The sequence below is a fragment of the Atlantibacter hermannii genome (assembly GCF_009907385.1).
In the GTDB taxonomy this organism is placed as follows: domain Bacteria; phylum Pseudomonadota; class Gammaproteobacteria; order Enterobacterales; family Enterobacteriaceae; genus Atlantibacter; species Atlantibacter hermannii_A.
The window spans coordinates 1-56,741 of sequence record NZ_JAAATR010000031.1; the positions used below are offsets into that span (position 1 = coordinate 1).

General features: G+C 56.2%; 54 protein-coding genes, 1 tRNA gene, 1 pseudogene and 1 CRISPR repeat array (1 of these 57 running past the window's edge). Of the genes and pseudogenes, 29 read left to right on the forward strand and 27 right to left on the reverse strand.

All coding sequences use genetic code 11. The features are described 5' to 3' along the window. Positions 1-60: 60 nt before the first annotated feature. A CRISPR array of direct repeats spans positions 61-943; the repeat unit is 29 nt; unit sequence GTGTTCCCCGCGCCAGCGGGGATAAACCG. A 295-nt stretch (positions 944-1,238) separates the two neighbouring features. Next, complete coding sequence (gene cueR / locus GV764_RS08970) at positions 1,239-1,655, forward strand: Cu(I)-responsive transcriptional regulator (RefSeq protein WP_161659847.1); 417 nt, start codon at positions 1,239-1,241, stop codon at positions 1,653-1,655. A gap of 47 nt (positions 1,656-1,702) precedes the next feature. On the opposite strand, the gene GV764_RS08975 is transcribed toward cueR, so the two are convergent. The 6 genes from GV764_RS08975 to tesA form a co-directional block, all read right to left on the reverse strand. After that, positions 1,703-2,155 (reverse strand): NfeD family protein, encoded by a 453-nt coding sequence (locus tag GV764_RS08975; protein WP_161659848.1) that lies wholly within the window; start codon positions 2,153-2,155, stop codon positions 1,703-1,705. After that, positions 2,152-3,066, reverse strand: a complete 915-nt coding sequence (locus GV764_RS08980; protein WP_161659849.1) for an SPFH domain-containing protein — start codon at positions 3,064-3,066, stop codon at positions 2,152-2,154. Before GV764_RS08980 ends, GV764_RS08975 begins: the two co-directional genes overlap by 4 nt. A gap of 516 nt (positions 3,067-3,582) precedes the next feature. Continuing rightward, complete coding sequence (locus GV764_RS08985) at positions 3,583-4,389, reverse strand: hypothetical protein (protein WP_328515161.1); 807 nt, start codon at positions 4,387-4,389, stop codon at positions 3,583-3,585. A gap of 254 nt (positions 4,390-4,643) precedes the next feature. Beyond that, the gene (locus tag GV764_RS08990) at positions 4,644-5,498 is read right to left on the reverse strand and encodes a co-chaperone YbbN (protein WP_161659851.1); all 855 of its coding nucleotides are present in this window, start codon (positions 5,496-5,498) and stop codon (positions 4,644-4,646) included. Positions 5,499-5,557: 59 nt separating this feature from the next. Beyond that, a complete protein-coding gene (locus GV764_RS08995; protein WP_161659852.1) occupies positions 5,558-6,328 on the reverse strand; it encodes an SDR family oxidoreductase in 771 nt (256 codons plus the stop codon). 28 nt (positions 6,329-6,356) lie between these two features. After that, complete coding sequence (gene tesA / locus GV764_RS09000) at positions 6,357-6,986, reverse strand: multifunctional acyl-CoA thioesterase I/protease I/lysophospholipase L1 (RefSeq protein WP_161659853.1); 630 nt, start codon at positions 6,984-6,986, stop codon at positions 6,357-6,359. Between tesA and ybbA the strand changes: the two genes are divergently transcribed. Then, positions 6,954-7,640, forward strand: coding sequence for a putative ABC transporter ATP-binding protein YbbA (ybbA, locus tag GV764_RS09005; RefSeq protein WP_161659854.1), 687 nt, complete (start codon positions 6,954-6,956; stop codon positions 7,638-7,640). The two genes, tesA and ybbA, sit on opposite strands and share 33 nt — an antisense overlap. Next, on the forward strand, positions 7,637-10,054 hold the full coding sequence (gene ybbP / locus GV764_RS09010; protein WP_161659855.1) for a putative ABC transporter permease subunit YbbP: 2,418 nt from the start codon (positions 7,637-7,639) through the stop codon (positions 10,052-10,054). The genes ybbA and ybbP overlap by 4 nt, the downstream gene beginning before the upstream one ends. Here the strand turns inward: ybbP and mnmH are convergent. The 6 genes from mnmH to ppiB form a co-directional block, all read right to left on the reverse strand. Further along, on the reverse strand, positions 10,041-11,177 hold the full coding sequence (gene mnmH, locus GV764_RS09015) for a tRNA 2-selenouridine(34) synthase MnmH (RefSeq protein WP_161659856.1): 1,137 nt from the start codon (positions 11,175-11,177) through the stop codon (positions 10,041-10,043). The genes ybbP and mnmH overlap by 14 nt on opposite strands. Before the next feature lie 127 nt (positions 11,178-11,304). Next, positions 11,305-12,372: a 5-(carboxyamino)imidazole ribonucleotide synthase gene (gene purK / locus GV764_RS09020; RefSeq protein ID WP_161659857.1), complete on the reverse strand. Its 1,068-nt coding sequence runs from the start codon at positions 12,370-12,372 to the stop codon at positions 11,305-11,307. Further along, complete coding sequence (purE, locus tag GV764_RS09025; protein WP_161659858.1) at positions 12,369-12,878, reverse strand: 5-(carboxyamino)imidazole ribonucleotide mutase; 510 nt, start codon at positions 12,876-12,878, stop codon at positions 12,369-12,371. Before purE ends, purK begins: the two co-directional genes overlap by 4 nt. Positions 12,879-13,319: 441 nt before the next feature. After that, positions 13,320-13,595, reverse strand: a complete 276-nt coding sequence (gene yahO, locus GV764_RS09030) for a DUF1471 family periplasmic protein YahO (protein WP_161659859.1) — start codon at positions 13,593-13,595, stop codon at positions 13,320-13,322. 159 nt (positions 13,596-13,754) lie between these two features. Then, positions 13,755-14,477 (reverse strand): UDP-2,3-diacylglucosamine diphosphatase, encoded by a 723-nt coding sequence (lpxH, locus tag GV764_RS09035; protein WP_161659860.1) that lies wholly within the window; start codon positions 14,475-14,477, stop codon positions 13,755-13,757. Positions 14,478-14,480: 3 nt separating this feature from the next. Then, positions 14,481-14,975: a peptidylprolyl isomerase B gene (ppiB, locus tag GV764_RS09040; RefSeq protein WP_125293909.1), complete on the reverse strand. Its 495-nt coding sequence runs from the start codon at positions 14,973-14,975 to the stop codon at positions 14,481-14,483. Positions 14,976-15,152: 177 nt separating this feature from the next. Between ppiB and cysS the strand changes: the two genes are divergently transcribed. Continuing rightward, on the forward strand, positions 15,153-16,538 hold the full coding sequence (cysS, locus tag GV764_RS09045) for a cysteine--tRNA ligase (protein ID WP_161659861.1): 1,386 nt from the start codon (positions 15,153-15,155) through the stop codon (positions 16,536-16,538). A gap of 370 nt (positions 16,539-16,908) precedes the next feature. Then, on the forward strand, positions 16,909-17,673 hold the full coding sequence (budC, locus tag GV764_RS09050) for a meso-2,3-butanediol dehydrogenase (protein WP_161659862.1): 765 nt from the start codon (positions 16,909-16,911) through the stop codon (positions 17,671-17,673). 4 nt (positions 17,674-17,677) lie between these two features. On the opposite strand, the gene malI is transcribed toward budC, so the two are convergent. From malI to folD, 4 genes are all read right to left on the reverse strand, one after another. Continuing rightward, positions 17,678-18,691: a Mal regulon transcriptional regulator MalI gene (malI, locus tag GV764_RS09055; RefSeq protein WP_161659863.1), complete on the reverse strand. Its 1,014-nt coding sequence runs from the start codon at positions 18,689-18,691 to the stop codon at positions 17,678-17,680. Between the two features lie 79 nt (positions 18,692-18,770). Next, positions 18,771-20,270 carry a PTS transporter subunit EIIC gene (locus GV764_RS09060; protein WP_161659864.1) on the reverse strand — a complete coding sequence of 500 codons (1,500 nt, stop codon included), beginning with the start codon at positions 20,268-20,270 and terminating at the stop codon, positions 18,771-18,773. A gap of 225 nt (positions 20,271-20,495) precedes the next feature. Next, positions 20,496-20,708: a ribosome-associated protein YbcJ gene (gene ybcJ / locus GV764_RS09065; RefSeq protein ID WP_161659865.1), complete on the reverse strand. Its 213-nt coding sequence runs from the start codon at positions 20,706-20,708 to the stop codon at positions 20,496-20,498. 1 nt (position 20,709) lies between these two features. Then, positions 20,710-21,576 (reverse strand): bifunctional methylenetetrahydrofolate dehydrogenase/methenyltetrahydrofolate cyclohydrolase FolD, encoded by an 867-nt coding sequence (gene folD, locus GV764_RS09070; protein WP_161659866.1) that lies wholly within the window; start codon positions 21,574-21,576, stop codon positions 20,710-20,712. Between the two features lie 214 nt (positions 21,577-21,790). Here folD and GV764_RS09075 point away from each other — a divergent pair. Beyond that, positions 21,791-21,867, forward strand: a tRNA-Arg gene (locus tag GV764_RS09075). A gap of 324 nt (positions 21,868-22,191) precedes the next feature. Continuing rightward, entirely contained in the window at positions 22,192-23,520 is a 1,329-nt protein-coding gene (locus GV764_RS09080; protein ID WP_161659867.1) for a sensor domain-containing diguanylate cyclase, read from the forward strand. On the opposite strand, the gene dpiA is transcribed toward GV764_RS09080, so the two are convergent. After that, entirely contained in the window at positions 23,505-24,185 is a 681-nt protein-coding gene (gene dpiA, locus GV764_RS09085) for a two-component response regulator DpiA (protein ID WP_161659936.1), read from the reverse strand. The two genes, GV764_RS09080 and dpiA, sit on opposite strands and share 16 nt — an antisense overlap. Beyond that, positions 24,154-25,815, reverse strand: coding sequence for a sensor histidine kinase DpiB (gene dpiB / locus GV764_RS09090; protein WP_161659868.1), 1,662 nt, complete (start codon positions 25,813-25,815; stop codon positions 24,154-24,156). The genes dpiA and dpiB overlap by 32 nt, the downstream gene beginning before the upstream one ends. 355 nt (positions 25,816-26,170) lie before the next feature. On the opposite strand from dpiB, the gene citC reads away from it, so the two are divergent. From citC to GV764_RS09145, 11 genes are all read left to right on the forward strand, one after another. Beyond that, the gene (gene citC, locus GV764_RS09095; RefSeq protein WP_161659869.1) at positions 26,171-27,247 is read left to right on the forward strand and encodes a [citrate (pro-3S)-lyase] ligase; all 1,077 of its coding nucleotides are present in this window, start codon (positions 26,171-26,173) and stop codon (positions 27,245-27,247) included. Then, entirely contained in the window at positions 27,244-27,540 is a 297-nt protein-coding gene (gene citD, locus GV764_RS09100; protein WP_161659870.1) for a citrate lyase acyl carrier protein, read from the forward strand. Before citC ends, citD begins: the two co-directional genes overlap by 4 nt. Then, positions 27,537-28,442: an aldolase/citrate lyase family protein gene (locus GV764_RS09105; RefSeq protein WP_161659871.1), complete on the forward strand. Its 906-nt coding sequence runs from the start codon at positions 27,537-27,539 to the stop codon at positions 28,440-28,442. The genes citD and GV764_RS09105 overlap by 4 nt, the downstream gene beginning before the upstream one ends. 4 nt (positions 28,443-28,446) lie before the next feature. After that, complete coding sequence (citF, locus tag GV764_RS09110; protein ID WP_161659872.1) at positions 28,447-29,958, forward strand: citrate lyase subunit alpha; 1,512 nt, start codon at positions 28,447-28,449, stop codon at positions 29,956-29,958. A gap of 3 nt (positions 29,959-29,961) precedes the next feature. Then, positions 29,962-30,492, forward strand: a complete 531-nt coding sequence (gene citX / locus GV764_RS09115; protein ID WP_161659873.1) for a citrate lyase holo-[acyl-carrier protein] synthase — start codon at positions 29,962-29,964, stop codon at positions 30,490-30,492. Continuing rightward, positions 30,473-31,417: a triphosphoribosyl-dephospho-CoA synthase CitG gene (gene citG, locus GV764_RS09120; protein ID WP_161659874.1), complete on the forward strand. Its 945-nt coding sequence runs from the start codon at positions 30,473-30,475 to the stop codon at positions 31,415-31,417. Before citX ends, citG begins: the two co-directional genes overlap by 20 nt. Further along, a complete protein-coding gene (locus tag GV764_RS09125; RefSeq protein ID WP_161659875.1) occupies positions 31,398-32,861 on the forward strand; it encodes an anion permease in 1,464 nt (487 codons plus the stop codon). Before citG ends, GV764_RS09125 begins: the two co-directional genes overlap by 20 nt. A 153-nt stretch (positions 32,862-33,014) precedes the next feature. Continuing rightward, on the forward strand, positions 33,015-33,872 hold the full coding sequence (locus GV764_RS09130; protein WP_161659876.1) for a DMT family transporter: 858 nt from the start codon (positions 33,015-33,017) through the stop codon (positions 33,870-33,872). Between the two features lie 195 nt (positions 33,873-34,067). Next, on the forward strand, positions 34,068-35,516 hold the full coding sequence (gene norV / locus GV764_RS09135) for an anaerobic nitric oxide reductase flavorubredoxin (RefSeq protein WP_161659877.1): 1,449 nt from the start codon (positions 34,068-34,070) through the stop codon (positions 35,514-35,516). Continuing rightward, positions 35,513-36,646: an NADH:flavorubredoxin reductase NorW gene (gene norW / locus GV764_RS09140; protein ID WP_161659878.1), complete on the forward strand. Its 1,134-nt coding sequence runs from the start codon at positions 35,513-35,515 to the stop codon at positions 36,644-36,646. The genes norV and norW overlap by 4 nt, the downstream gene beginning before the upstream one ends. A 279-nt stretch (positions 36,647-36,925) precedes the next feature. Beyond that, a complete protein-coding gene (locus tag GV764_RS09145) occupies positions 36,926-37,708 on the forward strand; it encodes an IS3 family transposase (protein ID WP_161659879.1) in 783 nt (260 codons plus the stop codon). Positions 37,709-37,967: 259 nt separating this feature from the next. Here GV764_RS09145 and GV764_RS09150 read toward each other — a convergent pair whose 3' ends face one another. Beyond that, on the reverse strand, positions 37,968-38,861 hold the full coding sequence (locus tag GV764_RS09150; protein ID WP_161659880.1) for a dihydrodipicolinate synthase family protein: 894 nt from the start codon (positions 38,859-38,861) through the stop codon (positions 37,968-37,970). Positions 38,862-38,882: 21 nt separating this feature from the next. Then, positions 38,883-39,578 (reverse strand): B3/B4 domain-containing protein, encoded by a 696-nt coding sequence (locus GV764_RS09155; RefSeq protein WP_131080968.1) that lies wholly within the window; start codon positions 39,576-39,578, stop codon positions 38,883-38,885. A 43-nt stretch (positions 39,579-39,621) separates the two neighbouring features. On the opposite strand from GV764_RS09155, the gene GV764_RS09160 reads away from it, so the two are divergent. The 3 genes from GV764_RS09160 (at position 39,622) to GV764_RS09170 (ending at position 41,292) form a co-directional block, all read left to right on the forward strand. Then, on the forward strand, positions 39,622-40,224 hold the full coding sequence (locus tag GV764_RS09160) for a helix-turn-helix domain-containing protein (RefSeq protein ID WP_161659881.1): 603 nt from the start codon (positions 39,622-39,624) through the stop codon (positions 40,222-40,224). Between the two features lie 61 nt (positions 40,225-40,285). Then, positions 40,286-40,747: a GNAT family N-acetyltransferase gene (locus GV764_RS09165; protein WP_134894252.1), complete on the forward strand. Its 462-nt coding sequence runs from the start codon at positions 40,286-40,288 to the stop codon at positions 40,745-40,747. 26 nt (positions 40,748-40,773) lie between these two features. Continuing rightward, a complete protein-coding gene (locus GV764_RS09170; protein ID WP_156566117.1) occupies positions 40,774-41,292 on the forward strand; it encodes a GNAT family N-acetyltransferase in 519 nt (172 codons plus the stop codon). 66 nt (positions 41,293-41,358) lie between these two features. Here GV764_RS09170 and GV764_RS09175 read toward each other — a convergent pair whose 3' ends face one another. Together GV764_RS09175 and vapB are read right to left on the reverse strand one after the other, a co-directional pair. Next, the gene (locus GV764_RS09175; RefSeq protein WP_161659882.1) at positions 41,359-41,775 is read right to left on the reverse strand and encodes a type II toxin-antitoxin system VapC family toxin; all 417 of its coding nucleotides are present in this window, start codon (positions 41,773-41,775) and stop codon (positions 41,359-41,361) included. Beyond that, complete coding sequence (gene vapB / locus GV764_RS09180; protein ID WP_161659883.1) at positions 41,772-42,002, reverse strand: type II toxin-antitoxin system VapB family antitoxin; 231 nt, start codon at positions 42,000-42,002, stop codon at positions 41,772-41,774. Before vapB ends, GV764_RS09175 begins: the two co-directional genes overlap by 4 nt. A 476-nt stretch (positions 42,003-42,478) precedes the next feature. Here vapB and GV764_RS22275 point away from each other — a divergent pair. Together GV764_RS22275 and GV764_RS22280 are read left to right on the forward strand one after the other, a co-directional pair. Then, positions 42,479-42,535: pseudogene (locus tag GV764_RS22275) on the forward strand (hypothetical protein); the annotation flags it as partial. Next, on the forward strand, positions 42,510-42,608 hold the full coding sequence (locus tag GV764_RS22280; RefSeq protein ID WP_328515162.1) for a Hok/Gef family protein: 99 nt from the start codon (positions 42,510-42,512) through the stop codon (positions 42,606-42,608). The pseudogene GV764_RS22275 and the gene GV764_RS22280, both read left to right, overlap by 26 nt. A gap of 153 nt (positions 42,609-42,761) precedes the next feature. On the opposite strand, the gene GV764_RS09190 is transcribed toward GV764_RS22280, so the two are convergent. From GV764_RS09190 to GV764_RS09210, 5 genes are read right to left on the reverse strand one after another with little or no spacing between them, the layout of a single operon-like run. Beyond that, a complete protein-coding gene (locus GV764_RS09190; protein ID WP_161659885.1) occupies positions 42,762-45,344 on the reverse strand; it encodes a hypothetical protein in 2,583 nt (860 codons plus the stop codon). A 34-nt stretch (positions 45,345-45,378) separates the two neighbouring features. Beyond that, the gene (locus GV764_RS09195; protein ID WP_161659886.1) at positions 45,379-45,978 is read right to left on the reverse strand and encodes a hypothetical protein; all 600 of its coding nucleotides are present in this window, start codon (positions 45,976-45,978) and stop codon (positions 45,379-45,381) included. A 6-nt stretch (positions 45,979-45,984) separates the two neighbouring features. After that, positions 45,985-46,851, reverse strand: a complete 867-nt coding sequence (locus tag GV764_RS09200; RefSeq protein WP_161659887.1) for a hypothetical protein — start codon at positions 46,849-46,851, stop codon at positions 45,985-45,987. Positions 46,852-46,867: 16 nt separating this feature from the next. Next, complete coding sequence (locus GV764_RS09205; RefSeq protein WP_161659888.1) at positions 46,868-47,497, reverse strand: anti-sigma factor; 630 nt, start codon at positions 47,495-47,497, stop codon at positions 46,868-46,870. 25 nt (positions 47,498-47,522) lie between these two features. Continuing rightward, complete coding sequence (locus GV764_RS09210; RefSeq protein ID WP_161659889.1) at positions 47,523-50,558, reverse strand: ATP-binding protein; 3,036 nt, start codon at positions 50,556-50,558, stop codon at positions 47,523-47,525. Between the two features lie 273 nt (positions 50,559-50,831). On the opposite strand from GV764_RS09210, the gene nikR reads away from it, so the two are divergent. The 6 genes from nikR to hyfE all read left to right on the forward strand — a co-directional run. Next, the gene (gene nikR / locus GV764_RS09215) at positions 50,832-51,272 is read left to right on the forward strand and encodes a nickel-responsive transcriptional regulator NikR (RefSeq protein WP_161659890.1); all 441 of its coding nucleotides are present in this window, start codon (positions 50,832-50,834) and stop codon (positions 51,270-51,272) included. Positions 51,273-51,549: 277 nt separating this feature from the next. After that, positions 51,550-52,173 carry a 4Fe-4S dicluster domain-containing protein gene (locus tag GV764_RS09220; RefSeq protein ID WP_161659891.1) on the forward strand — a complete coding sequence of 208 codons (624 nt, stop codon included), beginning with the start codon at positions 51,550-51,552 and terminating at the stop codon, positions 52,171-52,173. Then, positions 52,173-54,185, forward strand: coding sequence for a hydrogenase 4 subunit B (hyfB, locus tag GV764_RS09225; RefSeq protein ID WP_161659937.1), 2,013 nt, complete (start codon positions 52,173-52,175; stop codon positions 54,183-54,185). Before GV764_RS09220 ends, hyfB begins: the two co-directional genes overlap by 1 nt. A gap of 11 nt (positions 54,186-54,196) precedes the next feature. Then, positions 54,197-55,147 carry a respiratory chain complex I subunit 1 family protein gene (locus GV764_RS09230; RefSeq protein WP_161659892.1) on the forward strand — a complete coding sequence of 317 codons (951 nt, stop codon included), beginning with the start codon at positions 54,197-54,199 and terminating at the stop codon, positions 55,145-55,147. An 18-nt stretch (positions 55,148-55,165) separates the two neighbouring features. Then, positions 55,166-56,605: a hydrogenase 4 subunit D gene (locus GV764_RS09235; RefSeq protein WP_161659893.1), complete on the forward strand. Its 1,440-nt coding sequence runs from the start codon at positions 55,166-55,168 to the stop codon at positions 56,603-56,605. A gap of 11 nt (positions 56,606-56,616) precedes the next feature. Beyond that, positions 56,617-56,741: the start of a hydrogenase 4 membrane subunit gene (hyfE, locus tag GV764_RS09240; RefSeq protein WP_161659894.1), read on the forward strand. Its footprint extends 526 nt past the window's final position; only the first 125 of its 651 coding nucleotides appear in the window; it begins with the start codon at positions 56,617-56,619; its stop codon lies beyond the right edge, outside the window.

Here is a 56,741-nt window from a genome sequence, read left to right on the forward strand (position 1 = left end):
TGTTCCCCGCGCCAGCGGGGATAAACCGCGGTCGGCGACCACGATGTCGTAGAATATCCAGTGTTCCCCGCGCCAGCGGGGATAAACCGCCCTGTACTCCAACCCGGCGTATCGCGGTGATGTGTTCCCCGCGCCAGCGGGGATAAACCGTTGTAGCTTGCCTTTAACAGGTCCGGCACCTGGTGTTCCCCGCGCCAGCGGGGATAAACCGCAATCCTTTTCCGGCGAGCTTCTTCCTCTCTCGTGTTCCCCGCGCCAGCGGGGATAAACCATCGTCGAGAATGCCTTCCGGCAGTTCGTCCTCTTGTTCCCCGCGCCAGCGGGGATAAACCGCAACGTCAATCTTGGCTTGTTGCAGTTCCGCCGTGTTCCCCGCGCCAGCGGGGATAAACCGCAATATCCATTTTTGTAGCGTCGTAACCCATCGTGTTCCCCGCGCCAGCGGGGATAAACCGGTCGGCGCCGGCCTCGGCCAGCGTTACCCCCGGTGTTCCCCGCGCCAGCGGGGATAAACCGCAGGACTGTACTCGCTGGTATCCCGTGTTGGTGTGTTCCCCGCGCCAGCGGGGATAAACCGTCGCCGGCCCGGTCGATCGCAAACGCTCCGCCGTGTTCCCCGCGCCAGCGGGGATAAACCGCAGAGCTTTTCGTAAATCGGGAAGTCTTTCTCGTGTTCCCCGCGCCAGCGGGGATAAACCGTCGTCAGGCATCACGTCGGGCAGTTCGTCGCCGTGTTCCCCGCGCCAGCGGGGATAAACCGCAGTCGGGCCTCGAGACGCGCATCACTTTGCCGTGTTCCCCGCGCCAGCGGGGATAAACCGCAGCTGAGCGAAAACTCGTTCCTTTCTCCGACGTGTTCCCCGCGCCAGCGGGGATAAACCGCGATCTCGCCGCATCGCTACCGGCCTGGTAATGTGTTCCCCGCGCCAGCGGGGATAAACCGTTTCGCACCTGGTAAGTGATTATCAGCGGCTCGTATTCCCCGCGTAAACAGAGATAAACCGAGTAAAAGTATTATATGCCATGCCCGGAGAAGCCCTCTCACGCAGGCAGAGCTAAACTCAGCAGACACTCTGCTCACTTCGATCTTTCCGCCATGAAAATGACGCGGAATTGCTGTGAATACTTAGCTCGCATCCCATTTCATTCATCACTCTGATAGCAATTCTTTATTTATTCCTGCGAAGAGGTATAAACTCTTCAAACCTTCCATCCAAAGGAAGGTTTCGGAGGACACAATGAACATAAGTGATGTCGCAAAAAAAACCGGTTTAACCAGTAAAGCGATTCGTTTTTACGAAGAGAAAGGGTTGGTGACGCCGCCGCTGCGCAGTGAAAACGGCTACCGCAGCTACACCCAAAGTCATCTTGATGAACTGACCTTATTGCGCCAGGCGCGTCAGGTGGGTTTTAACCTGGAAGAGTGTAAAGAGCTGGTGCACTTGTTCAACGACCCCGGGCGTCGTAGCGCAGATGTGAAAGCGCGTACCCTGCAAAAGGTGGCGGAGATTGAAAAGCATATCGTCGAGCTTAACGATATGCGCGCGCAGTTATTGGCATTGGCGGAATCCTGCCCAGGTGACGACAGTGCCGATTGCCCTATCATGGATAATCTTTCTGGCTGCTGCCATCGCCGCGCGAAATCCCAGCCATAAAAAAACCTGCCCGACGCAGCGCGTGGGCAGGTTTTATCGACAACAATTTACTGAGAAGAAGGGCGAACCCGCAGCATAATCCCTTCAACGGCAATCACCTCAACGCGCGTTCCGGCAGGGATGTCCTCATGGGCCACCACTGGCCATGTGCCGTCACCCACTCGCATATGTCCGCGCCCGTTAACTAACGCAGTATCCAGCATAAAACGTTGACCGATAAGCTGCTGGCCGCGTTGGTTTAATACTGCATCGGCACGTGGCTGAGGTTTACGCGCCAGCCAGCGCGACCACAGCAACGCGGCAATGACCGTTAACACCGCGAAACAGAGCCCTTGCCACTCCCAGCCAAGCGGAAACAACCACACCAATAGCCCGGTGATCACTGCCGCCACGCCACTCCACAGTAAATAACCGCTTCCACCGAGCATTTCTGCGGCCAACAGCAGGCCGCCAAGGCTCAGCCAGAAGGTGTGAGGATACACCAGGAAAAAGGCCATCATGGGCGTTTACGCTCGCTGCTTTCTTTCAACAGTTCGCTAATGCCGGCAATTGAGCCCATCAGACTGGTGGCATCCAGCGGCATCAGCACCACTTTACTGTTATTGGCTGCGCCGATTTGCTGGAGCGCATCGGTGTATTTTTGCGCGACAAAGTAGTTCACCGCCTGAATATCCCCGGCGGCGATAGCCTCTGAAACCATTTTCGTTGCGCGGGCTTCTGCTTCCGCTGAACGTTCGCGCGCTTCAGCCTGCAAAAAAGCCGATTCACGTTCACCTTCGGCTTTGAGGATCTGCGATTGTTTATCGCCTTCAGCCTTGAGGATCTCCGCCTGACGTACGCCTTCCGCTTCCAGAATGTAGGCGCGCTTGGTACGTTCCGCTTTCATCTGCGCATTCATTGATGAGATCAATTCAGCCGGTGGACGGACATCGCGGATTTCAATACGCGTAACCTTAATCCCCCACGGATTGGTGGCTTCATCGACAATATGCAGCAAGCGCGTATTAATGCTGTCACGCTGGGAAAGCATCTCGTCGAGTTCCATGGAACCCAGAACGGTACGAATATTGGTCATCGTGAGGTTGATGATAGCGTGTTCAAGGTTACTCACTTCATACGCCGCTTTCGGCGCATCGATAACCTGAATAAAGCAGACCGCATCGATGGTAACGTTGGCGTTATCCTTGGAAATAACTTCCTGAGAAGGAATATCCAGTACCTGTTCCATCATATTGATTTTACGGCCAATACGGTCCATGAACGGCACCACCAGGCTTAGCCCTGGCTGGAGCGTTTTGGTATAGCGCCCGAAGCGCTCAACAGTCCATTGATATCCCTGAGGAACAATTTTTACGCCAGCACCCACAATCACGAGTGCAACGAAGATTAATACCGGGATCACAATAAGCATCAAAAAACCTCCTGTGTTTTGGTGCGAGTCTTGACGTCTTGCCACATGTCTGTGACAGGCGGCTAATGGTCATCATCCCCGCTTAAGATGAATAAAGCAACGAACAGAGGTGTAGGCCAGTGGGCCTGGGGAAGAGCAGAGAAAAAAAAGCCCCACGGGTAGGGGCGGACAAAATGCAAAAAAGCAAAGAGTAAAACTATGGATTAAGTGACAGGGTAGACTCTCTTAAAAGACTACTCTGTAAAGAGTCTTTTAAGAGTGCCAGAAAGCGAACATGCCAAAGACCGACAGGTGGCACGCAATAAAGGGATGTTCAGCTGTTCCGGCTCCTTATGCTGCACACTGTGGAAGGTTACAGTCGCACCACTTCACCAGAGTCAGGAAAAAACACCCCTCTCAATCAGCATCGACAGCAATGAGCGCGTCGATGATGAAACTCTACACTATGACATAATAAAGTAAAAGTTTATTTTTTTATAAAGTCACTTTAAAAGTCTTAGTAAAGTCATTGGCGCGCTATGAGTGATGTTGCTGCGGGAAGGTAAAAGTAAAGTCAGCTATATACTGCTCGCCAGCCTGGTTAATCGCTTGCGAAAGCGCCAGGTAATAGCGCTCCGGGCCTAGCTCGTCGATTTGCTTCAATTGTTCCCGGATCGGCGCGCAAAACAGCGCGACGTTGCCGGCTTCCACGCGTTTATTATTAGGAGGCAGTTCACCCGTAATGGCTTTAAACCAGGTGCGCACGGAGCCCTTAAGAGGGGTTGGCACTTTGGCGAGAGTGTCGTGGCCGGTCAATATTTGCAACGTGGGGAAGCGGTTGTTTTTCACGGCCTCCCCAAGACGTGCATAAAATTGGCTAAATATTTCCGGTGAGCCCAGATCGGCAATTTTAGGCTTAGTCGTGATGCGATTTCTGTTCCCCGCTTTGCGTACCGGGGCAGGCCCGGCAGAACCCTGCGTGGCGCTGTCCAGTTGCAGATCGAACAGCAGATTGCAGTGCTCGCGGCGCTCTTTCACATTGGGGAATTTCGCGATAAACGCGCTGATAAACTCTTTGGTTCCAAAGTTAGCCAGTTGATGGTTATTCAGCCACTGCCCGCGCGCAAAATCGTTGGGAGAAATAAACCAGGCTGGCGTCTCGGTAAAGCGTCTGGATTTACCTTTAGCGTCAAACTCAACAAATTCTGAGCCTTCGTTAAACGCAAAACGGCAGTTTCTGAAGCTGGTGATAGTCGTGTTGACAATCAATGCGTCATTAACAAATTTGACCACTTCAGGGCTAATGACAAAAGCAGTTTGTTCTTCAGAACGGATAACATTCATTAAAGCCTGTACGTCTGGTACTCCAGGCTTTAATGAGTGAAATTCGAGAAATAAATGGTGCATTTTTATGTCTTCCCGGGCATTTTTTAGCACAGCGTAGCAGATCAAAACGGTAACAACCAGTGAGGCAAAAGTCAGTCCTCAGAATGTTTTGAGCACAGAGAATTTCCCGCCGGCAAGACTTCGATAAAACAAAACAAAATGCCAGCCTGATGGCTGGCATTAATCTGCGCAGAGAAGGGAATGCAACAGGATTAATACAGCAGAGAATAAAGCTGACGACGATATTTAGACGCCAGCTGATCGCCGGTACCCAGCGCGGCCAGGATTTCCTGCAGCATTTTACGTACCTGACCGTCGCCCGCCCCGAGGTCTGATTTCAGATGGGACCATAGCAATTCAAGGGCTTCCTCATTACGCCCGACCTGATGCAGTTGCAGCGCCAGCTGGGCGGCAAGCTGCGCGTCCTGCGGATTTTGCGCTACCTGCTGCTGGAGCTGTTGGATCTCCGGCGTATCGGCGGCCTGGCGCAGTAAATCGATTTGCGCCATCAGCCCCTGATAGCGGGTGTCCTGATCCTGTAGCGGAATGGTTTTCAGCACCGCTTCGGCATCCTCGCTGCGCTGCAGCGCGATTTGGGTTTGCGCCAGCAGCAGGCCGATTTCGCTGTTCTGGCCGGAGAGCTGCCAGGCGTCCTTCAGTAGCGGCAGCGCTTCGGCATGTTTGCCTTCTTCAATCAGCGCCATCGCTTCCTGGGCTTTCAACTCTTCTTCGCGTGGCAGGACTTTATCGAGCAGGGCGCGAACCGCTTCTTCCGGCTGCGGGCCCTGGAAACCGTCAACCGGCTGGCCCTGCTGGAACAGATACACCGTCGGGATGGCGCGCAGGCCAAACTGCGCGGCGACGCGCTGTTCGGCATCGCAATCCACTTTGGCGAGAATAAACTGGCCGTGGTACTGATTTGCCAGCTTCTCCAGCATCGGCGTCAACTGCTCGCAGTGCTGGCTGCGCGGCGACCAGAAATAGAACAGCACCGGCGTGGTCATTGACTGCTCAATCACCTGATGCAGGTTCGATTCGTTGATATCAAAAATTGATTCCAGGGACATGTGTCACCCTCTTTTGTCGATTTGTTTTTTTACATGGGGGCAGAAGGCGGGGCTTCAACTCAGCCCTGCAAAATTTTGTCCATCACTCGCCCCGGCAACAGACGTTTTAACAGCCCGACGGCGTATGTCACCAGCGTCACCGGGTAACGCAGTTTAGGGTTTTCGCTCTCAAAAGCATGGCGCACTTTCGCGACCACCGCCTCCGGTCCCAGGGTAAACCGCGCGGCGATGCCGGGGTTTTCCACCGGTTTGTCGGACTGGGTTTGGTTAACGTTATCGGTAAAGCGGGTGCGGATCGGGCCGGGTTCGATCAGGCTCACTTTGATCCCGCTGTAGCGCAGTTCCATGCGCAGCGCGTCGGACCAGGCTTCCAGCGCATATTTGCTGGCGGCATAGGCCCCGCGACCCGGCGTAGAGATCAGCCCCATCACCGAACTGGTGTTAACAATGCGCCCTTCATTGTGCGGCAGCATGGCGGGCAGCAACAGCATGGTGAGCTGGTGCGCGCCGAAAAAGTTGGTGGAAAACTGTTGCTCCATCTGGGTACGGCTGATGGTGGTGAGCGGCCCGTAAACTCCGTAGCCACCATTATTGAAAATGCCGTACAGCCGGTTGCCGGTCAGGGCGATCACCTGCGCGGCGGCGGCCTCGACGCTCTGCGGATCGTCGAGATCGAGCAATACCCCGCTAAAGCCGAGCGCATTCATCTGTTCGACGTCAGCGGGTTTGCGGCAGGCGGCGAGCACCCGGTAGCCAAGACGCTGTAATTCATGGGCGCTGGCCAGGCCAATCCCGCTGGAACATCCTGTTATTAAGACTGATTTTTGCATAACTTTACCCGCTCATGCCCCCGATGGGTTATGAGTCGTGTTTAACTAAAGGAGCCAGTCGCGTTTCCATCCAGTCCGCGATAAACGGCTGTGCGTCACGATTGGGGTGAATACCGTCGTCCTGCATCCATTGCGGTTTGAGATACACCTCCTCCATAAAAAACGGCAGGAGCGGAATATCAAACTCTCTGGCAAGGTCAGGGTAGATGGCGCTGAACGCGTCATTGTAGCGGCGTCCGTAGTTGGCGGGCAGGCGAATCTGCATCAGCAGCGGTTCGGCATCCGCCGACTTCACCTGAGTGATAATCTGGCGCAGGGTGGATGCGATGGCATCCGGCTGGAAGCCGCGCAAACCGTCGTTGCCGCCCAGCTCCACCAGTACCCAGCGCGGCTGATGCTGTTTTAGCAGCGTCGGCAGCCGTGACAGGCCCTGCGCGGCGGTGTCGCCGCTGATGCTGGCGTTAACGACGTTAACGTCGCGCGACTGCCACTTGTCATTCAGCAGCGCGGGCCAGGCGGCGTTGGCCGACATCCGGTAGCCGGCGCTCAGGCTATCGCCCAAAATTAATAACGTGTCCGCTGCGGCGGCGCGAAATGTCATTAAAGCCAGTAACAGGAAAGGCCAATGCCAGCGGAAAACATTATTGAAGTTCATCATCTTAAGAAGTCCGTCGGTCAGGGGGAACACCAGCTTTCCATCCTTACCGGAGTTGAGCTGGTTGTCAAACCGGCCCAGACCATCGCGCTGATTGGCGAGTCGGGCTCAGGTAAATCCACGCTGCTGGCAATCCTGGCGGGTCTTGACGATGGCAGCAGCGGCGAAGTGCACCTGCTGGGCCAGCCGCTGCACCGTATGGACGAAGAGGCGCGCGCCCGGCTGCGCGCCAGCCAGGTAGGGTTTGTATTCCAGTCGTTTATGTTAATCCCCACGCTTAACGCGCTGGAAAACGTCGAGCTTCCGGCGCTGTTGCGCGGCGAGAATGACAAAACCGGGCGCGAGCAGGCTAAAGCGCTGCTCGAACAGCTTGGCCTCGGCAAGCGCCTCGACCATCTTCCGGCGCAGCTCTCCGGTGGCGAGCAGCAGCGCGTGGCGCTGGCCCGCGCCTTTAACGGCCGCCCGACGGTGCTGTTTGCCGATGAACCTACAGGCAACCTCGACAGACACACCGGCGATCGCATTGCTGATTTGCTGTTTTCCCTGAACCGCGATTACGCCACTACCCTGATTCTGGTGACTCACGATGAACAGCTGGCGGCGCGCTGCGACCGGCGGCTGCGGCTGTGTGACGGCCAGCTCGTGGAGGAAGCATGATTGCGCGTTGGTTCTGGCGCGAATGGCGCTCGCCGTCGCTGCTGATCGTCTGGCTGGCGTTGAGCCTGGCGGTGGCCTGCGTACTGGCGCTTGGCAATATCAGCGACCGCATGGAAAAAGGCCTGAGCCAGCAAAGCCGGGAGTTTATGGCCGGGGACCGCGCGCTGCGCAGCGCCCGCGCGGTGGATCCCGCCTGGCTTGCCGAAGCTGAAAAGGACGGGCTGCGGGTCAGCCGCCAGCTCAGCTTCGCCACCATGACCTTTGCGGGCGATACGCCGCAGCTGGCGGACGTCAAAGCGGTGGACGGCCTGTACCCGATGTATGGCGATCTGCAAACCGAGCCGCCAGGCTTAAAGCCCGAGCCGGGCAGCGTGCTGCTGGCTCCGCGTCTGATGGCGCTTCTGAACGTAAAACCGGGCGACACGCTCGATGTCGGCGACGCCACGTTGACCATCGCCGGTACGGTGGTTCAGGAGCCGGACAGCGGATTTAATCCGTTCCAGATGGCGCCGCGCCTGATGATGAACCTGGCGGATGTGGAGAAAACCGGCGCGGTCCAGCCGGGCAGCCGCATCACCTGGCGCTATAAATTCGCCGGTCAGCCAGCCCGGATTGCGCAGTACGAGTCCTGGCTGTTGCCGAAGCTTAAGCCGGAACATCGCTGGACCGGTATGGAGCAGGACGAAGGCGCGCTGGGCAAATCGCTACAGCGTTCCCAGCAGTTTTTATTGCTCTCGGCTTTACTGACGCTGCTGCTGGCGGTGGGCGCGGTGGCGGTGGCGATGGGCCACTATTGCCGTAGCCGCTACGATCGGGTCGCGATCCTGAAAACCCTCGGGGCAGGGCGGGCGCAATTGCGTAAGCTGATTATCGGACAGTGGCTGATGGTGCTGGCGCTCAGCGCGATAACGGGCGGCGTGGTAGGGCTGGCGTTTGAGAAAGTGCTGATGCATCTGCTCAAACCGGTACTGCCAGCGGCACTTCCTGCCGCCAGCCTGTGGCCGTGGCTCTGGGCGGTGGGCGCGATGGTGGTGATCTCGCTGCTGGTCGGCCTGCGGCCTTACCGGCTGCTGCTGGCAACCCAGCCGCTGCGCGTGCTGCGCCGCGATGTGGTCGCCGATGTCTGGCCGCTGAAATACTATTTGCCCGCCATTGTGATCGTGGTTGTGGCGCTGCTGGCCTGGCTGATGGGCGGTAAAATGCTGCTCTGGGCGGTGCTGGCGGGTACGGTGGTGATGGCGGCGCTCTGCGCGCTGGTTGGCTGGGCATTGTTGCAGGTTTTAAAACGCCTGACGTTACGCCAGCTGCCGGTTCGTCTGGCGGTGAATCGCCTGCTGCGCCAGCCCTGGGCGACGCTCAGCCAACTGGCGGCGTTTTCCCTGTCGTTTATGCTGCTGGCCCTGCTGCTGGTGCTGCGCGGCGATCTGCTGGATCGCTGGCAGCAGCAACTGCCGCCGGAAAGCCCGAACTACTTCCTGCTCAACATCGCGCCGGAACAGGTCAGTGAAGTGAAGGGGTTCCTGGCGGAGCACCAGATTATCCCGGAATCGTTCTACCCCATCGTGCGGGCGCGGTTAACGCAGATTAAAGGCGAGCCGACGATCAGTAGCCAGGATGAATCCCTCAACCGCGAACTGAATCTCACCTGGCAGGACCATCGTCCGTCCCATAATCCAATTGTTGCCGGAAGCTGGCCGCCGAAAGCGGGTGAAGTGTCAATGGAAGAGGAGCTGGCGAAGCGGCTCAACGTTAAGCTCGGGGATACGCTGACCTTTACCGGCGATACCCAGGACTTCAGCGCTAACGTCACCAGCCTGCGCCATGTGGACTGGGAAAGCCTGCGCCCGAACTTTTTCTTTATCTTCCCGCCCGGCGCGCTGGACGGGCAGCCGCAAAGCTGGCTGACCAGCTTCCGCGCTAACGGGGACACCGGGATGATCGCGCAGCTTAACCGCGAATTCCCGACGGTCAGCCTGCTGGATATCGGCGCGATTTTGCGTCAGGTCGGCCAGGTGCTCCAGCAGGTTAGCCGGGCGCTGGAGGTGATGGTGGTACTGGTGACCGCCTGCGGCATCCTGCTGCTGCTGGCGCAGGTGCAGGTGGGGATGCGCCAGCGTCATCAGGAACTGGTGGTGTATCGAACCCTGGGGGCGGAAAAGCGCCTGCTGCGCACCACGCTGTGGTGCGAGTTCGCTATGCTGGGGCTGGTGTCCGGGTTAGTGGCGGCCATTGGCGCGGAAACCGCGCTGGGCTTCCTGCAAACCCGGGTATTTGACTTCCCCTGGGAACCCGACTGGCGGCTGTGGGTGGTGCTGCCGGTGTGCGGCGCGCTGCTGCTGTCCGCCTGCGGCGGCTGGCTGGGGGTGCGCCTGCTGAAGGGTAAAGCGCTGTTCCGCCAGTTTACCGCGCAATAACGCCGCCGCGCCTGTCGTCAAGCCAGGCCGCCACGCTGTGATAATCGCCGCGAAAGCAAACTTTCGCGGCTTTTTTTTCCAGCTGATAGCGATACATCGGATCGTAGTAGCTCTCCAGCAACGGCAGCAGCCACGCGAAATGGCCGTCAGTGGCGCCGCTGCGCTGTTGTTCTTCCAACGCAATACGCAGGCGCGCTGCGAACAGCGTGTAACGTTCCAGACCAAGCCGACGGCGGATGGCGTACAGGCCGTGATGGAGGTAGTCGCCATAGGCCCGCCAGCCCTGTTCTTCACCGTACGCGGCGCAATAGGCCTGTTGCATATCGATAAAGTATTCGCTGCGCAACCGCGCCAGACGGCGATCCATCGGCTCCTCCACCACGGCGACTGGCGCAAGGTTCATCTGCTCACGCAGCCGCAGCGGCAAATGATTAGCGCCAATCATCTGTCCTTCATCCTCCAGCAGCCAGAAGGCGTGGCGATGATGTTCCCAGGTTAAGTGGTTACGTAACAGCGTCGCGGCCAGTGCGTTCTCAAAACTGGCCTGGGAAAGCTGCGGCGAGAGGGTACGGCCAAATGACGATCCGCGATGATGCGCCAGGCCTTCCAGGTCGACGCCCAGCGGTTGCGCCTTTACCAGATCGGTTTTGCCGCTGCCGGTAAAGCCGCCGATCAGCATCATTGGCAGCGACGACAGGGTGTCTGTTGCCTCAATCGCCGCCTGGCGCAGCTGCTTATAGCCGCCTTCCACCCGTGGATATTCCACGCCAGCTTCGCGTAGCCATTGCTGGGTAATTTTACTGCGTAGCCCCCCGCGCGCGCAGCATAAATAGCCGTTCGGATAGCGCAAGCAGGCTTCCCGCCAGGCTTCAATACGCGCGTGACGCGTATCGCCAGCCACTAATTGATGACCTAACGCCAGCGCTGCCTGCTGGCCCTGCTGCTTATAGCAGGTGCCTACCGCCGCGCGCTCGGCGTCATTCATCAGCGGGAGGTTGATAGCGCCGGGCACGGCGCCCTGGCTAAACTCCACCGGCGCGCGGACGTCGATAATCGGAATATCGTGAGCAAGCAGCATCCGCCAGTCGCGGGTGTCGACGCGAGTAGTTACAACATACTTCATGCCAGAGCCTTTTCAGTGCGAAAACCCGGGCATTGTACCCCTGGGATAACAAGGTGAGTAAGCGCTATATGCGGCAGGAAAAGGCAGGGCGTCTGGCGACGCCCTGATTCGGATTATACAGCGGAGATTAACGCAATTTTACCTGCGCCCAGGCGATGCCGCTGGCGTATTCCGGCGGCAACAGCGGGACCAGCGCTTCCAGCGAGGCGTCCAGCCTGCCGGTGTCGGTATCTGACAAATTCAGATGCCCAACCTTGCGCCCTGGCCGTACTTCTTTGTCATACCAGTGCAGATGCACCAGCGGCAGTTGCAGCCAGGCGTCATTCAGATCGCTGCCGATCAGGTTCACCATCACGGAGGTGCTGGTAATGACCGGCTGCGGCATCGGCAGATTAAGGATCGCTCGCAGGTGCAGTTCGAACTGACTGATGGACGCGCCGTTCTGCGTCCAGTGGCCGCTGTTGTGTACGCGCGGGGCCAGTTCGTTAATCAGCAATCCGCCGGGGGTGATAAAACATTCCATTGCCATAACGCCGACGTAGCCCAGCTCGTGCATGATCGCGCCGAGCATGTTTTCAGCCTGCTGCTGTTGTTCGATATGGCTGTGCGGGAACGCCACGCTGGTACGCAGGATGCCGTCCTGATGCAGGTTGTGAGTCAGCGGATAAAATACCGTCTCGCCGTTGTGGCCGCGCGCGCCGACCAGTGAAACCTCACCGGAAAAGTTAATGCCCTGTTCGACGATGCATTCGCCGTAGCATTCCTGCGGCAGCTGCGCGGTGTCATCGGCGCGCAAACGCCACTGGCCGCGTCCGTCATAGCCGCCGGTGCGGCGTTTGACGATCGCCAGCTCGCCGAGCGTATCAAAAACCGCAGGCCATTCGCTTTCGCTGGACAACAGTTGCCACGGCGCGGTGGGTAAATCGAGTTTGTCGAACAGCTGCTTTTGGGTCAGTCGATCGGCAATAATGGGGAACACATCGCGGTTCACAAATGCCGGGTGACGCGCCAGTTCGCGGGTTAACGCGGTTTCCGGCCAGCGCTCGATTTCCGCGGTGATCACGCTTTGCTGAAACGGCACGGCCTCCGGCTCGGCATCCAGCCCCACCGGCCACACCGCAATGCCCAGCGGCTCGCCGGCCTGGCGCAGCATGCGGCCTAACTGACCGTTACCCAACACGCACACTTGTTTCATGCCGCACCCCGTGGGTCAGGGTTATCCAGCACCTCATCGGTTTGCGCTGTGCGCCATGCCGCCAGACGCGCCAACAGCGCATCGTCATGCTGGGCGAGGATCTGCGCCGCCAGCAGTGCGGCGTTTGCTGCACCCGCTTTGCCGATCGCCAGCGTCCCTACCGGAATGCCGCGCGGCATTTGCACGATAGAGTAGAGGCTGTCCACGCCGCTCAGGGCCGCGCTTTGCACCGGCACGCCTAATACCGGCACCAGGGTTTTCGCGGCGATCATGCCCGGCAGATGCGCGGCACCGCCTGCGCCAGCAATAATCACCTGATAACCGTTGTGCTGCGCGGATTCAGCAAAGCTGAACAGCTTATCGGGCGTGCGGTGAGCGGAAACCACTTCAACATGGTGAGGAACATCGAGGGCATCAAGAATTTCAGCGGCATGCTGCATGGTGGCCCAGTCGCTTTTAGACCCCATCACAATGGCGATACGCGCCGGATTTTGGCTTAAAGACATGCGTCTTAAAACTCCTGTGAGTGTGCGAAAACAAGGTGCTTGTCGTTCAGAAGGGCTCAAAGAATAACATGGATATCCGGCAAGGAAAACGGTTGCGTCGGCATGAACGCTGGGTTTTACGTTCAGTATTTTTGCCAATGCTCAGCAGGGTTGTGCATCAGTTGCCATTTATCGCGCAGGCCAAAGCAGGCCGACTTATCACTGTCCGGGCGCAGGAAAGGAAAGGGAATGGCTGCCCTCGCTTTCAGCCGGTTTATCGTTAACATGCACAATACTTCTATACAGCAACAGAACTAATGCCTATATAAAATTAATTACATCGTCTGCGAATTAATAGTTGATGAAGCGGATACTTTTTTATTTAGCATATAGAAATAATAACTTAATAAATTTCATTTTATAAAATACGCCGCTCCGGTGGGCCGGAGCGGCGGGAAGTGATTATTTTTTCTTATAAATATTCGCCGTGCCATGAATCTTATTATCGGTATTCGCAGAAGTGATTACCACCACGTCTGCGCCTTTTTCCTCTGCTTTATCAAGAAGTTCTTTCTTAGCGTCAGCAGCGGAGAGCTCCCCGGACGTGGAGATGCTACCTAATTTCTCGTACTGGGATTCAACTTTCTGGAAGTCATTTTTTTCCATTATCTCAGCAGCAAAAGCGTTGGAAGCAAACAGAACGGCGGAGCCCAGCAGAAAAGCAGTCATCTTTTTCATAAATGAATTCCTTGCAGAATTGAAATGCTATCAACGGTAAACCCGCCTGAGTATGCGGGTATTAATAGCATGGTAGACAACTTCTGAAAAAACCATCTCCTGAAGTATGACTTTTTATCTCCGTTTAATTCGTATTAAACCTACGCCGTTATATCCCCGTCAAAACGGAAAAAATAACAGTTCGATATTCGCCTCGCTGACCTTAATCATCGAACCTTCATCATGCCATGCGCCGAGCACATAGCGACGGGCAGGATGATGCTCAATGTCGAGTTCATGGATCGCCGGGCGATGAGTATGCCCGTGGATCAGATGATGAACGTGGTGGCGGGTCATCACATCGATAACGGCCTGCGGATTGACGTCCATGATCGCCTCGGATTTGGTTTGGTTGGACGCTTTGCTGCCGGCGCGCATTCTTGCGGCGATACGCTGGCGAATAGACAGCGGCAGAGCAAGAAACAGCTTTTGCAGCCAGGGTTGATGCACTTTGGCGCGAAACCGCAGATAGCCGATATCGTCAGTACACAATGTGTCGCCGTGCATAATCAGAATACGTTTGCCGTACAGGGTGAGCACGTGCTCTTCAGGCAGCAGGCGCATACCGCTGCGGCGTGCAAAACGCTTACCGACCAGAAAATCACGATTGCCATGAATGAAATAGCAGGGAACACCGCTATCTACCAGCGTTTTTATCGCGCTGGCGATTTTTGCGTGCAGCGGATTGGGATCGTCATCGCCGATCCAGGCTTCAAACAGGTCGCCAAGAATGTACAACGCGTCCGCTGAGCGCGCTTCACCCGCCAACAAACGCAGAAAACCGGCGGTAATCGCCGGTTCTTCAGTACTTAAATGGAGATCTGCGATAAACAGCGTCGCCACAGATTACTCGCTGACGGTCACGCGCTCGATGATGACGTCTTCTTTTGGAACGTCCTGATGCATGCCGCTGCGGCCAGTCGCTACCGCTTTGATTTTATCGACCACGTCCATGCCTTCAGAGACTTCAGCAAACACGCAATAACCCCAGCCCTGCAGGCTTTCACCGCTGAAGTTCAGGAAGTCGTTATCCACCACGTTGATAAAGAACTGTGCGGTAGCGGAGTGCGGTGCCTGGGTACGCGCCATAGCGAGAGTGCCACGGGTGTTTTTCAGGCCGTTGTTCGCTTCGTTCTGAATAGGATCTTTGGTCGGTTTCTGGTGCATACCGGGTTCAAAACCGCCACCCTGAACCATAAACCCGTTGATTACACGGTGGAAAATGGTGTTGTCGTAGAAACCTTCGCGGCAATAGTCCAGGAAGTTTTTAACCGTTGCCGGGGCTTTATCATCAAAAGTTTTGATTACGATATCGCCGTGATTGGTATGAAAAGTAACCATGCTTGCATCCTGTTCTGTTTAATGGGTGCTGTAACCTGCTGTTCAGGCCACACCGAGGAGGTTGTTATAGCATAACTCACCGGGAACGATCACCTTGCAAAGTGTGCTCCTTCCGGTTTGAATTTTGGGTTAATATACTTTTTTACCTGTAACCACACACTGACACGGAATCGCCTGATGTTAAAAATCTTCAATACTCTTAGCCGCCAGAAAGAGGAATTTAAACCAATACATGCCGGGGAAGTCGGGATGTACGTGTGTGGTATCACGGTTTACGACCTCTGTCATATTGGCCACGGGCGTACCTTTGTAGCGTTTGACGTGGTAGCGCGTTATCTGCGTTTCTTAGGCTACAAGCTAAAGTACGTACGGAACATCACCGATATTGATGACAAAATCATCAAGCGCGCCAACGAGAACGGCGAGAGCTTTACCGCGCTGGTGGATCGTATGATCGGCGAAATGCATAAGGATTTCGATGCGCTGAATATTTTGCGCCCGGATAACGAGCCGCGCGCGACTCAGCATATCCATGAAATCATCGAAATTGTTGAACGACTGATCGCCCGCGATCATGCTTATGTCGCCTCCAACGGCGATGTGATGTTTGCAGTGGAAACCGACGCCGATTACGGCCTGCTGTCGCGCCAGGATCTGGACCAGCTCCAGGCGGGCGCGCGTGTTGAAGTGGCGGATGTAAAACGCAACCCAATGGATTTCGTGCTGTGGAAAATGTCCAAGCCGGGTGAGCCGAGCTGGCCGTCTCCGTGGGGTGAAGGGCGTCCGGGCTGGCATATCGAATGTTCCGCCATGAACTGCAAACAGCTGGGTAGCCACTTTGATATTCACGGTGGCGGATCTGATTTGATGTTCCCGCATCATGAAAACGAAATCGCCCAGTCCACCTGCGCCCATGACGGCGAATACGTGAACTACTGGATGCATTCCGGCATGGTGATGGTCGACCGCGAAAAGATGTCTAAATCGCTGGGCAACTTCTTTACCGTGCGCGACGTGCTGAAATTCTACGATCCGGAAACCATCCGCTACTTCCTGATGTCGGGTCACTATCGCAGCCAACTGAACTACAGCGAAGAAAACCTGAAGCAGGCGCGTTCCGCGCTGGAACGTTTGTACACCGCGCTGCGCGGCACCGACGTTAATGCTCAGGCAGTTGGCGGCGAAGCCTTTGAAGCCCGTTTTGTCGACGCGATGGACGACGATTTCAACACGCCGGAAGCCTATTCGGTGCTGTTTGATATGGCGCGTGAAGTTAACCGCCTGAAGTCTGTTGATGCGGCGGCAGCCGACCAGATGGCGGCGCATCTGCGTAAGCTTTCTGGCGTGCTGGGCCTGCTGGAGCAGGACCCGGAGCAGTTCCTGCAAAGCGGTGCGCAGGCGGATGACGGCGAAGTCGCGGAAATTGACGCGCTGATCCAGCAGCGTCTGGATGCCCGTAAAGCCAAAGACTGGGCGGCGGCGGATGCAGCCCGCGACCGGCTGAACGAGATGGGCATTGTGCTGGAAGACGGGCCGCAGGGCACCACCTGGCGCAGGAAGTAATCCACTCATCAAGCGGCGTAAGCCGCTTTTTTTTGCCCGTGTTTTATCGGCCCCGCAAGCGCCAGACCAACACAGCCGCCAGCACGCCCGGCAGCCACACCCAAAACAATCCAGAAACGAGCGCCCGATACCTCTCCGGGGCTGGTATTTTCGCAGGGCTACCACGAGCGGGAGTTATCTGAAACCTGACGGATCAAGGGGCTGAGACGAAGCGCAGACGTGGCGTTTGATCACATTTTTAAACTTTTTTATCTTTCTTAAAATCAGTCAGTTAGTAAGGAATCCCGGTTATCGACTTGCGATGTGTGTACAGACTGCCAGTCTTAAAACAGTCATTTAACGCAGCATTACAGCATAAACAGGAGGTTGCATGGCACGTTTTCAGCAGAAAGTGGTGGTGATCACGGGCGCGGGGTCCGGTATTGGCGAGGGGGCGGCGAAACGCTTTGCCCGTGAGGGGGCCAGCGTCGTGCTGGTAGGGCGCACGCCGGAAAAACTGGAAAAAGTGGCCGCTAAGTTACCGCAGGGCAAACATCTGGTCGTGCCTTGCGACGTCTCGAAAGCCGATGAGGTTGAAAACCTGGCGCAGCGCGTGATGGATGAATATGGTCGCGTGGATGTGCTGGTCAATAACGCGGGCGTGATTGTGCAGGGCCGCATTCATGAAATGACGTTGAATGACTGGGAAACCCTGATGGGCACCGACCTGAACGGCGTGTTTTACTGTACCCACTATTTCATGCCGGAATTGCTGAAAACCAAAGGCAATGTCGTGAATATTTCTTCTGTTTCCGGCCTGGGTGGCGACTGGGGGATGAGCGTATATAACGCCGCGAAGGGCGCGATCACTAACTTTACCCGCGCACTGGCGATGGATTACGGCGCTGACGGCGTGCGTGTTAATGCCATTTGCCCTGGATTTACCTTTACCGAATTAACTGAGGATATGAAGCAGAATGAGCCGCTGCTGCAAAAATTTTATGAGCGCATTCCGCTTAAACGCGCCGGAGAGCCGGAAGATATTGCCGATGCTATCGCGTTTATCGCCAGTGATGATGCCCGCTACATTACTGGCGTCAATCTGCCGGTCGACGGCGGCCTGACGGCCTCGAACGGGCAGCCGCCGCAGGCGTAACGCATCAGGCGGAACCGCGAACAACCAGCTGGCCGGACAGCGTAATCCGCTGGACCGGTAAATCGGCGGTTTTTAGCTTGCGAAGCAATAACTGCGCCGCCTGCCGCCCGGTCTCTTCACTGGCGGAAGAGACATAGGTGAACGACGGCGTAGTTAAATTAATCATCAAATCTTCAAAGCCGATCAACGACACCTGTTGGGTAAGAAACACATCTTTACCCACGGTACGCCCTACCTGGTTGATGGCGTCTATACAGCCGATAATGGCGTTGGGTGAATGGCACAGCAGGGCAGTGATTTTGTTATTGCTTTCCAGCAGCTCTCGTACCACGGCGCTGGCGGCCTGAGTATCCTCCCGGCAGGCAGGAGTAAAGTCTTCGCGGGGCAATAACCCATATTGCGTGAGCGCGGACCGGTAGCCGGAAAGCCGTTCATGACGAATTAAACAGCGCGCATCGCCGCCAATATAAGCAATGCTACGATGGCCGCGTTCAATCAGATAACGCGTGGCAAGGCTGCCGGCCTGACGATTGTCGCGCATGACCAGATCCCGCTCGCAGCGGAGGGGCGATTGTGACACCACCACCATTGGCAAGGGACTTTCACCGATTGCCGTGGGCACACTGTCGGTTTTTGATTCCGCGTCTAAATAAATCACGCCAGCAACGCCCTGGCGGGTAAACGCCAGCAGGCACTGTTCGAGGCGCTCAATATTGCCCTGCGGCTGAGCCAGCACCACCATAAAGCCTTGCTGTTCCAGTTCGTGGACAATGCTCGACGTCACGCGAACCGCGAAGGGATCGTTAAAGTCATGAAGAATAAGGCCGATGAGATTAGAGGTACTGGCGCGGAGATTCGCGGCGGCCATGTTATGGACATAGCCCAGTTCGTCAATGGCGGCCTGCACCTTTTCGATGGTAGCCTGAGATATTTTCCCTTTCTGGCGTAACACCAGTGAGACGGTAGAAACTGAAACCTCTGCCCGCTTTGCCACATCAATAATGCTGACCTTTTTCATCGCTCTCCTGATAAGTCCTTTTTTCTGCGGGATAACAACGCCTCCCGTAACATACAGGAGGCGTAGCAGAAAATCGCGATCACTTACCAATCATAGTGGAAATGGTTTGAGCGATAAATTGCGCCCGCGCGCCAAATATCACCTGTACGCCGCTGTCCCCGACAAAGACCACACCGCGGGCGCCCACGCTGTTTAGACCATCGCGATCGACCAGCGACGCCTTATCCACTTCCAGGCGCAGGCGGGTAATGCATGAACCGACGCTGTCGATATTTTCCGGGCCGCCCAGCAGGTTAATGATATCGGTCGCCAGTTCGGCATCGGTTTTGTCATCGGCATTCACTGCTATTTCCGCGCGGCCCGGCGTTTTCACATCAAAGCGACGGATCACATAGCGGAAAGTGAAGTAATAAATCAGACCCATCGGTACACCGACGATGACGGCATTCAGGAAATTAGTCTGATAGCCGTTAAACGACGGCAAAATTCCAAATGAGATGTAATCGATGAGTCCAGCCGAGAACGATTTGGCGATATGAGCATGCAGCAAATACATGCACATATAGGACAAGCCGGCCATCACTGCGTTAAACACGTACAGGATCGGGGCCACAAATATAAAGGTGAACTCAACAGGCTCGGTAATGCCGGTTAAAAAGCAGGTTAAAGCCGCAGAGAACAGGATCCCGGAGGCGATTTTTTTATTTTTGGTATTGGCTTCGTGATACATGGCAAGACAGGCGGCGGGCAGCGCGAACAGCATCAGCGGGAATTCGCCCTGCATAAACTTGCCTGCGTTATGGTAGGTATCGCTACTGAAGCTTTTCACGCCTTCTTCCAGCATCTTAAACCAGATTGTCTGGTCACCGTGGATCACCTGGCCGGTGGCGGTAGTGTAGTCGCCAAACGAATACCAGAACGACGGATACCAGATATGGTGTAAGCCGAGTGGGATCAGCGCACGCTCGACCAGGCCAAAAATAAAGGTTGATGCGGCCTGATTATCGCCGTTCACCACTAATGACAGCGCATCAATGCCCGCCTGAATATGCTGCCAGATGTAAGGTAAAACGAGGCCCAGCAGAAAAGAGATAAACGCCGTAGCAATGGCGACAAAACGTTTACCCGAGAAGAAACCTAAAAACTCCGGCAATTGCATATTATGGAAGCGGTTATAGCACCACGCGGCAAGAATGCCGCAAATCAGGCCGCCGAAAACGCCCATTTGCAACGTGGGGATGCCCACGACCATAGCGTATTTACCGCCGCTGGACGCCATCTCTGGCGTAATGCCCAGTACAGTGCCGATGGTAATATTGGTAATAAACACCGAAACCGCTGCCGATAGCGCGGCGATCCCGGACTCTGATGCTAACCCCACCGCAGAACCAATCGCGAACAGCACAGGAAGATTGTCGAAGATGACGCCTCCGGCATTCATCATTAACGGCAAATGGAATTTATCACCAAACGCCAACAGCAAACCTGCCGCAGGCAACAGTGAAATAGGCAGCATTAACGCGCGGCCTATCATGGATAGCTTTGAAAGCGATTTAACCAACCCTGACATCAGACTCATGCTGATTTCCCCCGAAGTAGACCAGGCTTATGCCCTGTTTTTGGTAAGTAGAACGTTTTAGTAGAACGTTCTACTTATGCTGTGACAACTGCGTCATCTACCGCAACAAATATTTAACGGCCAGTCAGAGGAAATAATGATTCTTTGAAGTTGGTCGCAGATTGACCTTCAGGAGGGGGAGCAAGCGAAAATGACCTACGGCCTTCTGAACCGTAGGTCTGAACACTACGCCGTTACGGTAACGCTTTGTCCGTCAAAGGTCACCGTCTGGCCAGCGACAATCTTGCAGCGCTTGCGGGTTTCAACTGCGCCGTCCACTTTTACCATGCCTTCGCCAATTGCGATTTTTGCCTGGGCGCCGCTTTCGCTCCAGCCTTCTAATTTCAGCAAGTCACACAGTTCTACATAAGGATGTTTACCCAGAGAAAAAGTCGCCATCTCAGGCCTCCTCTACGTCGTGATATTCTTCACACGCCTGAAGCGTATTCTGAATCAGGGTGGCCACAGTCATCGGTCCTACGCCGCCCGGCACCGGGGTGATATAAGACGCGCGCGCGGCAGCTTCTTCAAAATTAACATCGCCGACAACTTTGCCATTTTCGAGCCGGTTGATGCCCACATCAATGACAATCGCGCCTTCTTTAATCCACTCGCCCGGGATAAAGCCGGGTTTACCGACCGCAACGATCAGCAGATCGGCGTTTTCAACGTGCTGGCGTAAGTTTTTGGTGAAGCGGTGAGTAACGGTTGTGGTGCAACCGGAGAGCAGCAGTTCCATGCTCATAGGTCGGCCGACAATATTGGAAGCGCCGATGACCACCGCGTTAAGCCCGTAAAGATCGATATTATAGCGCTCAAGTAGCGTCACGATGCCGCGCGGGGTACAGGGACGCAGACGCGGAGCACGCTGGCACAAACGGCCCACGTTGTAAGGATGGAACCCGTCGACGTCTTTATCAGGCGCGATACGCTCCAGTACTTTCACGTTATCGATGCCCGCAGGCAGCGGTAACTGGACCAGAATACCGTCGATAGTCTTGTCGGCATTTAACTTATCGATAAGCGCCAGCAGTTCGGCTTCGGTGGTGGTTTCCGGCAGATCGAATGAGCGAGAAAGGAATCCAACTTCTTCACACGCTTTGCGCTTGCTGCCGACATAAATTTGCGAGGCGGGGTTCTGGCCAACCAACACCACCGCAAGCCCTGGCGCACGTTTTCCGGCATCCAGGCGCGCTTTTACTTTTTGCGCGACCTCAAGCCGTACCTGCTGCGCAATCGTTTTACCGTCAATAATCTTTGCTGCCATCAGAGAGAGGATTCCATCTGTAGTCTAAAAGGAGAGGGGATGCTGATATTTTGTCAGAAGCGCGGCGTGCTGTCAGTCACCAATAGCGGTTTATGCTTAAAAGGCAGGCAGACAGCGGAAAAGCCATTGACTCGCAAGGCTCTCACCGTATAATTCCACGCGTTTCGCAGCGCCTTGTTTTTTATTACAGGATGCCTGCCTAAATGCCTTTCAGGCGCCCTTAGCTCAGTCGGATAGAGCAACGGCCTTCTAAGCCGTGGGTCGCAGGTTCGAATCCTGCAGGGCGCGCCAAAGGCTTCAACAATACCGCATTTTTTCGACTCAATGTCCCCCCGGCCGTCTCAGGGTTATTGCCCGCTTTCATTTATTAGCATTTGCCGATTTCCTGCCGCTTTGCAGGGCTATATCTGCGCGCCTGAACGTTTCAGCTTAAAAAACAGCCAAATGTTCGATCTGATACAGGATGTATTGATAGCTGACGCAAATAAATAATATTTTTCAAATTTCCCTGATCAATGTTTACTACTTTCTCTGACAACTAACCTGTATCTTAAGAGCTTCTTAACACTGACCAGCCAGCGTTTGAGTACCTGTAGAGTATGCGGATAAATAGCCATGAATGATGGAAAGAGACAGTCTGATTTGCCTGACGTTGATGAAAAATATCTCTTAGATTTACTCCATCACAACTCCGATTGGGTCTGGGAAGTGGATGCGCAGGGGCGGTACACCTGGGTTTCGGGAGTGGTACATGATTTGCTGGGCTATGAGCCGGGCTATGTCATCGGTCGGACTCCCTTTGATTTTATGCCACCGGGGGAAGCGGAACGCGTTGCCGGCGCTTTCGGTGAAATCGTCTCTCAGCAGCGCGCGTTTTCCGGGCTGGTTAACCGCAATATGCGCGCCGATGGTCAAATTGTGGTGCTGGAAACCAGCGGCATTCCACTGTTTAACGATCGGGGAGAACTAACCGGCTATCGCGGCATCGACAGAAATATTTCTAATCTCGGCGAACGCGTACTGCAGCTCGAAACTATCTATGATACGACGCCTGTTGCCCTGTGTATGCTGGATCTGGACGGGCGGCTGGTCATGTCAAATAAGGCCATGAATGGCTTGCTGAATGTTTCGCAGGAAGAAGCGGCTGGCAGCCTGCTGGGGCATATAATGCCGGACGTATGGCAACAGTTTCAGGATGATTTCATTCTTTCGGGATCCGGCGTAAAAATTCCAGGGCGCGAGATCATCTGGCGCGATCGTTGTTACGACACCCAACCCGTGGCCTTATACAATGCCAGCAACCGCGTAGTGGGGCTGTCAGTGACCTGGGTGGACATTACCGCGCGTCGTGAGGCGGAGCAGAAACTGGCAAGCGCTAACCAGGTGCTGCAGCAGTATGCCCAGCGCGACCATTTAACCGGCCTGTATAACCGCCGCTACATGGATGAGTGCCTGATGAATGAAATTAACCAGGCCGTCGAGGATGGTTTCCCGCTTTCAGTGTGCCTGGCGGATATCGATTATTTTAAGCGTTATAACGATAACTATGGTCATCAGTCCGGCGATAACTGCCTGCGCGCCGTTGCCAACGCGCTGGTGTCATCAAGGCGGCGTCCTGAAGATAACGTGAGTCGCTACGGCGGCGAAGAGTTTCTGGTGATTTTGCCCCGCACTGACCAGGAGCAAGCCATGGCGGAAGCGGAGCGCCTGCGTGAAAATATTAATGCGCTCATGTTGCCGCACGTTGCCAGCCCGACCCATTATCTCACCATCAGCATTGGCGTGGCGACGCTGTACGCCGGTGAATCGCTGTCGACGGATATGCCGCTGCATATGATAGCCAGCGGACTGATCCATCAGGCGGATACGGCGCTGTATGCCGCAAAAAATCGCGGGCGTAATCAGGTGGTGGCGATGCCGGAAACGCCTTATAACGCCCGATAGGTGCGCTGCGGGCGGCCCACTTTGCCATAAATAATTTCCGCGACAATCTGCTGTCGACTGGCGGCAAACTCCAGATAACGCCGGGCGGTGGTGCGGCTCAGTTTCAGCGCATCTGCCACGGTTTCGGCGGTATGTCGCGCCAGCGGATCGGCAAACAGCTGCTGTACTTTTGCCAACGTTAGCGCATCAATCCCAGGCGGCAGCGCTTCTTTTTGTTCACCTCGCGCATAGGCGTTAAACATATCGTCGATTTGCCGCTGGCTGGCGCAGGCATTTCTGGCGAGCAGTGCGTAACGCTGCTGAAAACGGCTGAGGGTTTGCCCAAGCCGTTCATAGGCGATGGGTTTGACCAGATAATCAAACACGCCGCAGCGCACGGCTTCAGACACGGTATCCATGTCGCTTGCCGCCGTGGTAAAGACCACGCCGCCGGTGTAGCGGGCCTGGGAAAGTTCGTGCAGCAACGTGACGCCTTTGCCGTCGGGTAAGTAATTATCCAACAGGATAAGCGCCGGTTTGAAGCGAGCAATCATTTCCCGGGCCTGCACCAGATTGCCCGCCAGCCATACCGTCCCGCAGCCGGGAAAATGGCGGATAAACTCGGCATGCATTTCCGCCAGCGGCGTTTCGTCCTCAACTATTAAAATCGTCAGAGATTGTTCCATCACTCTTTTTCACTTTCGGTATAAAAACGGAAAACAAAGCGCCGCATGGCTGGTTATCTTCAACGGTAATCACGCCACCATAGCGATTAACAAAACTGGCGATCAGATACAGCCCGATGCCGTGTTCCCCTTGCGCATCAGTTTTGGTGCTGACGCCCTGTTGGAAAAGGGTCTGGCGTAGCGTATCCGGCACACCGCACCCCTGGTCCGCCACCTCAATAATCACATCATCGCCTTCATCGCTCAGATACAGTTCCACCGTTTTATCGCCCTGAGGATTATTCAGACAGGCTTCAAATGCGTTATCCAGCAGATTCCCGACGATGGCGGCGAATTCCGTACTGTCCATCTCCTGGGGGAGATGATGCAGTACGCAGCCGGGTACAAGATTCAGCGATAACCCCAGCTCCCGCGCTCGCTGACATTTGCCATACAGCAATCCCGCAACCTGGCGATCGTCAACGGCATCGCGCAGGGTGTCGATCAGCTGTTGCTGAGCCTGAGATTCGCCTTTTACCATCGCCAGGACCCGATCATACTCTTTCATTTGCAGCAGACCACTGAGCGTAGACATCCAGTTGAGGTGCTCATGACGCAGCGTTCTCAGGCTTTCAACGTACTGCTTAATTTGCGTCAGCTGAGCATTCAGCGCGCTGATTTCATCCTTGCTGCGAAAGCTGATGATCGCGCCCAATAGCGCGTGCTGATAGCGGATCACGCCGCGATTGGCGATCACGCTTAACCCGTTAAATGTACACATCGCATCCTGGCGCTGTTCTTCAATGCGCTCGGTGAAAAAATCGCAAGGACTCACCACATCGCCGATATGGCGCCCCAGCCACTGGCGGCCCGGGGACGTTAAACCCAGCATTTTACGCGCATTACGGTTGATAGCCGTGATAAGCCCATCGGGATCGACGGCAATCAGCCCTTCGAATACCGAACCAAACAGCGCCTCTTGTTGGCGCACTACCCTGGCGATTTGCTGCGGTTCCATACCGAGCATCTGGCGACGGATATGCGCGGCGAATAACCACGACAGCAGCATTAAAATAATCAGGATAACCACAAACACGCCGGCCAGCGGCAGCAGAAAATCCAGCCGCCAGCTGTTGATCTTACTGACTAAATATCCCAGCGAAACGACGCCGATCACCTGCTGATGCTCATCGAAAATCGGCGTTTTGGCGCGCATTGCCATGCCGATGGATCCTTCGCCGGTAATAAAATAGCTTTCGCCTTTTTCCAGCGCGCCAGGCTTAGTCCACTGCATGGGATAGCCAATTTTGGCCGGGTTAGGATGATAAAGACGAACAGAGTGACGGTCCCCGATGACCACGTAATCAAAATCGGAGCCGGTGGATAATTTACCGACAATTTGCCTCAGTCGCTGGGTATCGCGGTGTTTTACCGCATCGATAACGCTATCGTTGGAAGCGATGATTCTGGCCTGGTTCATCGCCATGCCGCGTACATGCAGGGTTAAATAATCTTCAAAGCTGGCGGAGAGATATTGGCCCAGCGCGCTGATTAACAGTGTTGACACCACCAGTAATAACAGAAATATCCGTAATGGAAACGCCAGACGGCGAAAAAAACGCAATAAGTTGATTTGTTTTCTCCCGGTCATAACGCTTCCTTTTAATACCGCAATCAATCGGCAGTCGATTGTTATTTAATTGTTTCCGTATGGCGCGTCAGACGCCAGATTATCGTGGCAAATTGATAGCATTAAATCAATTAAATAAATTAAAACCATGAACGGTGTCGTAGGGAATTTAATTAACCAAATAAAAACCATAAAGACTATTTTAATCGCTGAATAGTTTGTGAAATATATCAAAATTCAGGTTTTGAATAGTGCGTAACATTTCGCTGCATACCGCACCGTTAATAAAAATGCCTGCGTGGCAGGCTTCTTTATTATTGCAGCAGTTTATTAACATTTATTCCCCACCTTACTCATGGCGCAGGGACGGATACCTATGTTTGGCAATACCGTGTTCACACGGGTAAAGCGCAGCGAAAATAAGAAAATTGCCGGGATAACGCAATTCCTGCGTGAGAACGATTTGAGTATTGATACTACCGTAGAGATATTTATTACCGTCACGCGTAATGAACGCCTCATCGCCTGCGGCGGCCTTGCCGGGAATATTATTAAATGCGTCGCTATTGATGAGTCAGTGCGCGGAGAAGGATTAGCGCTCACCCTGGCCACAGAATTAATTAATCTGGCCTATGAACGTTTTTGCACTCAGTTATTTATCTACACCAAAACCCAGAATGAAGCCCTGTTCAGGCAGTGCGGTTTTTTTACCCTGGCGCGGGTGCCGGGCGTCATGGTGCTGATGGAAAACAACGCCACGCGTCTGCAACAGTACGCCAGCTATCTCACGACACTGCGCCGGGACGGCAACACAATCGGCTGTATCGTGATGAACGCCAACCCGTTTACGCGCGGCCACCGCTACCTGGTGCAGAGGGCCGCGGCACAGTGCGACTGGCTGCATCTGTTCTTGGTTAAAGAAGATACCTCCCGTTTCCCGTATGAAGACCGGCTGGCGCTGGTGCGCGCCGGGACGGCGGATATTGAAAAGCTCACGGTGCATCGCGGCTCGGAATACCTGATCTCCCGCGCAACGTTTCCCTGCTACTTCATTAAAGAACAGAGCGTGATTAACCACTGCTATACCGAAATCGATCTGCAAATCTTCCGTAATCATCTTGCTCCCGCGCTGGGCATTACTCATCGCTTCGTCGGCACAGAACCGTTTTGCAACGTGACCGCCAGCTATAACGCCGATATGCGGCGCATTCTGCAGGATCCGACCCAACCCGCGCCGCCAGTACAGCTGACAGAGATTGAGCGCCTGCAGTATCACGGCATCGCTATCTCCGCTTCCTGGGTGCGCAAACTCCTGGTCAAGCGCGACCTCGCGACCATTGAGCTGCTGGTTCCCGACGCTACCGCCCGCTATCTGCGACGCATGTTGGCTGACACCGCCATGCGTTCCACTGCGCTTCAAACCGAATCCGTATTAACTACAGGTGAATCATGAAAATTACCCGACCTGCCGTCGCCGGCACGCTGGAGTCCGGGGATGTCATGGCGCGCATCGCGCCCCTCGACTCGCACGATATCGAGCTGCAAATCAACAGCAGCGTGGAAAAACAGTTTGGCGTCGCCATCCGCGCCACCGTGCTGGAGATCCTGACGCGCTATCAGGTGCGCGGCGTTCAGGTGTTTATCGATGATAAAGGCGCGCTGGACTGCGTATTGCGCGCACGTCTGGAAACGCTGCTGGCGCGCGCCTGCGAGGTGACGGCGCTGCCCTGGGAGACGCGCGCATGAAGCTTACCCCTGAACAACGTAAATCCCGTACCCGCCGCAGCATGCTGTTCGTCCCCGGCGCCAGTGCCGCGATGGTCAGCAACGCGTTTATCTACCACGCCGATGCGCTGATGTTTGATCTGGAAGACTCGGTGATCCTGCGTGAAAAAGACGCCGCTCGCCGCCTGGTTTTCCACGCGCTGCAGCATCCGCTGTACCGGGACGTAGAAACCATCGTGCGGGTCAATGCGCTGGATTCCGATTACGGTGTGGCGGATCTTGAGGCCGTGGTGCGCGGCGGCGTGGACATTGTGCGCCTGCCGAAAACCGACACCGCTCAGGACGTGATTGATATCGAACACCACATCGCGCGGATTGAGGCTGAATGCGGCCGGGAGCCTGGCAGCACCGGCCTGCTGGCCGCTATTGAATCGCCACAGGGCATTACCCAGGCGGTGGCGATTGCCCACGCCTCGCCGCGCCTGATCGGCATCGCGCTCGGCGCGGAAGATTACGTGCGCAACCTGCGCACCGAACGTTCGCCCGAGGGCACGGAACTGCTGTTTGCCCGCTGCGCCATTCTCCAGGCGGCGCGCGCCGCAGGCATTCAGGCCTTCGATACCGTCTATTCCGACGCCAACAACGAAGCCGGTTTTCTGCGAGAAGCCGCGCATATCAAACAGCTGGGTTTTGACGGCAAGTCGCTGATCAACCCGCGCCAAATCGAGTTGTTGCACAACCTGTATGCCCCGACCCGCCAGGAAGCGGATCACGCCCGGCGCGTGGTCGACGCCGCCGAGGCCGCGGCGCGGGAAGGGCTGGGCGTGGTCTCGCTCAACGGCAAGATGGTGGATAGCCCGGTCATTGAGCGGGCGCGTCTGGTGCTGTCACGGGCAGCGCTTTCCGGTATTCGTGAGGAGTAACGACATGCAGCAAACCACACAACGGCAGGCGCGGGTCAGCGCAGGAAAGGGCGATCGTCCGGCATTTCAGCCTACCTCAAAACTCAATCTGCAAACCCGCAAGCCGCGCGATAAAAAAATGTGCGCCACCCTGCAGGAGGCTATTCGCCGTTCAGGATTGCAGGATGGGATGACCATTTCTTTCCATCACGCTTTTCGCGGCGGCGATTTAACGCTGAATCTGGTGATGGACGCCATTGCCGGAATGGGATTTAAAAACCTGACGCTGGCGTCCAGCTCGCTGAGCGACTGCCACGCGCCGCTGGTGGAGCATATCCGCAATAACGTCGTAAGCCGAATTTATACCTCCGGGTTGCGCGGGCCGCTGGCGGAAGAAATTTCCCGCGGCTTACTGGCCGAGCCGGTGCAGATCCACTCCCACGGCGGCCGCGTGCAGTTGGTCAACAGCGGCGAGCTGGCGATTGACGTGGCGTTTCTCGGGGTGCCCTCCTGCGACCCCTACGGCAATGCCAATGGTTACACCGGCACAGCCTGCTGCGGATCGCTGGGCTACGCCAAAGTGGATGCGGAGCATGCTCGTCAGGTCGTGCTGTTGACCGAAGCGCTGCTGCCGTATCCCCATCATCCTGCCAGCATCGCTCAGGATTGCGTCGACTTGATTGTGCAGATCGACCGTGTCGGGGATGCCGACAAAATTGGCGCCGACGCCACTCGCATGACGTCCAACCCGCGCGAGCTACTGATTGCCCGCCATGCGGCGGACGTGGTGGTCAATTCCGGTTACTTCAAACCCGGTTTCTCGCTGCAAACCGGCACCGGGGGCGCGTCGCTGGCGGTGACGCGCTTTCTGGAAGACAAAATGCGCAGCCGCAATGTCCACGCCGACTTCGCGCTGGGCGGCATTACCTCCACCATGGTCGATCTGCACGAAAAGGGATTGATCAAAAAGCTGCTCGACGTTCAGAGCTTTGACCGCGCCGCTGCGGAGTCGCTGGCCCGCAATCTCAACCACATTGAAATAAGCGCTAACCAGTACGCCAACTGGGGTTCCAAAGGCGCGAGCGTCGACCGTCTCGACGTGGTGGTGCTGAGCGCGCTGGAGATCGATACCCAGTTTAACGTCAACGTGCTGACCGGCTCGGACGGCGTGTTGCGCGGCGCATCCGGCGGCCACTGCGACACGGCGGTGGCGGCGGCGCTGTCGATTATCGTTGCGCCGCTGGTGCGCGGACGCATCCCCACCCTGGTGGATAGCGTGACCACCTGCGTCACGCCCGGTTCCAGCGTCGACATCCTGGTGACCGACCACGGCACGGCCGTCAATCCGGCGCGCCCGGAGCTGGCAGAGCGCCTGAAACAGGCCGGGCTGCGCGTGGTCACTATCGAATGGCTGCGGGAAAGGGCGCGCATCCTGACAGGCGATCCCTGTCCGATTGCCTTTACCGACCGGGTTATCGCCGTGGTGCGCTACCGCGACGGCTCGGTGATCGACGTGGTTCATCAGGTGAAGGAATAGGCCATGACGCGTTCTGCGGATCGTGCCGTCACGCTGCCGGCGCTGCTGGCCAGCCGGGATGCGCGCCAGGCGCGGCAAACGGCCTGGCTCAGGCAACATGGGGTCACGCTGATCTCCTTTACCGTCGTCGCCCCCGGCCCGGTGAAAGACAGCGATCTCACCCGGCGGGTTTTTGGTCACGGCCTCCGGGCGCTGGAAGACATGGCGCGCGACGCCAGTTGGCCGGTGATCGCCCAGGCATCCTTTGCCCTGATTACCGGCCCGGAAGCGCTGCTGGCGATTAACGCCCCGGCGCAGACGGTAAAGCGCGCCGCCATCACGCTGGAGCAGACGCACCCGCTGGGGCGGCTGTGGGATATCGACGTTTTCACGTCGCAGGGCGAAATCCTGAGCCGCCAGCAATTTTCCCTGCCGCCGCGCGCCTGCCTGATTTGCTCCCGCGCCGCAGCGCTCTGCGCCCGCGAGCAATCCCACTCCCTTGCTGAACTGCTGGCCCATATGGAGACGCGCCTGAATGATGCCGAACACGCTTGAGCAGGGAGGCCTTGCGCCGCACATCACCGCGCATTACAGCGACTGCGCCTGGCGGGCCATGCTGGCGGAAGTGAATCTCTCGCCCAAGCCCGGCCTGGTGGACCGCTATAACAGCGGCGCGCACCGGGACATGGCGCTGGAGGACTTTTACCGCAGCGCGGATGCCATCCGCCTGTGGCTGCCGCGCTTTGTGGAGATGGGCGCATGCAGCGCTGGCTTGCCGGAAAGCGCGGTGCTGGCAGCGATCCGCCCCCTCGGGATGGCCTGCGAAGCGGCAATGTTCCGCGCCACCGCCGGGGTGAATACCCATAAAGGCAGCATTTTCTCGCTGGGGCTGCTGTGTACGGCGGCGGGGCGATTAACCCAACAGCAGCAACGGGTCACGCCAGAAGCGCTGTGCCGCCTGGTCGCGGGGTTTTGTCAGGGGCTCACCGCACGCGAGCTGGCGCAGCACAACGCCGGGCAAACGGCGGGCCAGCGCCTCTATGTGCAGCTCGGTCTGACCGGCGCGCGAGGCGAAGCCGAAGCCGGATTCCCGCTGGTGCGCGACCATGCGTTACCCCATTACCTGGCCCTGAAAGCGCAGGGCGTCGACCCGGAACTGGCGCTGCTCGACACGCTGCTGGTGTTGATGGCGCGCAATGGCGACACCAATGTGGCGTCGCGCGGCGGCGCTGACGGCCTGCGCTGGCTGCAACACAGGGCGATCGCGCTGCTGCGCCAGGGCGGGATCCGTCGTGCGTCAGACCTTCAGGCGCTCGTCGAATTCGATAATGCCTGTATCGCCCGCCATCTCAGCCCCGGCGGCAGCGCCGATCTGCTGATCGTTACCTGGTTTTTAGCTGAAATTTCAACCGTTAAATCTCAAACACTAACAAGCACAAGCTTTTCATGGAGAAACAGCGATGACTGCTTCAAAAGATAAGATATGGAAATTACTGGCCCCGCTGGTGGTAATGGGCGTCATGTTGCTCATTCCGGTTCCTGACGGTATGCCGCCGCAGGCATGGCACTATTTTGCCGTGTTTGTCGCGATGATCGTTGGGATGATCCTCGAACCCATTCCGGCTACGGCGATCAGCTTTATCGCCGTCACGATTTGCGTCATCGGCAGCGATTATCTGCTGTTTGATGCCAGCGAACTGGCCGACCCGAAATTCGACGCCGGTAAACAGGCGCTAAAGTGGGGGCTGGCGGGCTTCTCCAGCACCACGGTGTGGCTGGTGTTCGGGGCGTTTATATTCGCGCTGGGTTATGAAGTGACGGGGCTGGGGCGCCGTATCGCGCTGTTTATGGTCAAGTTTATGGGTAAACGTACCCTGACGCTCGGCTATGCCATCGTGATTATCGATATCCTGCTGGCGCCGTTCACCCCGTCGAATACCGCGCGCACCGGCGGCACCGTGTTCCCGGTTATCAAAAACCTGCCGCCGCTGTTTAACTCCCATCCCAACGATCCGTCATCACGCCGCATCGGCGGCTATCTGATGTGGATGATGGTGATCAGTACCAGCCTCAGCTCCTCAATGTTCGTCACCGGCGCCGCGCCGAACGTGCTGGGCCTTGAGTTCGTCAGCAAAATCGCCGGGATTCAGATCAGCTGGCTGACCTGGTTCCTGGGCTTTTTACCGGTGGGCATTATTCTGCTGATTATCGCGCCGTGGCTCTCGTATGTGCTGTATAAACCGGAAGTGACCCACAGTGCGGAAGTTTCCAGCTGGGCCAGCGGCGCGCTGAAAGAGATGGGCGCGTTGACCCAGAAAGAGATCACCCTGATTGGCCTGGTGCTGCTGAGCCTGGCGCTGTGGGTGTTCGGCGGTGAAGCCATTGACGCCACGGCAGTGGGCTTGCTGGCGGTATCGTTAATGCTGGCCCTGCACGTGGTGCCGTGGAAAGAGATCACCAAATATCACAGCGCCTGGAACACCCTGGTGAACCTGTCGACGCTGGTGGTGATGGCCAACGGTCTGACGCGTTCCGGGTTTATCGACTGGTTTGCGAAAACCATGAGCACCCATCTGGAAGGGTTCTCGCCCACCGGCACGGTGATCGCGCTGGTATTAGTGTTCTACTTCGCGCACTACCTGTTCGCCAGCCTGTCGGCGCATACCGCCACTATGCTGCCGGTGATCCTCGCGGTGGGTAAAGGCATCCCGGGCGTACCGATGGAACACTTGTGTATCCTGCTGGTGCTGTCAATCGGTATCATGGGCTGCCTGACGCCGTATGCCACCGGCCCCGGCGTGATCATCTACGGCTGCGGCTACGTGAAGTCCAAAGATTACTGGCGGCTCGGCGCGATTTTCGGGGTGATTTATATCTCGATGCTGATGCTGGTCGGCTGGCCGATTCTGGCGCTCTGGAACTGATCCTCATCTTGCTGATAAGCGCCTCGTCGGGGCGCTTTTTTTTGTTTTACCACCCCCCAATCTTTTCCCCCGCGTGAAGTGGTTCAGGTTAGCGGAATGTTATAAAGTCGAACCTTGTTTGACGTATTTGACTTATTCCAGGGAGCATCACCCATGAACCGGCAGCGGCAAGCCGATCTGTTTTTAGTGTTAACCACGCTTATTGCCGCCTGCGGCTGGATCTTCTCCAAAGAAGCGATTGCCGGAATGCCGGTGTTCGCGTTTCTCGGCGTGCGGTTTTTCTTCGCCTCGCTGGTGCTGTTGCCATTTTGTCGCGGTCAGGCTATTCCGCGCCATCAGTGGCGGCAGGTGCTGACCAGCGGCGTCTGGATGGCGTTAACCATGTGCCTGTGGATCTACTCGGTATCCAGCACGCCGTCGCTGGGCGAAGGGGCATTTATTATGAGCCTCGCCATGCTGTTTGTACCGCTGACGGCGTGGGTGATGATGCGGGTGCGTCCGGCGCGGGCGTACTGGGAGTGTTTACCGGTGGCGGGGATTGGCCTGGCGCTGTTAAGCCTGCACAGCCCGATATCATTTCACCCCAGCCAGGGCTGGTTTTTACTGACGGCGCTGGTGCAGTCGATCTCGTTTTGCTATACCAGCCGCTGTGCCCGGGAGGTGCCGTTAATCCCGCTGACCACCGCACAACTGATGATGACGGGCCTCGTTGGCCTGGCGATTTCCGCCAGCGTCGAACACATTACCCAGCCGTTTAGTTGGTCTATTGCACTGTGGGTGCTGGCCAGTATTTTCATCGCCACCAGCCTGCGCTTCGCGTTGCAGTTGCAGGGGCAAAAATACGCTGCTGTCGCCAGCGCCGCCCTGATTATGGTGCTGGAACCGCTGTTCACCGTAATAGCTGCCGGGATTTGGTATGGTGAGCGTCTGCCCACCCAGAAAATTATCGGCGGCATTCTGATCCTGCTCGCTCAAATCTGGTTCCGCTGGCGGATGATCAACCGCGTCTAATCGTCTGGCTGTATGCAGTCATTTTGACATTTAATCTGGTCAAAATGACTGTTTTCAGGATAGTCATTTTAACCTTCTTTATTGTCACTGAATTAAATAAATTGTTATAAATCATATAATTAGAAAGTTGGCACGCAACTTGATATATGAGCCATATCGCAATCGAATTTATTTTCATGAACACAAGAGGTTGATATGGCTATTCTGGTTAAGAACACGATTTCCTGGGTTGGTCAGCGTGACTGGGAAGTGCGCGATTTTCACGGCACCGAATACAAAACGCTGCGCGGCAGCAGCTACAACAGCTACCTCATCCGTGAAGAAAAAAATGTGCTGATCGACACTGTCGATCACAAATTCAGCCGCGAGTTCGTGCAGAACCTGCGCGGCGAAATCGATCTGGCGGATATCGATTACATCATCATTAACCACGCCGAAGAAGATCACGCGGGCGCGCTGACCGAGCTGATGATGCAAATCCCCGACACCCCGATCTACTGCACCGCCAACGCCATTGACTCCATTAACGGCCACCATCACCACCCGGAGTGGAATTTCCACGTGGTGAAAACCGGTGACACGCTGGATATTGGCAATGGCAAACAGCTGATCTTCGTCGAAACGCCGATGCTGCACTGGCCGGACAGTATGATGACTTATATGACCGGCGATGCGGTGCTGTTCAGTAACGATGCCTTCGGCCAGCACTATTGCGACGAACGCCTGTTTAACGATGAAGTGGATCAGACTGAACTGTTCGAACAGTGCCAGCGCTACTACGCCAACATCCTGACGCCGTTTAGCCGCCTGGTCACGCCAAAAATCACCGAGATCCTCGGCTTCAACCTGCCGGTGGATATGATTGCGACCTCTCACGGCGTGGTATGGCGTGAAAACCCGACTCAAATCGTCGAGCTGTATCTGAAGTGGGCGGCGGACTATCAGGAAGATCGCATTACCATCTTCTACGACACCATGTCCAACAACACCCGCATGATGGCCGACGCTATCGCCCAGGGCATCAACGAAGTTGATCCGGTGGTGGCGGTGAAAATTTTCAACGTGGCGCGCAGCGATAAAAATGAAATCCTGACCAACGTGTTCCGCTCCAAAGGCGTGCTGGTGGGGACTTCCACCATGAACAACGTGATGATGCCGAAAATCGCCGGCCTGGTGGAAGAGATGACCGGTCTGCGCTTCCGTAATAAACGCGCCAGCGCGTTCGGTTCGCACGGCTGGAGCGGCGGCGCGGTAGACCGCCTGTCTACCCGCTTGCAGGATGCCGGGTTTGAAATGTCCCTGAGCCTGAAAGCCAAATGGCGTCCGGATGTGGATGCGCTGGAACTGTGCCGCCAGCATGGCCGCGACATCGCCCGTCAGTGGGCGCTCGCACCGCTGCCGGAAGCCACGGTGAAAACAGAGCCGAAGCCGGATGACAGCGCCAGCGCCGCCGTTGTTGACGCCGATCTCGGCCCTTGCATGCAGTGCAGCGTTTGCCAGTGGATTTACGATCCGGCAGTCGGCGAGCCGATGCAGGATGTCCAGCCGGGCACGCCATGGAGCGACGTGCCGGACAACTTCCTGTGCCCCGAATGTTCGCTGGGTAAAGACGTCTTCGATGAGCTGGCAACGGAGGCGGTATGAGCCACGGGATCGTCATTATCGGGTCGGGCTTCGCGGCCCGACAGTTAGTCAAAAACCTGCGTAAACAGGACAGCCAGGTGGCCATCAGCGTGATTGCCGCCGACAGTATCGATGAATACAACAAGCCCGATCTCAGCCACGTCATCAGCCTGCGCCAGCGCGCCGACGAGATGACGCGTCAGTCGGCGGGCGAGTTCGCCGAGCAGTACAACGTGCGCCTGTTCCCGTACACCTGGATCACAGCGATCGATGCCCAGGCCCGTGTGGTAAAAAGCACCGATAACCAGTGGTCCTATGACAAACTGGTGCTGGCGACCGGGGCCAGCGCGTTTATCCCGCCGGTGGCCGGGCGCGAACTGATGCTGACGCTCAACAGCCAACTGGAGTATCGCGCCTGCGAGTCGCAGTTGTTTGATGCGCGTCGGGTGCTGATCGTTGGCGGCGGATTGATCGGTAGCGAACTGGCGATGGATTTCACCCGCGCGGGTAAATCCGTCACGCTGGTGGATAACGCGGCCAGCATTCTGGCTTCGCTGATGCCGCCGGAAGTGAGCAGTCGCTTACAGCATCGTCTGACGGATATGGGCGTACATCTGCTGCTCAAATCGCAGTTGCAGTCGCTGGAGCAAACCGCCAACGGCATTCGCGCCGCCTTCGATCGCGAGCGTCATGTAGAGGTGGATGCGGTGATCTCCGCGACGGGCTTACGTCCGGAAACCGCGCTGGCGCGCAGCGCCGGTGTGGCGGTGAATCGCGGAATTGTGGTGGACAGCACGCTGAAAAGCAGCAATCCGGATATTTACGCGCTGGGCGACTGTGCGGAAATCGACGGTCAGTTGCTGCCGTTCCTGCAACCGATCCAGATTAGCGCCATGACGCTGGCGAAGAACCTGCTCGGCGGCAACGCGCCGCTAAAACTGCCTGCCATGCTGGTTAAAGTGAAAACGCCGGAACTGCCGCTGCATCTGGCGGGTGAAACCCGTCGCAGCGATCTGAACTGGCAAATTATCACCGAATCCCAGGGCATGGTCGCGAAAGGCGTGGACGCCGAAGGCCAGCTACGTGCTTTTGTGGTCAGCGAAGATAAGATGAAAGAGGCCTTTGCCTTGCTCAAAGCCTTATCTGCGTAACGCATTAAACCTCATTTTTCAACGCACAGGGACGTGCGGTGTCAGTTGGCTTAACGCCTTTTCGCCCCGTTGCCCCGGGGCTTTTTTATTTCAGATAGCCTCACTATGTACCGATAAAGCGTGCGGCTTATTGTCGCGGCGGCGCTTGAGACTTTTGCCTTATTAACGCAGGGGAGTGAAGCGGTGGTGTGCGGCAGAAAAAAGAAAGCCCTGAAGGTCATTTTTTAATTAACCCACGTACTGCACCCATTTAGTTGGACTCTCAAACTGGAGAGTCCTATGCCCGGACGTAAATATACCCTCGAAGAACGCCTCGAAGTCGTTATGCACTATCTTGCTAGCGATGAAGGCTATCGGTTAACTTCAGCCCGTTTCCACATTCCCAGAACCCAGGTGAGAATCTGGGTTGCAGCCTGTGATGCTTATGGAGAAGAAGGATTAAAGCTCAGAAATAAGGGCGTATCCATTGACCTTAAAGCAGCTATCAAAGTAAAGCGTTACACCTCATGGCGTGGCGAATGGGGAAGTGCTGCTGCCAATATCCTGCAACGAAACTTCAAAGCCAGCCGGCCTAATGAAAAATGGGTCACAGACGTCGCCGAGTTTGCTGTCAATGGCCGGAAACTCTATCTGTCCTCCATCATCGATCTTTTCAATAATGAAGTGATTTCCTACAGTATTTCGGAACACCCAACCATGCCAATGATTGACGACGTGTTGATTAAGGCATTTGCCAGAATGGAGGAAAACAGCAAACCAGTACTTCATTCAGATCAGGGATGGCAATACCGGCATCGATGGTATCAGTATCAGTTGCGTGAGTTTGGGGTTTTGCAAAGCATGTCCCGTAAAGGAAACTGTCTGGATAATGCCTGTGCAGAATGCTTTTTCGGGACCTTAAAATCAGAATGCTTTTACACCCGTAAATTCAACGATGTTGACGAACTGAAGATCGTTCTTGAGGAGTACATTCATTACTACAATACTCGGCGAATCAGCCTTAAATTTAACGGCCTCAGCCCGGTTGAATATCGCCTGAAAACCTATCCGCTACGAATTTGATGTGGTGATTTTCATCAAGGAAGCATCATAAATAAAATTATGATAAAGCGTAATCAGCTTGCGCAGGATTTTTACATTTTTGATGATAGTGTTAAGGATATCATCCAGTTCTCAAGCCTGCGCAACATCTGAAATGAATAGGGTTTAGGTCCGCTATGAGCGATGAGCGGACCTAAAGATATAGCTTCAAACATGCGATGATGATTGATATCCAGCCAGGTTTCAGAAGGACCGACAGACTGCCGGTCCTGCGGGGAGATTACTTCAGCTCCAGCTTACTTATCACATGGGCAATATCCGCGATATCGCCTGCTGACAACGGCTGCAAAGGACGAGGCAGGCAATCCATGTCGGTTAGCCCAAGCACACCAGCAGCTGCGGCAATAACACGAAGACTTCCACCATGTTTACGGAACAGCGCCCACAAAGGTTCAAGGCGGGCTGTCAGGGCAGTAACGCGTTGATGATCCTTTACCGCCGCGGCTTCAGTGATTTGTTTCGCCATCTCAGGGAACAGACCCCCACACACGGAGTACCAGACTTCACAACCAGCGTTTAATCCCAGCCCCGCATAAGCGTCGCCACTGATGCCGATTGTTACGCCAGGGCGCAGATGTTGACGTAACGCATTCACCCGCTCAGTCGCTGCAGCGGGGCTATCCGGTACGCCAGGGATCTTGACCGAGCGAATCCCCTCAAGTGATGAGAGACGACCGTGGAGTTCATCCGTAAAGGTAAAATGCGTAGTGCCCGGATTATCATAGATACACACCGGTACAGACACGTGCCGGGTAACGGTCTCAAAGAGTGAGAATACTTCTTCGTCACGGAGTGGCTGGTAGCTGACCGCCGGGAGTAACAGAGCATTCGCGCCGGCTGCCTGCGCGTCATCTGCCAGATGCAGGATAGCATCGGTACTGACCGCTCCCACACATACCATCATTGGGATATCCCCGGCATGCTGTTTTGCCAGCGTTGCTACGCGCTTACGCTGCTCCCGGGTTAGATAGGCGTAGCTTCCGGTTGACCCCAGGAGACCCATAGAATCAACCCGAGCTTCTGTCAGGCGGGAAAGAATATGGCTGAAACCCTTTTCATCCACTCCTCCGGCGGTGACTGGGGTTAATGGAAACGCCGACAAACCGGTAAACATAAAAGTTTCTCCTGAATGATATTACTGCTGTTGTTCTTCGATGAGAGCAACCTCAAACCACAGACCGGGCATCATTTTTTCCAGACCGTCGGTCAGCATCTTCCCGGCTTCGTGAAGTCTCTCCAGCGGCATCTGCGGCAGGCTTTCCAGAATAAACCACATTTGCTGAGCTTCCACACCTAAGCGGGTTCTGATCCCCTGTCGCCAGTTCCAGCGGCGGCAGGTCACGCCGATATCATCACACCAGATGATCTCGCCTTGTGAAGGATATTCAACGGCCGTTTCCCCCTCTTTGACTGTATCAAAAGGCTCTGTTCCTTTTGCCACAGCCAGACATGGTGAACCCTGATAGGCAGCGATATTCTCTCCACCCACCGGAACGGCGTAGCGGAGACTAACGGCATTATAAAGATCAACGATGGGATCAAGTGCTGGCATCGTTCCGTCACGTAATACGCGCTTGCGTAACGCATCTGCTGAGCAGGGGGTGCGTTTAGGTTTAGCACCAAACTTTTGAAAAACCTCTGCCCATGCGGCCAGATGCGCTTCCGCCCACTCAGGCTCACCGGCCAGAACCGCTTCACAGGCTTCTCGCAGCGCTGTTTCTCCAATATCGGGGTTAAGCACTGGTGCAGCTTTTACGTAGACACTGAGTGCCCGAAAACCAGGCGCAATGCGATAAATTTCAGGGGCAATTGACGGAGAGACTGTTAACACGTGATAATCCTGTAATGACCAATTTATCCCATGATAATGACCGATGACCAAAAAAGTCAATTTAATGACCAATGCAGATTCAATCGTCAGCACCGTAAATGAAGCCGTATCTCAGCGGATTAAGCTGTATCGTAAGCAAAAGAAAATATCGCTCGATGAACTCTCCCGCCGGGCGGGCGTCAGCAAGGGCGCGCTGGTTGAGATTGAGGGATGCCGGGCGAATCCCAGCATAGCCCTGTTATGCCGCCTGGCTGCCGCGATGGGGGTTTCGGTAGCCGATTTTGTGGATGTCAGTTCCAAACCGACCGTGCATCTTATTGCTGAAGATGAGATCCCAGAATTGTGGGCTGGTGAAAAAGGAGGGAGAGCAAGGTTGCTCGCTGGTTCGGGCGGCCCTGATATGACCGAGCTCTGGATGTGGGAAATGCAACCGGGGGAAAAGTTTGCTTCGCCCGGCCACACGGAAGGGACGCTTGAGCTGTTTTATGTTCAGACAGGCACGCTCACGCTGGGTGTGAAGGACCACCTGTATCAGGTAAAAACCGGCTGTTCAGCAACAGCCAGAACGGACGTTCCTCATTTCTATGAAAACCAGGAGGAGGGACCATTGGTGTTCATCATGACAGTACATGAGAAAACATCCTGATTGTCGCCCGGCAAGCAATAGGGCTTGTTTTATCACAGGTAAGTTTGCATGGAGTGGTTCAGTGGATAATCAACATCTGAGTTTTGCCAAAAGCCAGTTTACTGTCACAACCGATCCCGCTTGTTTTCAACTGGAAGTCATTCACGATTACCTCTCGCAATCGTCCTGGGCTCCTGGCATTGATGCCGAAACGGTCAGAATATCAATCCAGAACAGCCTTTGTTTTGCGCTTCTGGATGGAACAAGACAAATCGGCTTCGCCCGCCTTGTCACAGACTATGCCACTTTTGGTTATTTGTGCGACGTCTACGTATTAAACGATTATCAGAAAAGTGGTCTCGGCCGCTGGCTGATCGAATGCTGTCACGCCCATCCGTTGATGTCACGCCTGCGACGGATAATGTTGGTCACTGACAGCGCGCCCTGGCTATACCAAAAACTGGGTTATAACCCATTGAACCGGAAAGATTTTGTCTGGCAGATCAATCGGCCAGACATTTATCGTAATGCCGGGCAAAAATAAGAATACTTTTCAGAGAGTAATGATAAATGTTAATCCGTAGGGCCAGTTCCTCTGATGCAGAAGAGCTGGCTATTTTAGCCGAGCGAACCTTCAGAAAGACTTTCCAGGATGGTAATACTCAGGAGGATATGGATCTTCACTGCCATGCAAGCTATTCAACTAATATCCAGTTGCAAGAAATCCTCAGACAAGACTGGATCACATTAGTCTGCGAATACGAGAGCAAACTGATTGGGTACGCTCAACTAAGGTGGGAAGAGTTTCCTCTCAGTGTCAATAGCATCCATGCCGGAGAAATTCTGTGCCTGTATGTCGATGAGCCCTACCATGGTAAAGGATTTGCACAGGCACTGATGCAAAAGTGCTTTGCTGAATTTGAGGCAAAGGGATCGGATCCTGTCTGGTTAGGTGTCTGGGAACATAACCCAAGGGCCATCTCTTTTTACCGTAAGCTTGGGTTTACCGAGGTGGGTGAGCATATCTTTCAGGTTGGGTCAGACCCGCAGAGAGATATCATTATGAAACGCTCAACTTACGCTAGCTGAACACACATTTTGACGTCCGCTTCTGGCACAACGCGGACATTCCGGCCTTTAAGACTCTTTCTGCCGTCAGTTAGCCCAGTCTTCCAGTACCAGGCCTGGCACACGCTCAAACTCACGTACGTTGTTGGTCACCAGCACTGCGCCGGTGGCGATGGCATGCCCGGCGATCGCCGTATCGTTCGGACCGATTGGCGTCCCGGCCGCAGTCAGTGCTGCCTTAATCTCCGTGGTTGCGTCCACCGCGGCGCGGTCCCAGGCGAGGATTGCATCGAGGCGGGCGCAGAAAGCTTCGACAAGCAGGCCGTGGCGGGAAGATGCCTTCTTTCCGATCGCACCGAAACGCATCTCGGCATAAGTAATGGCCGAAACCACGATGCGGTGATTCCGCAGCACAGCCTGCTCCAGCCGTTTAATGACAGCTTCCGGCTGCTCACGCATGATGAACGAGCAAATGTTGGTGTCCAGCATATATGTCTTGATCACAAGTCAAACCGTCCTTCATCGCTGACAATGTCCCCACGTTCGGACATAAAGTCTGAATCGGCTTTTTCGAGCTGAGTAAACGAACCCCATGTTGGGCGAACGGGACGAAGGATGATGCTGTCACCTTCCCGGACGATTTCCAGTTCGCTTACTCCCTCAAAATCCATGTCACGAGGCAGACGGATAGCGCGATTGTTGCCGTTTTTGAATATCGATACGGTTCTCATAGTATTTCTCCTGATAGGTTAGCCTTAAAGCATATGCTAAGTATATGCAGATGTTGGGGGTATGTGTAAATAAAACTACTTCGGAGTGATAGAGGCGCAAATGCGGTGCATGCAAAACTGCTCTACATACCTCAATTAAGCTTTTCTTCACCTAAGATCTGAATAATCAGAATTGGATCTTGCTCAATTAACTGGTGCAGAACAGGTGGTTGCAGAAACAAGGAAGTGCGTGGAGTAAGAAGCAGTTGAATGGATGATTTGGCTGTGGAAAAGTTTATTTAGCTTTTGCAGGAAACAAAAAAGAGCCCATGTATTCCATGGACTCTTTCTGAGATGCCTCGATTATTCTGTCCAACTTTTGGGGGGCAGTGCACAACGAGGCTACCTGCATGCATGAACAACATCAGGACAGCCTCTTACCTGTCGCAAGACAATGAGAAGAAAGCGATGAAACAGCCGCGAAACGCCCGGATCCGGTGTGTATTCAGGGTGTATTTGACACCAATGATCTTCACATATCTGACCCGAAGTTCGCTGTGCGATTTGCGGCTAAAAGACGGAAGCAGGGAGGTCGCTGCGTTACTGGCTTACGAACCTGGTAAATAGCACCTGGAGGCGGGGGAAACCCCGCCTTTTCAGGCTGGTGTGGTCAGGAATGCCTGGCGCGCCTTTTAACAGCGCTGCCAGTCGCTAACGGGCAGCGCTGTTCTCTGCTTGCTGAACGTTGCCCAACCCCAAAAGCGAGGCGGTAACTTCAGATTATTTCAACTCCAGCACCTGATGATTATCCGTTCGATTTTCCGCCAGTTCGTCCAGGTTTGCGGCCGTGACCAGGCTTATCTGGTGTGGCGCAGTCGCTTTGGCAAATACCCGATGCCCTTTCTGGTTTACCGCCAGGCGTAAGCGCAGGCGTTTTACTTCGCTGTCAACGGAGGACAACGTACCTTGTTGTGCCAGCGGCGACTGGGTATACAGCAGCTCAAAAATCCCTTCCCGCTGGGGGCCCAGTTCAAACCACTCTTCATAGCGGCTGTTCATGGCTAAGCCTACCAGGAACGATCCGGCGCGGGCGCGCCCCACGTTGAACGCGAATCCGGCTTCGCCCATGCTCTGCTGGCGCGTATGGTTGATGACTTTGGTGACGCCGCCAGGCCGCAGATCCAGCAGCCCAAGCGCCACGCCGGTTTTGGCGGTCGGCTGATAGGGGGCGTCAGGATTACTGCTGAGCGGGGCATGAATATGCAGTGCGGGGGTATCGTTGCCAAAACGGTCGGCCATTTTGTCAAATATCACCGCATTCTGACGATCGTCTGCCAGGCCCCACAGGCGGGAGATCCACAGCGATCGGCTGGAATTTCCCGCCAGCAGAATATGTATCTGCTCCGGCAAAGGGGTAAATGCCTGACCGAGCGCGGCGATAAACTTATCAATGCCCAGCGCGATGCGCTGCTCAAGATATTCCGCCAGCTCACCATAGGGGATCACGAAATCGCAGCTGACTTTTTCTCCCGCCCGGTTGAACAGATCCAGCGTGCAGGTTTTGTCTTCCCAGTCCGGCTCTGCGGTACAGGGGGTTTCCCAGAACGGACGTAGCTCGCCGATCAGTAACATGGTATTGCTGTAGGCGGCCTGGGTTTTTTCAAGATAAATTTCCGAACCCGGGAACGGGTCGGCATCCAGCGGTTTGGTAAAGGCGATGTGATATTTCTGGCATAAATCGAGGTTATTACGAAACACCCGATAGGCCATATTTTCCAACAGATTCTCGCCGCCCAAAAATTTATCGCCCGCCGGGGCGAAATGCTCAAATACCCGCTCGAAGCCTTCGTCTTCCTCTTCTTCTGAAGGGTGACGGTAGTAGCCGAAGTCAAAATCGGTGGTGCCGCCGCCAAAATCAAATACCGCGTAGGCGGCACCCTGTTCGCCAGGTTGGATAGCCAGGGCATCCAGCGCGCATACCGCATAGGCGGCAGGCTCGCTGGCTAACTCTTCGACGCTAAAGGCGTTAAGAAATTCCGGCTGCGCAACCAGCGTTGGCGGCAGGCTGCGCTGCAATCCGCGTTTAAAGCTGGCGAGAATTTTTTCTTTAACCTCGCGTGGATACTCCACCGGGAAGGTCATGAAATATTCCAGCGAGATCCCCCGCCCGCGCCAGTTAATGCTCATGCCTAAAAACCAGGCGTACAGCTCGATGGGATCGAAAGGATAATCACCCGCGACATCCAGCCACTCTCCGCGCGTTGGGTTATTTTGGGTGAGCGGCGCAAGGGTGTGCTCGCACTGTTGCTGATCGGTGAATACCACCTGATGATCGCTGGACTGGCGCAGCGCCCACTGTTTCAGCCGGGTCAAAATGCTGCTGACGGTATAGATATCGCTCTGGTTGTCGCGCAGTTTCGCCTGCGCCTCGTGCGAGCAGTGCACCATTTCCCAGCGCACGCCGGGGCGGTAGGCCTCTTCGGTCCATTCGCTTAATAATGCCTGCAAATCGATAATTTCTAATACCGTCGGGTTTTCAAAATGATGCGGTTCAATGCGTTCATAGAAATCACGCACGCCGATACGCATTAACTCTTTGCGGCCGTTTTCGGTTTCATAAGCCACCACGGTGCTGCTGGTGCCGAAGTCGATAGCAACGCAGCCGGGGCGGATATCTCGCGCCGGATCGCGCGGGCGAATGTTCAGGGCTTCAAGCGTATTCGCGTCCTGCCCCCACATTTCCCACAGCCCTTTATTGATATCGGTAAAGGTGAGGGGATCGATTTTCGGCAGGCGGTTAACCTGGTAATCCAGTTCTACCAGCGCGGTAGTAAAATGATCCTCCCAGCCATCCAGCCAGTTACGACCAGGATCGCTAAGGGAACTCAGCTTGACCGGCATGTCGATCAGGATATCCGCGAACACCTGTTTCGTGACGGATGCGCAGGGAATGGAGGGATATTGATACCCCGGACTGGCGGAAGGGTTATTGCTGTCAAGGTCGATAAACCCTTCCACAACGTTAAACCCGTATTTATCGCGCAGGCGATTATTGTCGCCCTGGCGCAGCGGATTCTTGCGGTTTTTTGCAAACAGCAGCATTTCGTGGCGAGTCGGCACGCGCCAGCCTTTGAGTCCCAGCCAGCGTAGTTCGTTGCAGTACGCCTGGTTTTCGGTAACCAGCCCCGGCGGGTAATAGCGGCTATCATGTGTCCAGAGCAGCAGCCGATCGTCCTTTGCCTGCACCAGCCATTTCATCTGCTCGCCATCAATGAGAATACCAAACGTCTCTTTGCTGTGTAGCTCTGCCCAGAACGTTTCAACCAGCCCAAGCCAGGCGCGATCCTGTAGTTTTTCCAGCATGTTTTTTCTCTTCGTATCCGTCTTTATCTGATTACTACAACTGCACCAGCGGCTTACGAACCCGCTTGCCCGCGCTATTAATCAGCCCGGGTAGCCACAGCGCGGCGATAGTGTCGCCCTGGCCGACGCCATTATGGATTTCATAGTTATAAGCGCTGGCGGCAGCCACGGTTTCAAGTTCTGCCAGCCGGTCGATCCACAGCCGGTTATGCAGCGAAAGGGCATATTCCAGCAGACGCTGCTCATCATCGTTAACCGGCGCGGCGCGGGATTTCGCCCGTTCGTAAAGCACGTCCCACAGGCGTTCGATGCGATCCCAATGGCTGGCGATGACTATCACCTGCTGGAACTGCTCGGCCTCGCCGTCGGGGAGGGGGCGGCGCAGCCATTTCTCCTGCAGTTCGGGATCGTTTTTCACTATCGCGATGATGCCCCGCAGCGGTTGCAGGGCGTCAGGTGCCGGCGCGGGCGCGGGCTCGCTTAGCGGCGGCGCGGTGGGCAGGGGGGCCGGCGATGTCTCACTCAACTGACGCCAGGCGTGCTGCAACTGCTGTTGCACTTCTTCACTGATAAGCCCGGCGAGCCAGGCGCGAAAGTCGGGATCGGCGTGTAAATCTTCAAAGGGCGGTGTCATTGTGCGTCAGCTCTCATACTCTTCCAGTAACGGTTCCATTTCCGGGCGCACCGTCAAATAACCCACCTCAACAAATTTGCGCGCCATGGCTTTAATTTGCTGCTGGTGGCGAAACGGGCTTTGCTGAAAGCTGCGCTTTTTAATTGCCAGCGCGCTTTTATTGGGTTCCGGCCAGGGGCTTGATATGGCGGGCAAGGTCAGGCTGCCCAACAGCATCGCCATATCGCTCGGGCTGACTTTTTGCCAGAAGTGCGCAAAAAACAGCGGCATAAACTGGGCGATAGCGGCATCAGTCAGATCGTCAGTGCGCAACAGGTTGGCTTCATAGTGGGCGCGCTCTTTATTCCAGTTGGCCTGCTGTTGCTGAAGGCTCTGCTGGCAGGTTTTTAACGCCTCCTGCAACGCCAGGTTTTCCTGCTGCTCCTGCTGGAGCTGCTGCACAAGGGTTTCCTGAGTCCGTGAAGCCGCCTCAAGCTGGTGGGATTTCACCGGCGCGTCATGCTCAACCAGCTGCTTCCACAGCAGCGGCAGCAGGTGACGGCAAAACAGTTCCGGCGTTTTGCTTAACGGATCGCAGGCTGCGGCGCAGGCAAGCCAGGGAGCGAGCGGCAACACCATCACCGGGCTGTTCGCGACGGCATCAAGTAACGGCGGCAGCCACGGTTGGTAGGGTGCCTGGTAGAGCACCACAATCTGTTCCGCCGGGCTCCAGACCAGATGTTCGTTCAGTTCACGCAACGCTTCCGCCAGTTGGGCGGGCTGTGCGCACTCAAGGCTCTCTTCGCCTTTCAGCGGATAAACTTCCCAGCCTTGCGGGGTGTGGTAAAAACAGCTAAAGCGCTGCTGGTCGAGAATAATAGCGTAATGGCTCATCAATGCATGTCCGGCGTTATTCTGCATCAGCGCGCTGGGCGCGCAGGCTGGCGACGATCTCTTCCCGTGACAGACCGTCCGGCATATCGGCTTCGGCAGAGGCCAGCCAGGCCTCTACGCGCTCGCTGTCATACAGATCCAGTTCGTCGTCGAGATAATCGCGGATCAGCGTAAAGTCGTTGGTTTTACCCATCAGGTTAAGTACGCGCTCGGCGGTAAAAAACTCCGGCTTTTGCGCCACCAGCATGAGCAGGCTGATCGCCGAATCCATGCTGAAGGATTTATATTCGGTCAGGCCCTGGGCAATCACGCCGGCGCTGGCAGCGATTTTCTGTTCTTTGCTCCATTTGCTTTCCAGTCCCGGCTTCACTTCAAAATTCTTAATTGCCTGAGAATATTCATCAAACGTTGCGAATGCGTCCGGTGTAATCCCTGTCTCTGCGGCGGCCAGCACTTTTTCGCCGTGTTTTTCCGGTGACTGATCCGGGCGAAGAATATCCAGCGCGATCCCAATGACCTGCACCACGGCGCTGATCGCGCGCGCGATCTCCGGCGTGGTCGCAATTTTCAGCACCGTGCTGGCAACGCTCGCCACAAAACTGCCGATGCTCGACAGCGCCGAACCGATTGAACTAAAAAGTCCCATAGCCACTCCTTGTTATGTAAAAACACTATTTTTTGGTCATATCGTTAACCCGGGCGGCTAACGCGGTGAAATCAAGCGCTTCTGGCGCGATATCAATAAATTTCAATAGCTCAGCCAGCCGACGCGGCATTTTTTCACGCACGGCGTCGGGGGGGAGGTCGGTGTTATCCAGCGTCCAGGCGACCATCGCCTGGATTACATCCGGCTCGCAGGCGTTGAGCGTGTTGAGCTGCCCGACGATGCGCAACAGCTGAGTGTTCAGCGACGCGCCCGGCGGCAGCTGCCGCGCCAGCGCTATCAACCGCAACAGATTGCCGATCTGCTGGCTATAAGCGATAAACGCCTGCGGATCGTGAAAGTGGGTTTGCGCCGCGAGCTGCGGGAACAGCCGGGCGCGTTGCGGCCACCACTGCTGAATACCCCGGTCGGCGATGGTGCGTTCATCTATCGGCTGCCCGGTGGTATTGGCGTTGGGTTGGATTTGCGTGAGCACCGCGCCGTGCCAGCCGCCGCCGTAAATGACCGCCTGGCCGGTCTGGAGCGACGGCAGGAAATTTTTTTGTTCATCGCTTAACGACATGGTGTCGCCAATAACGTCACGATCGTCAGCGGAAAACAGCCGGTGAACGATTTTGGTATTGGTATTTTTAATGACGTCCGGGATCAGCTTATTGGGGATTTGATCGGCGATGATCAGCCCTTCGCCATATTTACGCACTTCGGCCAACAGGTTGCTGAACATCTCCACGCCGAGTTTTTTACTGCCGCCTTCGCCTGGCTCCGGCTTCGCCAGCAGGCGGTGCGCTTCTTCAATCAGCGTGAGATGGCGATAGCCCGGCTCCCGCAGGTAGCGCTGTTTAATGGTTTCGGCGAGGCGGGTGACAATCAGCGCCATTAGCAGAGACTTGTCGTTCTCGTCCTTGATTTCATCAAGTTCGAAAACCACTTTCTTATCCAGCAGCGCATCGAAGTCAATAGAGTGACGGGCGTTGAGCATGCGGCTTTTGGTGCCCTTTGTCAGATCGGTCAGCCGCGCCACCAGCGAGCCGCGGTATTTTTCCTCAAACTCTTTGCCCATGCCTTTGGATTCGATCACCGAATCCAGTTCGCGGATCATATCGCTGAAGTTGGGCCATGCGCCGCTGTTGAGGGCAAACGGCTGCTCAATCAGCAAATTTTGGTTGCTGTAGATATCCCAGCCTTTACGCTCATAGGCCTGAATAATCGCCTCCGCCACGATCATCGGCATCGCCGCCTCCATGGGGAAGACTGCATTGAGGGCGTTTTTCAGGATATCGATGTGTCCGGTGAGCGTCTCTTTCGGTGACACCAGTTCAAAGGGATTGAGGCGAAACGGCGTGATGTCTTCCCGGCCCAGACAGTAATACTCCACGTCGGGATCCTTCTGGTACAGTTCGCGGTATTCGGTCTTGGCGGGTTCAATCACCAGAAATGGCAGCCCCGATTCCAGCAGGAGTTTCATGCAACTGGTGGTCTTACCGGAGCCGGTTACGCCGGTAATGAAAGTGTGTTTATTTAACTCGGACTTATCGAGCGTCAGCGGCTTAAACGCCAGCGTCTGACCATGCTGGATCACCTGGCCGAGCGTCAGTTGTTGTGGCTCGGGAAGGTCAGGCGGATTCAGCGCGAAATCGACGCACTTGCGGATTTTCAGCCCGGCCAGCTCTTTATCCGGCAGGCCCATCAGCAGGGAAATTTCCTGGCTGTTCAACCAGGTCGAGCACTGGGTGCGCCCGTGGCGGGTGCTGACCAGTGAGTAAATGGCTTCGCTGTAAGGATGCTGCGCGCCGGTCGCCGCATCAGCCAATTGTAGGAGTTGCCCGAGCTGCGCCACGCCGTGCTGCAAACGGTGCACGCGCAACGGCGTCAGGGTGGGGTTATTGCCCTGGAAAATCGACCGCACGCTGGCGCTCAGCCGTTCATATACCGCATTAGTTTTGGCGGCCAGAAACAGCGAGGTTTTAAACATTCCTTTGCTGTTGCCCTGGCGAAAGCGTGCAATTTGCGTCTCGCCTAAATGCTTCAACAGCTCTTCATAGCCTTTGTTGATCTCTTCGCGGGTTACTGCCTGGCCGTCGCCGGAGGTGGTGGCGTCGCTGGTGCCTTCATTGCTGCCGACGCTTTCCGAATCGTTGGTTCCCGTGGCGTATGATTTGTTCGTCGACGAGGTGGTGGTCGTGCCGCTGCTGGTGCCCCGGCTGTGGCTGGTGCCTTTGTTATCGTAGCTGGAGCTGGTGCCTTTACTGGAGCTGCGGTTTTCATTGACGCCGTCGCTTTTGGCCCGGCTGTCTCCCTCGCCGTGTGTGAGGGTCAGGCTGGTTCCGCTGGTTTTAGTGAGATTCTGACCCGTGCTGCGGGTATGTTGCTCGCTCTGGTTTTGCGAGATCTGCACTGAATATTTCATTTGCGAGGAGAGCTGGGTCGACAGATCGTATACTTGCTCAATGATCTGCTCGACTTCTTCTGTGCTGCCCGGTTGGCAGGCGATAACCATCCGCCAGCTTTCCCCCGCCAGGCCGTTAACCAGCCGCTCGACGCCCTGAAATTCTTCATCCCCCAGCCGGGATTCTTCTTCATTCAGCGAAGGGACGCCCGTCACCACGCCGAGCCGCTTCATCGATAACAGCGAGGTTATCGGAGCGATGTCCTGAGGCTTAACCGCCGCCAGCTTCGCGCCGAGTAAATTACTGCTGAAGGCCCGCTCGAGTTTAATGCCGATATCGTGAACCACGCCGTTATCGTGGCTCGCCACGCCGATATAAAAATGAATGCCCTGGCCGTCGCTAAGCAGCATATACAGCAGCCTCGCGCGCGAATCGCTCATATTGGCGATCACATTGCTCATCGCCAGCCGGTGAACGGCGGCCTTTTCATCGGTCATCTCTTCGATGCGATAAAAACGGTATTCGGTGGGGCGCTCATCCTCCGGCACAGACTCGGGAGCGAGCTGAAAGTGGATACGGTTCCAGTGGGCTATGTTTAATTCGCTCAGACGAAAGCGCGCCTGTAGCTCGGTCATGGTGGTGTGCGTGTCAGTCATGCGTAACGGGTCCATCCCAAATAAGATAATAGCGCCTGTGTGTTTAACTTATTCTCATCGCAGGCATTCACTACTTTGGCGTTAATCCTAAAAAAAAGCGAGTTACCGATTCCAGGGATTGCGTGTCAGTCGCAGTATTAACGTCGGCCCGCGCCAGAAAAACGCCAGTCAAATCGCACAAAAAGCGGAGACCGCCCGCAAACCGCGCGGCATCAATGTTCAGCGTTCCAACGCATGCCATACTGCCTGCAACACTCTGTTTGGGATTGAAATATGCAACGTGTAACCCTGTCACTTGACGATGATTTACTGGCGGAAGTGGATGCGTTAATCCAGACCCGTGGCTATCAGAACCGCTCCGAAGCGGTGCGCGATTTGGTGCGCGCCGGGTTGCAGGATGCCGCCGACACCAGCGCCAGCGGGCCGTGTATCGCGGCGCTGTTTTATATTTACGATCACGAGGCTCGCGAATTGTCGCGCCGGTTAACGCGTACTTTCCATGATCATCACGACCTGTCGCTCACCAGCCTGCATGTGCATCTTGATCACGGCAGTTGCCTTGAAGTGTCATTATTGAAAGGGGAAACCCAGCAGGTACGTACTTTCGCGGATAAGGTCATTACCGAGCGCGGGGTACGTCACGGCCAGGTGATTGTCGTACCGGTTGAGCACGACGAGACGCATCCCCATCATCATCCCCATCACCACGATTAATGCTGCTCCTGCAACGTGCCGCCCGCCCGGCACGTTCCCGCTTTAACTCAAATCCCTTCATGAACGGTGTCGACACAAATGCCGACTCGGCATTTCATCCCGTTCGACATCGACAAGTCATCGCCGCGATTTTTAATTAACTCATTGAATTGAAGAATAAAAATAACAAAAAACAAACTGGCACAATTCCTGCTTAAAGCCTGCTGACAAGACCAGCAGTGGGCAATGCCGACGGTATCGACTCGCTGTTATTCATATGATTCTGGAGGGTACAGCGATGAATCGCTTCGTGATTGCGGAGCCACAGCTATGTATCGGATGCAATACCTGTATGGCCGCCTGTTCGGAGGTCCATAAGGCTCAGGGATTACAATCGCATCCACGTCTGACCGTCACTCGCGTTGACGAGCAGACCGCCCCCATGCTTTGCCGTCACTGCGAAGACGCTCCCTGCGCCAGGGTGTGTCCGGTGAACGCCATCACGCATGAAAACGACGCCATCGTCCTTAACGAAAGCCTGTGCATCGGCTGTAAGTTATGCGGCCTGGCCTGTCCTTTTGGGGCCATTACGCCATCGGGCAGCCGCCCGCTGTCTATTCCCTCGCAATTTGAAAACTATGTCCCGGCGAATCTGCTGGCCGATGTGCCGGAAAGCCCTGCCAGCATGAATCCGTTTCTTGCCTGGAACGCGGGGGTGCGCAGCGTGGCGGTGAAATGCGACTTATGCGATTTCCGCCCGGAAGGCCCGGCCTGCGTCAGGGCGTGCCCGACGGCGGCGCTGAAACTGGTGGATGAACGCGGTATCGCGCGGGAGGCAAAAGCGCGGCGTCTGGCGGCGATGAGCAATCTGCCGCCGGAGCTAAATCTGTTTCCCACCGCTTCTCAGGAGCAGAAATTATGATGGATTCTCTTCAGCTTCTTTTGTGGGCCATCGTGTTTTACGTCGCGAGCGGCTGCGCCTCTCTGCTTTTGCGCCATGCGGAGCAGGTGGCGATTTATGTCGCCGGCGCGGGCGCGATGATCGGCGGCGTTCTGGGTATTGCTGCCGCGTGGCCGGTGGTGATGGGCGGCGACGCGGTGGTGTTTGCCACTCAGGGCCTGTTCCCGTTTGCCGCCTTCAGCGTTCGTCTCGATGGCCTGGCCGCCTTTATGCTGCTGGTGATCTCCCTGCTGGTGGTGGTGTGCTCGCTGTACTCGCTCTCCTACGTTCAGGAATACCGCGGGCGCGGCGCATGGGGCATGGGGTTCTTTATGAACCTGTTTATCGCCTCCATGGTCGGCCTGGTGGTGATGGACAACGCGTTCTACTTCATCATCCTGTTTGAAATGATGTCGCTGGCGTCGTGGTTCCTGGTCATCGCCGAGCAGGATGACGAATCGGTCAGCGCCGGGCTGCTGTACTTCTTTATCGCCCACGCCGGGTCGGTGCTGATCATGATGGCGTTCTTCCTGCTGTGGCGGGAGAGCGGCAGCCTCGATTTCGCCAGCTTCCGCGCGCTGCAACTCTCGCCGGGCACCGCCTCCGCGGTGTTCCTGCTGGCGTTTCTGGGTTTCGGGGCCAAGGCCGGGATGCTGCCGCTGCACAGCTGGCTGCCGCGCGCGCACCCCGCCGCGCCGTCACACGCCTCGGCACTCATGTCGGGCGTGATGGTGAAAATCGGGATCTTCGGGATTATCAAAGTCGGCATTGATTTACTCGCCACCCAGCTGTGGTGGGGGATTGTAGTGCTGGCGTTCGGCGCGGTTTCAGCCGTTCTGGGCGTGCTGTATGCGCTGGCGGAGCATGACATCAAACGCCTGCTGGCCTGGCATACCGTGGAAAACATCGGGATCATTTTGATGGGCGTCGGCGTCGGCATGGTGGGCATCGCCACCGGCCACCCGGTGCTGGCGACGCTGGGCATTCTCGGCGCGCTCTACCACCTCGTGAACCATGCGGTGTTTAAAGGGCTGCTGTTCCTCGGCGCAGGGGCGATTATCTACCGCGTCCATACCCGCGATATGGAAAAAATGGGCGGCTTAGGCAAGCTAATGCCCCTGACCGGTCTGGCGTTCCTGATCGGTTGTATGGCGATTTCCGCACTGCCGCCGCTCAACGGGTTTATCAGCGAGTGGTACACCTATCAGTCGCTGTTCACCATGAGCCGCGACGGCAGCTTTATCATGAAACTGAGCGGCCCCATCGCCATGGTGATGCTGGCAATCACCGGCGCGCTGGCGGCGATGTGCTTTGTGAAGGTGTATGGCATTAGCTTCTGCGGCGGCGCGCGCAGCGAGAAAGCAGCCCAGGCGCGTGAAGTGCCGTGGCCGATGACCGCTGCCATGCTGTTGCTGGCGTTGCTTTGCGTCATATTGGGCGTCGGCGCGGCGTGGATCGCGCCGGTTATCGCGAACATCGCCGCCGGGCTGGTGCAAACGCCTGCCGTGACGGTGAGCGAAGGGGCGCTGTTGGTGCCGGGCTTGGCCCATCAGGCAATGCTCTCTCCAGCGGTCATGTTTATTCTGCTGCTGGCCCTGCCGTTAATTCCTCTGATGATTTATCTCTCTCACCGCCGTGGGCAACAAGGTTTCCGCCGTCGCGGCGAGCCGTGGGCCTGTGGTTACGCCTGGGAAGAGGCGATGTCGGCGTCCGCCGGCAGCTTCACCCAGCCGCTGCGCGTCATGTTCTCCTCGCTGTACAAACTGCGTCGTCAGCTCGATCCGTCTGCCGGACTGGGCCGCGCGCTGGAGAAAACCACCGCAGGCGCCACCCGCGTCGAGCCGTTCTGGGATGAAAAAATTATCTATCCGTTGGTCCGTCTGACCCAGTCCGTGGGCAGCGGGATACAGCGACTACAGGGAGGAGATTTCCGTCTCTATTGCCTGTATGTCGTGGCGGCGCTGGTCGTTTTACTCGCGATCGTCGCGGTCTGAGGAGGGAGCGCATGTTAACGCAACACACACCGACGCTGACCATGGGGCTGTTCGCGCTGGTTCAGGCCCTGATCATGCTGGGGATTACCCCGTTACTCACCGGGATCTCCCGCCAGATCCGCGCCCGGATGCATTCGCGTCAGGGGCCCGGCATCTGGCAGGACTACCGCGATCTCGCCAAATTACTTAAACGCCAGGAAGTGGCGCCGGCGCAGTCGGGGGCGATGTTCCGCATCATGCCTTACGTGCTGCTGGGTTCGATGTTGCTGGTGGCGATGACCTTACCGATTTTCACCCTGATGTCGCCGTTCGGCGGGGCAGGGGATTTGATCACGCTGCTGTACCTGTTCGCGCTGTTCCGCTTTTTCTTCTCGCTCTCCGGGCTGGATACCGGCAGCACTTTCGCCGGGATCGGGGCCAGCCGCGAACTGGTGATCGGCATTTTAGTCGAACCGACGCTGATCCTTGCGCTGCTGGTGGTGGCGCTGATCGCCGGTTCCACCAATATCGGCACCATCAGCGCCACCCTGGCGCAGGGCTGGAGCTCGCCGACCGCCACGCTGCTGGCGTTTATCGCCTGCGCTTTCGTCTGCTTTATCGAGATGGGCAAACTGCCGTTTGACCTCGCGGAAGCGGAGCAGGAGTTGCAGGAAGGGCCGCTGACCGAATACTCCGGTTCCGGCTTTGCCCTGGTGAAATGGGGGCTGGGCCTGAAGCAGGTGGTGGTGGCGCAACTGTTCCTGGCGGTGTTTATCCCGTTCGGCAAAGCGGCGGAATTTACCCCGCCGGCGCTGATGTGGGCGGTCCTTGCCACCTGCATCAAGCTGCTGGTGGTGTTTGTGCTGGCCGGCCTGATTGAAAACAGCCTGGCGCGCGGACGCTTCCTGCTGACCCACCGCGTCACCTGGCTGGGCTTCGGCGTTGCGACGCTGGCCTTCGTCTTTTACTTAACCGGTCTGTAAGGAGCCAGGGAAACCATTATGGAAACTATCGCACTTGCGACCCTGCTGATCCCCTTCGTCGGGGCGCTGCTCACGGCCTGCCTGCCGCAGCGTTATGCGCCGTGGCTGTGTACCCTCGTCGCGCTGCTGGCCACGTTGGGCACGGTTCAACTGGCGTGGCTGTTTTATCTGGGCGGTATGGAGGCCACCACGCTGTCGCTGGTTCAGTACGGCGATGTGGCGCTGTTTGGCTTCACCCTCGATCGCGTCAGCACCCTGATCGTGTTCGCGGTGGTGTTTTTAGGTTTCTTAGTCAGCCTTTACTCCACTGGCTATCTGACCAAAGGCAACCGCGAGCATCCGCACGACGGCACCAACCGCTACTACGCGCTGCTGCTGGTGTTTATCGGCGCGATGGCCGGGCTGGTGTTGTCGTCCACCATCCTCGGGCAACTGCTGTTTTTCGAAATCACCGGCGGCTGCTCCTGGGGGCTGATTGGCTATTACCAGAGCGCGAAATCCCAGCGTTCCGCCATGAAAGCGCTGCTGATCACCCATGTTGCCTCCATCGGCCTGTATCTGGCAGCGGCGACGCTGTTCCTGCAAACCGGCACCTTCGCGCTGAGCGCGCTGGCGGAACTGGACGGTCCGGCGAGTCTGATCGTATTCGGCGGGATCCTGTTCGCAGCCTGGGGTAAATCGGCGCAACTGCCGTTGCAGGCCTGGCTGCCGGACGCCATGGAAGCGCCCACCCCAGTGAGTGCTTACCTGCATGCCGCGTCGATGGTGAAAGTGGGCGTATATATCTTTGCCCGCGCCATTCTCTCTGCCGACCAGGTGCCGCACGTTATCGGCTGGATCGGCATGGGCATGGCGAGCCTCACTATTGTCTACGGCTTTATGATGTATCTGCCGCAAAAAGACATGAAGCGCCTGCTCGCCTGGTCGACCATTACCCAACTGGGCTGGATCTTCTTCGCCCTGTCGATGTCGGTGTTCGGCTCGAAAGAGGCCTTCAACGGCGGTATCGCTTACATCTTCAACCACGCTTTTGCCAAGAGCCTGTTCTTCCTGGTGGCGGGCGCGCTCAGCTACAGCTGCGGCACCCGTATGCTGCCGAAGCTGAAAGGGCTGATGCGCACGATGCCGTTGCTGGGCGTCGGCTTCTGCGTGGCGGCGCTGGCGATTGCCGGTGTGCCGCCGTTCAACGGCTTTTTCAGCAAGTTCCCGCTGTTTGCCGCCGGTTTCGCGCTCTCCAGCGAATATTGGGTCATGACCCCGCTGATGGTGCTGTTGCTGGTTGAATCGGTGGCGAGCTTCGCCTGGCTGCTTTACTGGTTTGGGCGCGTGGTGCCCGGCGAACCGAGCGAGGCGGTGGCGGATGCCTCGCCGGTGCCGGTTGCGATGCGGGCGGTGCTGATTGTCCTGGTGGTGATGTCGCTGTGCTCCAGCGTCATTGCTGTCGCCTGGTTGGGATAAGGGAGTCGAACATGACCGGAACACTTATCGTCAATAACCTCGCGGGCGTGATGATGATCACCTCGCTGCTGGTGATTGGCGTCAAACGTCCTGCCGCCGCGTGCTGGTTCTATGCGCTGCAGTCGCTGATGCTGGT

What these genes read in the sequence shown, in the direction of transcription:
- GV764_RS09230 (WP_161659892.1), top strand. Translation starts at nt 54,197, where the DNA reads ATGTTAACGCAACACACACCGACGCTGACCATGGGGCTGTTCGCGCTG.
- ybbP (WP_161659855.1), top strand. Translation starts at nt 7,637, where the DNA reads ATGATTGCGCGTTGGTTCTGGCGCGAATGGCGCTCGCCGTCGCTGCTG.
- hyfB (WP_161659937.1), top strand. Translation starts at nt 52,173, where the DNA reads ATGGATTCTCTTCAGCTTCTTTTGTGGGCCATCGTGTTTTACGTCGCG.
- GV764_RS09220 (WP_161659891.1), top strand. Translation starts at nt 51,550, where the DNA reads ATGAATCGCTTCGTGATTGCGGAGCCACAGCTATGTATCGGATGCAAT.
- malI (WP_161659863.1), bottom strand. Translation starts at nt 18,691, where the DNA reads ATGAAAAAGGTCAGCATTATTGATGTGGCAAAGCGGGCAGAGGTTTCA.
- nikR (WP_161659890.1), top strand. Translation starts at nt 50,832, where the DNA reads ATGCAACGTGTAACCCTGTCACTTGACGATGATTTACTGGCGGAAGTG.
- GV764_RS09210 (WP_161659889.1), bottom strand. Translation starts at nt 50,558, where the DNA reads ATGACTGACACGCACACCACCATGACCGAGCTACAGGCGCGCTTTCGT.
- folD (WP_161659866.1), bottom strand. Translation starts at nt 21,576, where the DNA reads ATGGCAGCAAAGATTATTGACGGTAAAACGATTGCGCAGCAGGTACGG.
- norW (WP_161659878.1), top strand. Translation starts at nt 35,513, where the DNA reads ATGAGCCACGGGATCGTCATTATCGGGTCGGGCTTCGCGGCCCGACAG.
- purK (WP_161659857.1), bottom strand. Translation starts at nt 12,372, where the DNA reads ATGAAACAAGTGTGCGTGTTGGGTAACGGTCAGTTAGGCCGCATGCTG.
- cueR (WP_161659847.1), top strand. Translation starts at nt 1,239, where the DNA reads ATGAACATAAGTGATGTCGCAAAAAAAACCGGTTTAACCAGTAAAGCG.
- GV764_RS09190 (WP_161659885.1), bottom strand. Translation starts at nt 45,344, where the DNA reads ATGCTGGAAAAACTACAGGATCGCGCCTGGCTTGGGCTGGTTGAAACG.
- dpiA (WP_161659936.1), bottom strand. Translation starts at nt 24,185, where the DNA reads ATGGAACAATCTCTGACGATTTTAATAGTTGAGGACGAAACGCCGCTG.
- GV764_RS09080 (WP_161659867.1), top strand. Translation starts at nt 22,192, where the DNA reads ATGAATGATGGAAAGAGACAGTCTGATTTGCCTGACGTTGATGAAAAA.
- yahO (WP_161659859.1), bottom strand. Translation starts at nt 13,595, where the DNA reads ATGAAAAAGATGACTGCTTTTCTGCTGGGCTCCGCCGTTCTGTTTGCT.
- citF (WP_161659872.1), top strand. Translation starts at nt 28,447, where the DNA reads ATGCAGCAAACCACACAACGGCAGGCGCGGGTCAGCGCAGGAAAGGGC.
- GV764_RS09170 (WP_156566117.1), top strand. Translation starts at nt 40,774, where the DNA reads ATGTTAATCCGTAGGGCCAGTTCCTCTGATGCAGAAGAGCTGGCTATT.
- cysS (WP_161659861.1), top strand. Translation starts at nt 15,153, where the DNA reads ATGTTAAAAATCTTCAATACTCTTAGCCGCCAGAAAGAGGAATTTAAA.
- GV764_RS09235 (WP_161659893.1), top strand. Translation starts at nt 55,166, where the DNA reads ATGGAAACTATCGCACTTGCGACCCTGCTGATCCCCTTCGTCGGGGCG.
- citD (WP_161659870.1), top strand. Translation starts at nt 27,244, where the DNA reads ATGAAAATTACCCGACCTGCCGTCGCCGGCACGCTGGAGTCCGGGGAT.
- GV764_RS09145 (WP_161659879.1), top strand. Translation starts at nt 36,926, where the DNA reads ATGCCCGGACGTAAATATACCCTCGAAGAACGCCTCGAAGTCGTTATG.
- norV (WP_161659877.1), top strand. Translation starts at nt 34,068, where the DNA reads ATGGCTATTCTGGTTAAGAACACGATTTCCTGGGTTGGTCAGCGTGAC.
- tesA (WP_161659853.1), bottom strand. Translation starts at nt 6,986, where the DNA reads ATGATGAACTTCAATAATGTTTTCCGCTGGCATTGGCCTTTCCTGTTA.
- GV764_RS09125 (WP_161659875.1), top strand. Translation starts at nt 31,398, where the DNA reads ATGACTGCTTCAAAAGATAAGATATGGAAATTACTGGCCCCGCTGGTG.
- purE (WP_161659858.1), bottom strand. Translation starts at nt 12,878, where the DNA reads ATGTCTTTAAGCCAAAATCCGGCGCGTATCGCCATTGTGATGGGGTCT.
- vapB (WP_161659883.1), bottom strand. Translation starts at nt 42,002, where the DNA reads ATGAGAACCGTATCGATATTCAAAAACGGCAACAATCGCGCTATCCGT.
- citX (WP_161659873.1), top strand. Translation starts at nt 29,962, where the DNA reads ATGACGCGTTCTGCGGATCGTGCCGTCACGCTGCCGGCGCTGCTGGCC.
- ybcJ (WP_161659865.1), bottom strand. Translation starts at nt 20,708, where the DNA reads ATGGCGACTTTTTCTCTGGGTAAACATCCTTATGTAGAACTGTGTGAC.
- GV764_RS09105 (WP_161659871.1), top strand. Translation starts at nt 27,537, where the DNA reads ATGAAGCTTACCCCTGAACAACGTAAATCCCGTACCCGCCGCAGCATG.
- ppiB (WP_125293909.1), bottom strand. Translation starts at nt 14,975, where the DNA reads ATGGTTACTTTTCATACCAATCACGGCGATATCGTAATCAAAACTTTT.
- GV764_RS08980 (WP_161659849.1), bottom strand. Translation starts at nt 3,066, where the DNA reads ATGCTTATTGTGATCCCGGTATTAATCTTCGTTGCACTCGTGATTGTG.
- GV764_RS09060 (WP_161659864.1), bottom strand. Translation starts at nt 20,270, where the DNA reads ATGAGTCTGATGTCAGGGTTGGTTAAATCGCTTTCAAAGCTATCCATG.
- GV764_RS09200 (WP_161659887.1), bottom strand. Translation starts at nt 46,851, where the DNA reads ATGAGCCATTACGCTATTATTCTCGACCAGCAGCGCTTTAGCTGTTTT.
- citC (WP_161659869.1), top strand. Translation starts at nt 26,171, where the DNA reads ATGTTTGGCAATACCGTGTTCACACGGGTAAAGCGCAGCGAAAATAAG.
- GV764_RS09195 (WP_161659886.1), bottom strand. Translation starts at nt 45,978, where the DNA reads ATGACACCGCCCTTTGAAGATTTACACGCCGATCCCGACTTTCGCGCC.
- citG (WP_161659874.1), top strand. Translation starts at nt 30,473, where the DNA reads ATGATGCCGAACACGCTTGAGCAGGGAGGCCTTGCGCCGCACATCACC.
- GV764_RS09130 (WP_161659876.1), top strand. Translation starts at nt 33,015, where the DNA reads ATGAACCGGCAGCGGCAAGCCGATCTGTTTTTAGTGTTAACCACGCTT.
- GV764_RS09205 (WP_161659888.1), bottom strand. Translation starts at nt 47,497, where the DNA reads ATGGGACTTTTTAGTTCAATCGGTTCGGCGCTGTCGAGCATCGGCAGT.
- ybbA (WP_161659854.1), top strand. Translation starts at nt 6,954, where the DNA reads ATGCCAGCGGAAAACATTATTGAAGTTCATCATCTTAAGAAGTCCGTC.
- GV764_RS08985 (WP_328515161.1), bottom strand. Translation starts at nt 4,389, where the DNA reads ATGAATGTTATCCGTTCTGAAGAACAAACTGCTTTTGTCATTAGCCCT.
- GV764_RS08975 (WP_161659848.1), bottom strand. Translation starts at nt 2,155, where the DNA reads ATGATGGCCTTTTTCCTGGTGTATCCTCACACCTTCTGGCTGAGCCTT.
- GV764_RS08995 (WP_161659852.1), bottom strand. Translation starts at nt 6,328, where the DNA reads ATGCAAAAATCAGTCTTAATAACAGGATGTTCCAGCGGGATTGGCCTG.
- dpiB (WP_161659868.1), bottom strand. Translation starts at nt 25,815, where the DNA reads ATGACCGGGAGAAAACAAATCAACTTATTGCGTTTTTTTCGCCGTCTG.
- mnmH (WP_161659856.1), bottom strand. Translation starts at nt 11,177, where the DNA reads ATGAAGTATGTTGTAACTACTCGCGTCGACACCCGCGACTGGCGGATG.
- budC (WP_161659862.1), top strand. Translation starts at nt 16,909, where the DNA reads ATGGCACGTTTTCAGCAGAAAGTGGTGGTGATCACGGGCGCGGGGTCC.
- GV764_RS09150 (WP_161659880.1), bottom strand. Translation starts at nt 38,861, where the DNA reads ATGTTTACCGGTTTGTCGGCGTTTCCATTAACCCCAGTCACCGCCGGA.
- GV764_RS09160 (WP_161659881.1), top strand. Translation starts at nt 39,622, where the DNA reads ATGACCAAAAAAGTCAATTTAATGACCAATGCAGATTCAATCGTCAGC.
- GV764_RS08990 (WP_161659851.1), bottom strand. Translation starts at nt 5,498, where the DNA reads ATGTCCCTGGAATCAATTTTTGATATCAACGAATCGAACCTGCATCAG.